The sequence below is a fragment of the Frigoribacterium sp. SL97 genome (assembly GCF_026625765.1).
Lineage (GTDB): Bacteria > Actinomycetota > Actinomycetes > Actinomycetales > Microbacteriaceae > Frigoribacterium.
Genome location: NZ_CP113062.1, coordinates 1,077,024 through 1,133,954 on the forward strand (window position 1 = coordinate 1,077,024; position 56,931 = coordinate 1,133,954).

The window sequence follows — 56,931 nt, forward strand, 5'->3', positions numbered from 1 at the left end:
CTCCGGCGAGGACGATGTGGTCGGTCATGGGCTCAAACTAGGGGACCGGACGGTCTCCGTCGGCGCGGTCCCTCGACGTCGAGAAGTCCTCACCTGTGGGACGCCGGTTAGCCTCGTCGGCATGAGCCATCCCCTCGTGACCGCCGCCGAGCTCGACGCCACCCTGACGGGCGGGGGAGTCGTGCGCCTGCTCGACGTCCGGTGGCGGCTCGACCGGCCGGACGGCCGCCCCGCCTTCCGCGAGGGGCACCTGCCCGGCGCCGTCTACGTCGACCTCGACTCCGAGCTCGCCCGTCACGGCGAACCCGTCGAGGGGCGTCATCCGCTGCCCGACCGGGCCGACCTGCAGGCCGCCGCCCGGCGGTGGGGACTCCGCGACGGGGACGCCGTCGTCGTGTACGACGACCTCGGCGGGCAGTCCGCGGCCCGCGCGTGGTGGCTGTTGCGGGCCTCGGGCGTCGCCGACGTGCGTCTGCTCGACGGCGGGCTCGCGGCCTGGACCGACGCGGGCCTGCCCCTCGAGCGGGGCGACGCCGACGTGGTGCCCGGCGACGTCACCCTCGGCGACGATCCGTGGCCCGTGATCGACGCCGACGAGGCGTCCGCGTGGCCCTCCACGGGCGTGCTGGTCTACAGCCGGGCCGCCGAGCGCTACCGCGGCGACGTCGAACCGGTCGACCCGCGGGCCGGTCACGTCCCGGGCGCCGTCAACCTGCCCACGGCGGGCAACCTCGACCCGTCGGGCCGCTTCGTCGACGCCGCCGCGCTGCGGACCCGGTTCGAGGAGGCGGGGGTCACTCCGGCGACGCCGGTGGCCGTCTACTGCGGGTCGGGCATCACGGCGGCCCACAACGCCCTGGCCGCGACGATCGCCGGGTTCGACCCCGTGCTCTTCGCCGGGTCGTGGAGCGCCTGGTCGAACGACCCGTCGCGACCCGTCGCCACCGGCGACCGCCCCGACTGAGTCGCGCCCGGGTCGCCGGGGCGCGGTCCGTCAGTCGGCGTGACCCGGTTCGGGCACGGTCGTCCGATCGTCGACCACCGCGTCGACGGCGGTTCGTCGCAGGTCGTCGATCGCGTTCATCGCCGCGCCCTTCTGGCGATGGCCCTCGGAGGAGGCGATGACCACGCCGTTGCCGGTGGTGAGGGCGAAGCGGTAATCGCCCGAGGCGTCCTGGGTGACGACGAAGGTGCCTGCCATGGGGTCCCCTTGCACGAAGTGGTGCACGCGCTCTGCGTGGCGACAGCATAGGGCCGCACCCCGGGCGGGAGGCCACGCGCGTCGCGGAGTCGGGTGGCGCCTCCCGCGGGTCGGCCACCGGCGACCACTTGACATGTGAAATTCCAACTGTCACACTGTGTGAGTCGGTGCGGCCGCCCGCGAGTCTCGTCCCCCCTCCGAGACCGGGCGGCCGCACCGGTCCGTCTCGGTCGCGCACCGAGCACACGAGAGCGCCCGACCCCGGATGGCAGTCGCGGGGTCGGGCGCTCTCGTCGTCCCGGGCGGTGGCCGCGGGTCTCGGGTGCCGGGTCAGTCGGCCAGCAGGACCGCCATGGCGCCCTTCAGGGCCTCGCGGTCGCGGCGCAGCTTGGCGACCTCCGCCTCGAGCTCGGCGACGCGTTCGGCCGTGGCAGCCGACCCCGAGCCCGGGGGGCGACCTCGGCGCGGGGCCGCGGTGGTCGACGGGGCGGGCTCGTCGTCGTCCGAGGTGACGTCGAGTTCCCTCTCGACCGCGTCGTCGGGTGCCGGCGTGGGGGCGGTCGCCCGCTCGTGGGCTCGGATCCAACCGCGCAGGGACTGCTCGCCGACCTCGAACTCGGACGCCGTCTCGCGGATGATCGACCGGTTGCCCGGCTCGGCCTCGCGACGCTCGAGCACCCGGGCGAGCGACTTCTCTCGCGTCTCGTCGCTGTACTTCTGTTCGAAAGGCATGTGCGCTCCTGGTGTCGAGACACGGTGTCGTGTCGGCTCATTGAATAGCCCCCGTGATGACCGTACTGTACGGTGACGTACGAGCGCACGGTTATGACGACAACTCACGTAACCGATCATGTCGCGCATGATGACGGATGGTGTAACACGACCGTCGATGGGCATCAGGTGTCGCCGATGCGTCCGCCGGCGCCGGGGTGGCGCCCCACGGCGACTCGCGGTGGAACCGCCCGTCCTCCGGGAGTTGTCGGGGCGGACCGCTTAAGGTGTCAGGGTGTGGCGAGCCGACAGACAGCATGACAACGACGACGACGAGAACGACTCCGTCGCCGTCCCGACCGGCGCGCCCACGGGCGTGATCACACCCCACGCCGTCAGCCTCGGGCACCCGGGGCAGTCCCTGGGCAACGTGGCCGAGCCCGTCTGGAACACCTGGCGCGAGTCCCTCCGCCGGGTGGGCGGCCCCTCCACGCTGCTGCACTTCGGCGACTCGCAGCGGTCCCGCATCGAGCTGAGCACGACCCACCCCGGTGGCCTCGCGCAGTTCATCACGGGCAAGACGACCCTGCTCTCCAGCCTGATCCGCGACGACCTCGCCCTGCGCACGGCCCGTGCCGCGGCCGGTGAGATCGCCGCCAAGGGGCTCGAGCTGAGCACGGTCCGCGGCATCGACGCCGTCCACCTGGCCATCGGCGTCGCCGCCTGGTCCTTCGCCGGAGAAGACTTCCGGGCGCCCGTGCTGCTGCGGCCGTTGGCGATCCGTCGCCACGGGCGTGACTTCGAGGTCAAGCTGCTCGGCGAGCCCTTCCTCAACCCGGCGTTGGTCGACGCGCTGCACGACCAGTTCGGCATCACGCTCGACGCCGAGTCCTTCGTCTCCCTCGCCAGCCGAGAGGGGTCGTTCACGCCCAACCCGGTCATCGACCGGCTCCGTGGGCTGACCGCCCACCTCGAGTGGTTCACGGTGCAGCCGCGCCTGGTCGTCTCGACCTTCACCGAGGTCTCGACCGAGATGGCCCTCGACGCCCGCGAGCTGGGGCACCCGGTGCTCGACGCGCTCGCCGGCAACCCGATGGCCATCCGTCAGGTCGAAGAGGCCTACCGCCCGACCACCGCCACGCCCCAGGACGAGCGCAGCCCCGAGACCGACACCCTGCTGCTCGACGCCGATCCCGAGCAAGAGAACGTCGTGGCCCAGATCGCCGCCGGCAACTCGGTCGTCGTCAAGACCCTGCCGGGCACCGGTGGCACGCAGACCATCGTCAACGCCGTCGGTCGTCTCGTGTCGCAGAACAAGCGCGTCCTCGTGGTCAGCGCCCGCCGGGCGACCCTGCGCGGCATCACCAGCCGTCTCGCCGAGGTCGGCCTGCCGGGCGTCGCCGTCAGCCCGACCACGCTGCGTCGTGACGTGATCCGGTCGATCTCCCGCAACGAGAAGGCCACCCACCCGCAGATGGGTGAGGTCGACGACGCCCTCGTGCGCCTCCGCAAGGTGCTCGTCGACTACCGCGGCGCCCTCAGCCGCCGGGACCCCGAACTCGGCGTCTCGGTGCTCGACTGCCTCACCGAGCTCTCGCGGCTGGCCCTGCTGCCCGCGGCCCCGGCGACCACCGCCCGCCTCAGCCGACGCAGCATCGCCGCCATGGTCGACGGTCGTGGCCGCGTCGCCGAGACGATGGTCGGTGCCGCCAACCTGGGCGAGTTCAAGTACGGCCCGGGCGACTCGCCCTGGTACGGCGCGCGCTTCACCGAGAGCGTCGGGGCCGGTGACGCGCACCAGCTCGCCAAGAACCTCCACCACCGCGACCTGCCGCGTCTGCTCGAGCGCGCCGAAGAGGTGATCGGCAGCACGCGCATGCGCCCGTTCGAGAGCGTCGCCGAGCTCGGCGTCTACCTGCGCCTGCTCACCGAGATCCGCGACACCCTCGACAAGTTCATGCCCGTCGTGTTCGACCGCTCGGTCGCCGAGCTCGTCGCCGCGACGGCGCCGAAGCGCGAGGCACCCGACATGTCGAGCGCCAACCGCCGTCGGCTCAAGAAGCTCGCCCGCGAGTACGTGCGACCCGGCGTCCACATCGCCGACCTGCACGGTGCGCTGCAGCGCATCCAGCAGCAACGCGTCGTCTGGCAGCGCTACGTGTCGGCGGGCACCCCGCCCGAGGTGCCGACGGGCATCGCCGACACGCACGTGCTGCACCAGCAGGTGTCGCAAGACCTCGAGCGCCTCGACGGCCCCCTCGGCCTGACGGGTGACGACGGGCTCACCGAGATCGGCATCGTCGAGTTGCAGCAACGACTCGAGGCCCTCGCCGCCGAGAGCGACGTCCTGCAGAACCTCCAAGAGCGCACCGAGCTCATGACGACCCTGCGCGACCTCGAACTGACCCCGCTCATCACCGACCTGGCCAACCGCCACGTGCCGGAGCACCAGGTCGCGGCCGAACTCGAGCTCGCCTGGTGGCGCTCGGCGCTGGAGTCGCTGCTCGAGGCCGACCGGGCCCTGCTCGGCGCCAACACCGCGATGCTCGACCGACTCGAGGCCGACTTCCGCCTCGTCGACGAGGCCCACGCCGCGGGCAGCGCCCAGTTGCTCGCGTGGCTCCTGGCCGAGAACTGGAAGATCGGGTTGGTGGACTGGCCCGACGAGGCGTCGGCGCTCAAGGGCCTGCTGCGTCAGGGCCACCTGACCGCTCGCCTGCTGCACGACGCGGCCCCGCACCTGTCGCGCGCCATCGCTCCCGTCTGGGTCGCGTCGCCGTACGAGGTCCACACCATCGCCGACACCGTGCCGTTCGACACGGTCGTGCTCGTCGACGCCGGGGCCACGACCCTGGCCGAGAACGTCGGGGCGATCCGTCGGGGCAAGCAGACGGTCGCGTTCGGCGACCCCGTGACCCAGACCCCGTCCGAGTTCGACATCGGCGTCGTGCCGGGCAAGCCGCCCGTCGACGCGGACGAAGAGGCCCTGGCCGCGTCGCACTCCGAGAGCGCCCTGGCGCGCCTCGCGACCCTGCTGCCCACGCTCTCCCTCACGCGCAGCTACCGTGCCGGCGGAGAAGACCTCGCCGAACTCGTCAACCGTCGTTTCTACGGCGGTCGCATCGAGTCCCTTCCCTGGGCGGGCAGCTTCCTCGGCCACGGCAGCATCGCGCTCGACTACGTCTCGGGCGGCACCGCCGTCCCCGATCCCGAGTCCGGCGCCGTCGAGAGCGTCGACGCCGAGGTCGACCGCGTCGTGTCCCTCGTCCTCGAACACGCCCGCACGCGCCCGAGCGAGTCGCTCATGGTGTTGACGGCGTCGGCCAAGCACGCCATCCGCGTCCAGCAGGCCGTGTTGACCGCCGTCTCGGGGCACAAGGACCTGACCGAGTTCGTCGTGGGCGACCGCAGCGAGCCGTTCATGATCGCCACCCTCGAGCAGAGCGTCGCGCAGAGCCGCGACCACGTCGTGTTCTCGATCGGCTACGGCCGCACCCCGCACGGCCGCGTGCTCAGCGACTTCGGGCCGCTCGGCCAGCCGGGTGGTGAGCGCCTGCTGGCCGTGGCCATGACGCGTGCGCGTCGTTCGATGGTCATCGTCACCTGCTTCCAGCCGGGTGACATCGACTCGAGTCGCATGGGCCACGGAACGGTCGCTCTCAGCGAGATCCTCACCGAGGTGCAGGCCAGGACGTCGGCCGAGCACGTCCCCGACGACAGCGAGCCCATGCTCGTCGACCTGGCCCGTCGGCTCGAGGTCAAGGGCATCCCCGTCGCGCTCGGGCACCGGGGCAAGCTCGGTCTCGTCGCCGCCCACGACGGCGTCTGCGTCACGATCGAGACCGACACGACGCTCTCGCGCACCAGCCTGCGCGAGTCGCTGCGCTCGCGTCCCGAGGTGCTGCGGCGGCTCGGCTGGCACTACATCCGCGTGCACGCGTTCCAGCTCTTCACCGATCCCGACGCCGTCGCCGAACGCGTCGCCGAGGTGCTCGGCATCGGTGACTCGCACACGCACGAGGTGCCGGCCCTGTCGGCCAGCCAGCACGTCAACCGTCGATGACCGCAGGAGGCGCGGCGTCCGAGGGCGACGCCCCTCACGCCCTCGAGGCGGCCGAGCCGAGCCCCCTGGTGGTGCGTCGGCGGTCCGGGCGTCGCGTGAGCACCGACCCGGTGCCGGGCAGCGACCCGACGCCCGCTCCCGAACCCGCTCGGCAGGGGTCCAGCGAGAACGACCAGCGACTGCGTGCCGACGTCCCGCCGCACTGGGGCTGAGTCGGCCCCGGGCGGCGACGCGCGCCCGACGTCGGCATGAACCACGAATGCGACGATGAACCCCGATTCCGGGGGGTTCATCGTCGCATTCGGGGTTCACGGGCTGTCGGAGCCCTTTGGAGCCGCCGGGGCGTCAGCGGCTGCCGAGCGGACCGTTCTCGCTGTGGGGGTCGCGCGACTCGAGCACGGGCGCGGCGTGGGAGCCGCCGCCGACGGCGGGTGCGGCCTGCGCACGCAGCAGGTCGCGGATCTCGCTGAGCAGTTCGACGTCGGTCGGCGGGACGTCGGCGGGGGTCTCCTCCGCCTTCTGCTTGGCGAAGGTGCGCTTGAGCAGGTTGTTGACCGGCAGCACGAGCACGAAGTAGACGACGGCCGCGATGATCAAGAACTGGATCGCGGACCCGATGACGGCGCCGAACTTCAGCTGGGCCTCGCCGCCGGCGAGCGTCGGGATCGTGACGATGAGCGCCTCGTCGAGCATGGTCGCGTTGAACGCGGCCCCGATCAGCGGGTTGAACACGTTGGTCACGAGCGACGTCACGATGGCGGTGAAGGCCGCACCGATGACGACCGCGACGGCGAGGTCGATGACGTTGCCGCGCAGGATGAACTCTTTGAAACCCTTCACGGGCGACTCCTTCTGATCGGACGAGATGAGATTCTCCACGTCAAGCAAACCACGGAGGCGCGCTCGGGTGGCCCCGCCGGTCGCCGCGGCCGGTCAGGACGAGCTGGACGAGCCGCCCGACGAGCTCGAACCGGACGAGCTCGAGCCCGACGAGCCGGAGCCGGACGAGCCGGAGCCCGACGAGCCGCTGCCGGACGAGGACGAACCCGACCCGCTGCCCGAGGCGCCCGACGAGGACGAGCCGCTCGCGCCTCCTGAGCTCTTGTCGGACGAGCCGGACGACGATCCCTTCTCGCCGGAGCCGCCCGACGAGCCCGAGCCCGACGTGCCCTTCGAACGCGAGTCGGTGCGGTAGAAGCCCGACCCGTTGAAGGTCACGCCGACGGGGCTGAACACCTTGCGGAGCTTGCCCTGGCAGACCGGGCAGACCGTCAGCGTGTCGTCGGTGAACGACTGGACGATGTCGAAGGCGTTGTCGCACTCGGTGCAGCGGTACGAGTAGGTGGGCACGGAGGCGCTCCTGAAGGAAGGCGAGTCTAGAACTCGTGGATGCCGGAGGGGGTGACGACGCCGTCGACGGGTTGGTCGTGCCGCTCTCGGGGCACCGACTCGACGTACTCGGGGTCGAACACCACAGCATAGACGGGCGGACGACGCTCCATCGAGCCGAGGGTCTTGTCGAAGTAGCCCCGGCCCCAGCCCATGCGCATGCCGCCGTGGTCGATGGACGCCGCGGGCACGACGATCAGGTCGACGTCGTTGACCGCCATCGGGCTGAGCACCTCGCCGACGGGCTCGGGCAGGTCGAAGAGGCCCCGGGTCTCGCTCTCGCCGTCACCCACCGCCCAGTCGAGCAGGCCGTCGGCCCGCGTGATCGGGAACAGCACGCGGACGTCGTTCGCGAAGGCCCAGTTCAGGAACGGACGCGTGTTCGGCTCGACGTCGGTCGACAGGTAGGCCGCGATCGAGCGCACCGACAGGCCCGTCGCGAGGTCGGTGAGGTGCCGCGTGATGCCCTCGGTGGCCTGGTCCCTCTCGTGCGCACCCAGGGTGCGACGCTTCTGGCGGATCTCGGCTCGCAGGGCGCGTTTGGCGTTGCCGACGTCGTCAGTCATGACGACGAGCTTAACCGTCCGACTATTAACCTCCGCGAAACGTCGGGGATGGATACGCTGACCCGCATGGGCTTCACGATTTCTAAAGCAGTCATTCCCGCCGCGGGCCTGGGGACACGATTCCTGCCCGCCACGAAAGCAATGCCGAAGGAGATGCTGCCGGTCGTCGACAAGCCGGCGATCCAGTACGTCGTCGAGGAGGCCGTCAACGCCGGCCTCACCGACGTGCTGATGATCACGGGACGCAACAAGAACGCGCTCGAGAACCACTTCGACCACGTCAGCGAGCTCGAGGAGACGCTGAAGAAGAAGGGTGACCACGACAAGCTCGCCAAGGTCAACCAGTCGACCGACCTCGCCGACATGCACTACGTGCGCCAGGGTGACCCGCTCGGCCTCGGCCACGCGGTGCTCCGCGCCAAGATGCACGTCGGTCGCGAGCCGTTCGCCGTGCTGCTCGGTGACGACATCATCGACGCACGCGACCCGCTGCTGACGCGCATGGTCGAGGTGCAGGGGCAGAAGAACGCCACCGTCATCGCCCTCCTCGAGGTCGACCCCTCGCAGACCCACCTCTACGGCATCGCCACGGTCGAGAAGACCGACGAGGACGACGTCGTCAAGGTCACCGGCCTTGTCGAGAAGCCGGCCCAGGGCGAGTCGCCCTCGAACCTGGCCATCATCGGCCGCTACGTCATCCGCCCCGAGGTCTTCGACGTCCTCGAGAAGCAGGAGCCGGGCAAGGGTGGCGAGATCCAGCTGACCGACGCCCTCATGAAGATGGCCGGTGCCGAGGAGTGGACCGGCGGCGTGTACGGCGTCGTCTTCCGTGGCCGTCGGTACGACACCGGCGACAAGCTCGACTACATCAAGGCCATCGTCCAGCTCGCGTCCGACCGCGAGGACATCGGTGGCGAGCTGCGCCCGTGGCTGCAAGAGTTCACCGCCGGGCTCGAGAAGTAAGCAGGCGACTCGTTCCGTGACGAACATCCCCACGCTGACGGAGGGGGCGGTGACCATCCGCCCCCTCCGTCTCCGTGACACCCGCGACCTCGACCAGGCCCTGATGGAGAACCGGTCGTGGCTGCGGCAGTGGGAGGCCACCAACCCGAACGGCTTCACCAGCCACGACGTGCGCGGCAGCATCCGCTCGTTGCAGACCAACGCCCGGGCGGGGCTCGGTCTGCCGTTCGCGATCGAGCTCGACGGCCGGTTCGTCGGCCAGCTGAACGTCTCGGGCATCGCCTACGGCTCGCTCGGCTCGGCCACCATCGGCTACTGGGTGACCCAGGCCGCGGCGGGCCACAACGCGACGCCGATCGCGGTGGCACTCGCGACCGACCACTGCTTCCGGGCACTGGGGCTCCACCGCATGGAGATCTGCATCCGGCCCGAGAACGCCCCCAGCCTGCGCGTCGTCGAGAAGCTGGGCTTCCGTTACGAGGGTCTGCGGCGGCGGTACATCCACATCAACGGTTCGTGGCGCGACCACTTCTGCTTCGCGCTGGTCGCCGAAGAGGTCCCCGAAGGCGTCCTGCGTCGCTGGACCACGGGCACCGTGCCGGTCGGGCAGGGCAGCGTGCCCGCCGACGCCCTCGCCGAGGCCGGGCGCGCGCTGCCGCTCTAGCGACTCCGCCCCCGGGGGCGCTCGTCGGGTCGCGAGGCACATCCGTGCCGCGACACGCGGACACACCTGTCGATCAGCGGCCTCCGGGGCCCGCCCGCTCATACCTTGGTCACCATGAACATCGAGTCGTGGGGTGGAGGCGTCGTCCTCGCTCTCGTCGCCGCGCTCTGGCTCGTCTACCTCGTGCCCACCTGGCAGCGCCGACGCGAGTACCTCGCGACCGAACGCAACGCCGTGCGGCTGCAGCAGACCCTGCGCATCCTCGCCCAGACGGCCGAGGTCCCCGACGAGGTGCGCATCGAGGCGAACGCCCGCTCGGTCGCCGACGCGCAGAAGATCCTGCGACACGAGGAGGCGCGGCGCGAGGCCCTGAGGCGTGCGCACGAGGCGGCGCGGCAGCGTGCCGTCACCCGTGAGCTCGCCGCGGCCGCCCCCGTGTTGCGTGCCGCCGACCGCGACCCGGCCCTCGCCGCCCGTCGGCTCCGGCGCTCACGCCTGGTCTCGACCGTGGTGCTCGCCGTCAGCGTCGTCGCCGTCGTCGGCGGCGTCGCCGCGGGCCTGACGTCGTCGTGGGTGCTCGTCGTCGCCGGCCTCGTCTTCGGTGCCGGCGCGGTCGCGATGCTGACCCAGCTCGCCGCCGTGTCGCGGGCGCGCGCCCGCCGGGCGGTCGTCGCCCCCGTCGCGCAGCCGCTCAAGGACTTCTCCGGCGTCATGGGGGACGGCGTCGTCATCCGCGACGAGCAGGCCTCGGCCGAGTCGCGCCTGTGGACCCCCGTGCCCGTCCCGAAGCCCCTCTACCTGCGGCGCGGCCGCCAGCGCCCCGTCCCCGACGCGTCGGTGGACGCCGCGGCGGCCGACGCCGCGGCGGCCGAGCTGCAGCGGGACTCCCGTCGCTCGGTCGAGTCCCTCCGGTCGGCCCAACACGACGCCCTGCGCGAGGCCGCGCGGGCCGAGGCCGCGCTGCAGTCGACGCGACGGGCGTCGGTGGCCCGCACCGCGCCTCCTGCACCCGTCGCGGCTCCCGCCGTCCCCGCCGAGGAGGCGCGGGTCGAGCCGGTGGCGCCCCCTCGCCCCCCGAGTCGCTTCGCCCGCATGGGCATCATCGACGACCTGCCGCAGTCGGACTTCTCGCTCGACGAGGCCCTGCAGCGTCGCCGCGCCGTCTGACCCGTGGAGCGTCCGGCCCGGGTTCATCCGGGTGTCGACGAGGTGCTATCGTGGCAGAGCAGTTTCTGGGGCTATGGCGCAGTTGGTAGCGCGTCTCGTTCGCAATGAGAAGGTCAGGGGTTCGAATCCCCTTAGCTCCACCACATCAGGCCCGGGTCGATCACGACCCGGGCCTTCCTCATGCCGGCGCCGCCGTCGTCGGCCCGAGCGACCTGATGGATCCGCTGTGAGCGGGTGCGGCGGGCCGAGGGCGGTCGTAGCATCCGGGCATGTCACTCGCAGTCAGCATCGTGCAGCACGACGAACACGACCACCCGGTCTGGTACCTGCAGTACTCGTACGCCCGCGCCCTGCCCGGCGCGCCGGCCCGGGGGCCGTACCACTCCCGATCCGAGGCCGAGGAGGCGCTGCGCCACCTGCGCGACGCCGCCCACATGTACGGCGAGTTCGAGATCTCGGTGCTGCCGGCCTGACCACCCCGATTCGGCGCATGACCGCCGAGAGGTTGCGGAGGGTGAATCAATTACGACAGATCGGTAACGAAAACCGGTCGCGCAGCCTGTTCGACCCTCGGGGACGTCGAGATCACGACATGCTTGCCTGATGAGCACTCCGCAGCCGCCCTAAGGCTCGTCCGACGAGCCCCGTGACCCTCGCGACGAGAACGGACGCGGCGACCAGACGCCTCCGCCGTCGGCACCCCGGCCCCCGCAGCCGGCCTACGGCACGACGCCCCCGCCGAGTGCTCCCCAGCCCGCCTACGGAGCCCCGCAGCAGCCCTACGGCGGGCAGCCGCAGGGCGACCGCTCGCAGCAGCCCTACGGCGGGCAGCCGCAGCAGCCCTACGGCGGCCAGCAGCAGCCCTACGCTGGCGCCCCGACCGGCGCTCCCGCCTACGGTCAGGCCCCGCAGTCGCCGCAGGGCGGCAACGGCCTGGGCATCGCCTCGATCGTCGTCGGCGGCGTCGGACTGCTGCTGTCGTTCGTCGGGTTCGGCGTGATCCCCGCGATCGTCGGCCTCGTGCTCGGCATCATCGCGCTCGTGAAGAAGAAGGGTGCGCGCATGCTCGCCCTGATCGGCACGATCGTGTCGGGGCTTGGCGTCCTGATCGGCATCGCCGTCGTGATCTTCGGTGTCATCGTCGGGCTCGCCTCCGTCCAGGCCATCAACGAGTCCCTGCCCACGAGCGGCTCGATCGACTCGGGTGACACCGGGACGGCCGACGGCGACGCCTCGGCCGAGAACAACGCCTTCGGCGACACCTTCACCTACGACGACGGCATCGCCCTGACCGTCTCGGCCCCTGAGGCGTACACGCCCGGCGAGTACTCGAGCGGCGCCGACCAGGCGGCTTCCGTGGTCTTCACCGTGACGATCGAGAACGGCACCGACGCCAACTTCGACCCGATGCCCTACGAGACGGCCACCTCGGGCGGCGTCGAGGCCAGCAAGGTCTACGACTCCGACATCGAGAGCTCGCCCACGACGGTCGTCCCGGCCGGCCAGTCCATCTCGTACCGCATCGTGTTCTCGGTGGCCGACGCCGACCAGATCGTCTTCCAGATGTCCCCGTCGTTCGACTACGACGACGTGGTGTTCACCAGCTGAGCCGTTCCGCGTCCACCGGCCCCGTGTCGGGCGGAGCCCCCGTCGTCCGCGACGGGGGCTCCGTGGCGTCCGGGGCGACCGGTGTCGCGCCTCCTGCACCATGATGGTCGGGTGCCTCCGACGACCCCGACCGATGCCCCGACGCCCCACCTCTCGACCGATCCCGAGCTGCTCGCGCGGCTGAGGGCCGACCTGGCGTCGTCCGGGTTCACGGTCGAGCGGCTGCAGGGTGCCGACGCGTGGGGCTCGCACGCCGGGGCCGCACTCTTCCGCGGCGAGCGGGTCGCGGCCCGTCGTGCCCTCGCCCGCAGCTCGGCTCGCGACGAGTCCGTGCGTCCGGCCGCCACCCTCGCGTCGCTCTTCGTGCTCGGCTACCCGCAGGCCGTCGAGGCGGTGGCCGGCGCCCTGCCGACCCTGGGCGCCGAGGGCGCGGTCGCCCTCGGGCTCGTGGCGAGGGAGGGCGACTCGGTCCGTGCGCTCGTCGACCTCCGTCCGTACGCCTTCGTCGACGCCTCGGGCGAGGCGAGCTGGTGGATCGCCTCCGACCTCGGCGAGCTCGTCGTCGAGGGGGCGCTGCGAGAGGACCACGTGCTCGGCGTCGGGGGAGCCTCGGCGACGCTCGCCGGCCTGATGATCTCGCGCCAGGTCGACCGGGCGCTCGACCTCGGCACCGGCTGTGGCATCCAGGCGCTGCACGCGGCCCGGCACGCGCGGCACGTCGTGGCCACCGACATCTCGCAGCGCGCCCTCGACTACGCCGCGTTCAACGCCGCGCTCAACCTGGTCGACGGCATCGAGCTGAGGCTGGGCAGCCTGTTCGAGCCCGTCGCCGGGGAGACCTTCGACCACATCGTGTCGAATCCGCCCTTCGTCATCACGCCGCGTGCCGAGGGCGTGCCCGAGTACGAGTACCGCGACGGCGGCATGGTCGGCGACGACCTCGTCGCCTCGGTCGTCGAGGGCCTCGGGCGCCACCTCGCGCCGGGCGGCATCGCGCAGCTGCTGGGCAACTGGGAGTCCGGAGGCGCGGGTGCGGTCGCCGGCAAGAAGGGCGCGTACTCGGTCGCCGACTGGGCGGCCCGGGGCGGCGTGGCCGTCGACGTCTGGGTCGTCGAGCGCGAGGTGCAGGACCCGACCGCGTACTCCGAGACCTGGATCCGCGACGGCGGCACCCGACCCGGTTCCGCCGACTTCGAGCGCCTGTACGAGGCGTGGCTCGGCGACTTCGAGGCCCGGGGGGTCGTCGAGGTCGGGTTCGGCTACCTGACGGTGCGTCGGCCCGCAGGCGACGCGAGCCTGCCCGTGGTGCGCACGGAGCGCCTCCTCGGCGGTCTCGGCCAGAACGACGTGGGACTCGGTGCCCACCTGCTCGGGACGCTCGACGCGGTCGACCTGCTGCGCGACCTCGACGACGAGCAGCTGGCCGCGCGTCGGCTGGTCGTCGCGGGCGACGTCACCGAGGAGCGCCACTACTGGCCGGGCAACGACGACCCCACGGTCATCTCGTTGCGGCAGGGCGGCGGCTTCGCCCGAACGGTCGACTCGGGCACGGCCCTGTCGGCCCTGGTCGGTGCCTGCGACGGCGAGCTCAGCGTCGGGGCGATCGTCGGTGCCCTGGCCCAGCTGCTCGGGGCCGACGAGGCCGCTCTGAGGGCGGAACTGCTGCCCCAGGTCCGCGAACTGGTGACGACGGGCATGCTGCGGGCCTGAGCCGGACGGGCGTGTCCCGTCCCGGGCTCGGAAGACGTGCCGGGCGCCGGCCGGACGGGGTCAGGCGGGGGTGCCCACCGTCGCCAGCGCGAGGCGCCAGACGAGCTCGACGTGCTCGGCCATGTCGGTGGCGGGGTCGAGCATCCACTGGATCTGCATGCCGTCGCTGACCGCGAGCAGGACGGTCGCGAGGCGGGTGGGGTCGACGCCCGCCGGCACCTCGCCCCGTCGCTGTCGGGCGGTGATCGCCTCGGCGACCTGGGCGCGGATCGACGCGTAGCGCTCGACGAAGTACGCGTGGGCGGCATGGCTCGGATCGCTCGTCGCAGCCGTCGACATGCTGGCGAACAGCTGGACCAGCCCGGGCACGTCGGCGTTGTGCCGGATGACGGTGATCAACTGCTCGACGATGTCCGCCTGCGGGTCGGCGAGCGCGAGGTCGACCTCGTCGCGTCGACGCAGGATGGCCGTGAAGAGTTCGTCCTTGCTGTCGAAGTAGTGCAGCAGCCCGGCCTGGCTGAGGCCGACCGAGTCGGCGAGCTCCCGGACCGACGTGCCGCGGAAGCCGTTGCGGGAGACCACCTCGAGCGCCGTGTCGAGGATCTCCGTGCGCTTGGCCACACCCTTCGCGTACGAACCCCGTTGTGCCATGCGGTCAGGCTAGCGCGACCGTCGGCGCTCGGGCCCGAAACCCACCGTCGCTCGGTTTTCGCTGGTAGCGTCACGTCATGACCCTCCACCACGACGGCGACGCGGCCGACGACCAGATCCGTGCCGACCAGGCCCGGGACGACCAGGCCCGACTGACAGAGTTGCTCGGGCGACTCACGCTCGACGAGAAGGTGCAGCTGCTCACCGGCCGCGACTTCTGGACGACCCACCCGAACGAGAAGATCGGCCTGCGGCGCATCCTGGTCAGCGACGGCCCCAGCGGGGTGCGCGGCGAGGTGTGGGACGAACGCTCGCCGTCCCTGAACCTGCCCAGCGCCTCCTCGTTGTCGTCGTCCTGGGACCCCGACCTGGCCCGTCGTTACGGTGCCGCGGCCGCCGTCGAGGCCCGCCGCAAGGGCGTCGACGTCGTGCTCGGCCCGACCATCAACCTGCACCGGTCACCCCTCGGCGGTCGGCACTTCGAGGCGTTCAGCGAGGACCCGGTGCTCACCGCCGAGCTCGCCGCCGCGTACGTCCACGGCGTGCAGGACAACGGCGTCGGCGCGACCCCCAAGCACTACGTCGCCAACGACTACGAGACGGACCGCTTCACCGCGAGCACCGTGGTGAGCGACCGGGCCCTGCGCGAGCTCTACCTGCTGGCGTTCGAGAAGGCCGTCACCGAGGCGCACGCCTGGCTGGTCATGTCGTCGTACAACTCGATCAACGGCGTGACCGCGACCGAGAACGAGCTGCTCGAGACGCCGCTGAACAGCGAGTGGGGCTTCGACGGCGTCGTGGTCAGCGACTGGACCGGCGTGCGGAGCGTCGAGAGCGCGAAGCACTCGCAAGACCTCGTGATGCCCGGCCCGGACGGCCCCTGGGGCGACGCCCTCGTCGCCGCCGTGCGGGCGGGAGAGGTGCCGGAGGCCTCGATCGACCGCAAGGTGCTGCGCCTGTTGCAGCTCGCCGCCCGCGTCGGAGCCCTCGACGGCTTCGAGCCGGTCGCCGCGACGCCGACCACGGTCGAGGACGGCATCGCCTTCGTCCGCGAGGCCGCGGCCGCCGGCACCGTCCTGGCCCACGACCGGGGAGGCGCGGTGCCGGTCGACCCCGCGACCGTCCGGTCCGTCGCCGTCGTCGGCCACAACGCGCGGTTCGCGCGGACCCAGGGCGGTGGCAGCGCCACCGTGCTGCCCGAGAAGGTCGTCACGCCCGTCGAGGGCATCGAGCAGGCCTTCCCGGGCGCCACCCTGACCTACTCGGTCGGCGCCGTCGTGCAAGAGGGCGTGGCCGAGCTGCCCCTCGACCGCATCACCAATCCCGAGACGGGCGAACCCGGCGTCCGTGTGTCGTTCCGCTCGGGCGACGACGAGCTGTTCTCGGAGGACCGTCGGGCCACCGCGCTCGTCTGGTTCGGTGGCGACGCCCCCATCGAGCGCAGCGACACGGTGCGATTCTCGACCCGCTACACGCCGGAGGTCACGGGCGAGATCCTGCTCGGCGTGGCCTCGGTCGGCCACTCGGTCATCCGCGTCGACGGCGAGGTCGTGCTCGACGGCACGAGCGAGGCCGTCGGCGACGACCTCGGCGCGGCGTTCCTCGCACCGCCGTCGCAGTCGGCGGCCGTGGCGGTCGTCGAGGGGCGACCGATCGACGTCGTCATCGACCACACCATCGGGGCGAGCGCACTCGGCGGAGCCCTGAGCTACACCTTCGGCATCGAGCCCGACGACGCCGACCCGTCCGGGCTGATCGACGAGGCCGTCGCGGCCGCGGCGGCCGCCGACCTGACGATCGTCGTGGTGGGCACGAACGGCAAGGTCGAGTCCGAGGGCTTCGACCGCACCTCGCTCGACCTGCCCGGCCGCCAGGACGAGCTCGTCTCGCGCGTGGCGGCGGCCGCCGCGACGACCGTCGTGGTCGTCAACGCGGGGTCGCCGGTCACGATGCCGTGGCGTGACGAGGTCGACGCCCTGTTCCTCACCTGGTTCGGTGGTCAGGAGTACGGCCACGCGCTCGGCGACGTCCTCACCGGTGCCGTCGAGCCCGGCGGCCGCCTGCCCACGACGTGGCCCGCCACGCAGGCGGACGTGCCCGTGATCGACGTCACCCCCGTCGACGGCGAGGTCGTCTACGACGAGGGCATCCACGTCGGCTACCGCGCCTGGCTGAAGGCCGGCACGACCCCGGCCTACCCGTTCGGGCACGGCCTCGGCTACACGACCTGGTCGCTCTCGGGCCTCGACGTGACCTCGACGGTGAGCGCAGGAGGCGCGGTGCAGGTGGCCGTCGACGTCACCAACACCGGCGCCCGCGAGGGCAAGCACGTGGTCCAGGTCTACGCCTCGCGCCCCGACTCCGTGGTCGACCGTCCGGTGCGGTGGCTCGTCGGGTTCGCGCCCGTCGTGGTGCCGGTCGGGGGGACGAGCCGTGTCGAGGTGACCGTCCCGGCCCGGGCGTTCGCCGACTGGCGCGACGGGTCCTGGGCCCACGAGCCGGGCGCCTTCACGGTGCACGTCGGGTCGTCCGTCGCCGAGCTGCCGCTCGAGGCGACGGTCGTGCTCGAGGGGTGAGGCGCGCCGCGTGACGCGACCCGCGCCTCCTGGTCCGTCGAATCAGGAGGCGCGGGTCGTAGGTGCGCGGAGCGGGCGTCAGCCGCGGTGGTTGCCCGTGCGCTCGCCCCACTCGCGCCACGAGTACTCGGGTACGAAGCCGAGCAGGTCGCGGGCCTTGTCGCTGCTGAGCAGCGGCTCGACGCCCTCGACCGCCCGGCGCTTCTCGACCTGCGGCCAGTACTGCTCGGCGAGCACGGCCGTCGGCGTGTTCATCACGGTGTCGGACGCCGCGATGATGAACGCCTCGAAGCCGACGAGGTCGCTCTCGAGCGCCTTGCGCACGGCCTGGGCGCCGTCGCGGGCGTCGATGTACGAGAACAGGTTGAAGGTGCGCTTCTCGGGGGTCTCGTCGAAGGGGTACTCCGAGTAGTCGCCGTCGTCCATCACGTTCGAGAAGCGCAGGCCGATCAGCTTGAGCTGACGGTCCCACCGCGTGAAGTGCCGCGCCATCTCCTCCTCGACGGCCTTGCCCAGCGAGTACGACGACTCGGGGCGCACGGCGTACTCCTCGTCGAGCGGCAGGTACGGCGGATCGATGTCGAACGGGATGCCGAGCAGGGTCTCGCTCGAGGCCCAGACGACGTTGCGGATCTTCGCGGCACGGGCGGCCGCGAACACGTTGTAGCTCGACGTCACGTTGTTCGTGAAGAGGGCGGCGTTCGGCACCAGGCCGGGGGCCGGGATGGCGCCGAGGTGCACGACGGCGTCGATGTGGTCGTACCGGTCGTCCACGCTCGTGAGCGCCTGGGCGACCTGGCCGTAGTCGGTCAGGTCGACCTTGACGAAGACGACGCCGTCGACGGGGTCGGGGCTGGGGACGCGGTCGAGCAGGACGACCTCGTAGCCGTGGTCGGCGAGGTCGCGGACGACGGCGCGGCCGAGCTTGCCGCTGCCGCCGGTGACGGCGACTCGGGTGGTGGGGGTGCGGGGAGACGACATCGTCGGCCCTTTCTGCCGGACGCCCGGCGGGTCTGGGGGTGCGCGGATCGGGCTCCGCGCCTCCGTCGTTTCTACTAGCCGGCGGGCCTCCGTGGTCGGACGCGGGTGGTCGGGCCGACTCCGTCCCGACGCCCGGGAGGCGCGGTGGGGGTCCGCATCCGCTGGGAGCCGTGTCGGACGTGCCGGGTAGCTTCGGCCTGACCGGGGTCGACCGTCGGCCCCCGAGAGAGGCCCTCATGAGCACGCCCACGAACCCCGCGAACCACGACGCCGACGAGCGCACCGACCCGGCGGCCGTGCACGGCGACAGCCCCGAGGAGGTCGAGCTGAACGGCGAGTCCCCGGCCGACGAGGCCGCCGTCGAAGGCGCCGTCGACCAGGTCGACGGGCTCCTCGGCGGCCCGGGACGCGTCGCCTGAGCCGTCGGGCCGGTCGACGCGTCAGCCGATCGGCTGCAGCGAGTGGAAGGCGGTGCCGTGGTAGACGAGCGGCGCCGCCGTGTCGTCGACCCGGGCGCCGAGCACCTGCAGGATGACCACGACGTGGTCGCCGGCGGGCACCTCGCGGTGCACCACGCACTCGAGCCGCAGCGGGGTGCCCGACACCAGGACGGCCCCGTCGTCGGTGACGACGTGGTCGACGCCGGCGAACCGGGCGGCCCGCGTGCGCGACGAGAGCTGACGGCAGAGCAGGCCCTGGTCGGCGGCGAGCACCGAGACGCCGAGGCGCGGCGCCGTGCGCAGGCGGGCCCAGGTCGCCGAGTCCTGACGCGCGGAGAACGTCACCATCGGCGGGTCGAACGAGGCCCCGACCGTGAAGCTCGAGACGACCATGCCGTCCGGGCCGTCGACCCCGGTGGCGGCGAGCGCGGCGACCCCGCTCGGGAAGGCGGCGAACGCCGAGCGTTCGACCGGGTCGAGCGACGTGGTGCGGGTCATCGGGGCTCCCGTCGAGAGATGTGAACCAGTTGGTTCATCGCGACGTTAGCCGTCCGGTGTTTCATCCGGATTACGAGGTGTTCCAATCACCTGGAAGTCACCCACCACCTCGGGCATCGTCCGAGGTACGGTGTAGTGCGCTCACCGGCTGGTTACCGGGGCGCCCGTTCCCGTCAAGCGGCCGACGAACGCAGCGTGGTCTCCTGATCCGACTTCGTGAGGTCCTCGGCCGTGGGTCCGGTGGGCACGCCCTGGTCCGAGCTCCGCTCGTCGACCGGAGCGTGCCCTCTTCTCGTCCCGGCGGTCGTCGCGGACCGGGCGTCCTCGGGGTCGCGAGTCGCGCCTCCTCGTGCTTTACTTGAGGCCCCCTCACCTCGCGGAGGTTCAGGGCACGAGGCGGGGGACCGGCCGCGGGAGCGTCGTCGCGCTCCCGCGGCCGGACGACCCGTCCGTGGTCGTCGCCGTCGGACCGGTGGATGGTGCAGGGTTGACTCATCATGTCGCCCGCTCCCGTCGCCCCCCTCGCCGCCCTGCTCCCCTCGACGCCGGGCGCCGACTCGTACGACGCCGACGCGGCGTACACGGCCTTCGCCGAGTGGGCCGAGTCGCGGGGGCTGCCCCTCTACCCGGCCCAGGACGAAGCGATGATGGAGCTCGTCGGAGGCGCGTCGGTGATCCTCAGCACGCCGACCGGCACGGGCAAGTCGCTCGTCGCGGCCGGCGCCCACTTCGTCGCCCTGAGCCAGGGCGGGCGGTCGTACTACACGGCCCCGATCAAGGCCCTGGTCAGCGAGAAGTTCTTCGCGTTGGTCGAGCTCTTCGGGCCCGAGAACGTCGGCATGGTGACCGGCGACTCGTCGGTGAACTCCGACGCGCCGATCATCTGCTGCACGGCCGAGATCCTCGCGAACCTGGCCCTGCGGCACGGGGCCGACGCCGCCGTCGACCAGGTCGTGATGGACGAGTTCCACTTCTACGGCGACCAGTCTCGCGGCTGGGCCTGGCAGGTGCCGCTGTTGCTGCTGCCGCGTGCGCAGTTCCTGCTGATGTCGGCGACGCTGGGTGACGTCACCCGCATCACCGACGACCTCGCACGGCGCACCGGTCGGCCCGTGGCTCGGGTCACGGGCGTCGAGCGTCCCGTGCCGCTGCACTACTTCTACGCGCAGACGCCCGTGCAGGAGACGGTCGAAGAACTGCTCTCGACCGGCGAGGCGCCCGTCTACGTCGTGCACTTCTCCCAGGCCGCGGCGCTCGAGCGGGCGCAGGCGCTGTCGAGCATCAAGGTCGCCAGCCGCGAGCAGCGCGACGAGATCGCCGAACTGATCGGCGGTTTCCGGTTCAGCACCGGGTTCGGCAAGACCCTCAACCGCCTGGTGCGCTCGGGCATCGGGGTGCACCACGCGGGCATGCTGCCCAAGTACCGTCGCCTCGTCGAGCAACTGGCGCAACGCGGCCTGCTGCGGGTCATCTGCGGCACGGACACGCTCGGCGTCGGCATCAACGTGCCGATCCGCACGGTGTTGCTGACGGCGCTGACCAAGTTCGACGGCACCCGCATGCGCCAGGTCAGCGCGCGAGAGTTCCACCAGATCGCCGGGCGGGCCGGTCGCGCGGGCTACGACACCTCGGGCACGGTCACGCTCCAGGCGCCCGAGCACGAGATCGACAACCTCAAGCAGATCGAGCGGGCGGGCGACGACCCGAAGAAGAAGCGCAAGATCGTCCGCAAGAAGGCGCCCGACGGCTTCGTGTCCTGGGGCGAACCCAGCTTCACCAAGCTCATCGCCGCCGAGCCGGAGGCCCTGACCTCGCACATGCAGGTCACCCACGCCATGCTGCTCAACGTCATCGGGCGCGGCGGCGACGTCTTCGCCAACGTGCGCTCGCTGGTCTTCGACAACCACGAGCCCCTCGCCAAGCAGTACGCCATGGCCCGGCAGGCCATCTCGATCTACCGCACGCTGCGCACCGCCGAGGTCGTCGTACAAGAGGCCTCGCCCGACGGAGGCGCTCCGACCATCCGCCTGACCGTCGACCTGCAGGCCAACTTCGCCCTCAACCAGCCATTGTCGCCCTTCGCCCTGGCGACCTTCGAGGTGCTCGACGTCGAGTCGCCCACCTACGCCCTCGACATGGTGTCCGTGGTCGAGGCGACCCTCGACGACCCCCGGCCGATCCTGTCGCAGCAGCAGTTCAAGGCCCGCGGCGAGGCCGTGGCCGCGATGAAGTCCGAGGGCATCGAGTACGACCAGCGCATGGAACTCCTCGAGGAGGTCACCTGGCCCAAGCCGCTCGACGAGTTGTTGACCGCCCTGTTCGAGACGTACGCGGCCTCGCAGCCCTGGATCGGCGACTTCGCGCTCAGCCCCAAGTCGGTCGTGCGCGACCTGTACGAGCGCGCCATGACGTTCGGCGACTTCGTGGCCTTCTACGGGTTGGCCCGCTCCGAGGGGCTCGTGCTGCGCTACCTGTCCGACGCCTTCCGCGCGTTGCGGCAGACGGTGCCGGACGAGGCGAAGACCGACGAGCTGGTCGACGTCATCGAGTGGCTCGGCGAACTCGTCCGGCAGGTCGACTCCAGCCTGCTCGACGAGTGGGAAGAGATGGTGAACCCGAGCGAGCTCGAGGCCCACGACGAGATCGTGCCCCCGACGCTCCGCAACCTCACCGCCAACGCCCGGGCCTTCCGGATCATGGTGCGCAACGAGCTGTTCCGTCGCGTCGAACTCGCCGCCCGCGACGACGCGGACGCCCTCGGGGCCCTCGACGCGGGCTCGGGCTGGGACGCCGACCGCTGGGGCGAGGCCCTCGACCGGTACTACGACGAGTACGACTCCATCGGCACGGACGCCGCGGCCCGGGGCCCACAGATGCTCCAGGTCGAGCAACTGCCCACGGTGTGGCGGGTGCGGCAGATCCTCGCCGACCCCGAGGGCGACCACGACTTCGGCATCTCGGCCGTGGTCGACCTCGCCTCGAGCGACGAGCGAGGCGAGGCCGTCGTGACCGTCACGGCCGTCGGGCCGGCCTCCGAGCGGAGCCGACCGTCACCCGTCGAGGGGTAATCTCGTAGGGTCGCGCCCCACCCCGGCAGCCGACCAGCTCCACCCGCGTTCCACCACGAAGAGGTCGCCATGTCTCGTCTGTCCGGCAAAGTCGCCATCGTCACCGGGGCAGCCTCGGGCATCGGCGAGGCGATCGTCCGCCGGTTCGCCGACGAGGGGGCCCGGGTCGTCGCGACCGACATCGTCGACGGGGCGGCCGTGGCCGCCGAGACGGGGGCCGAGTTCGTGCAGCACGACGTCGCCAACGGCGGCGACTGGAAGCGCGTCATGGACCGCATCGCCGAGCACTACGGCCGACTCGACGTGCTGGTCAACAACGCCGGCATCGTCTCGGGTCAGTCGATCGACGTCACCCAGCTCGAGAGCTGGAACCGCGTCTTCGCGGTCAACGTCACCGGCGTCATGCTCGGCACGCGCTTCGCCATCGAACAGATGCGCGCGAACCCCGACGGCGAGGGCGGGTCGATCATCAACCTGGCTCCGGCGACGTCCTTCCTCGGCTTCGGTGACGACGCGGCCTACACGGCGAGCAAGCACGCGCTGGTCGGGCTCACCCGGTCGAGTGCCGCACACGCCGCCCAGGAGGGCTGGAACATCCGCATCAACTCGCTCCACCCCGGCCCGACCGACACCGCCCTGTTCCGCCGTCAGGTCGAGGCCCAGCCGCAGGTGCTCGACGCGTTCCGCGCCATGAGCCCGCGGGGTCGACTCGCCAAGCCCGACGAGGTCGCCGGGCTCGCCCTGCACCTCGCGAGCGACGACTCGGCCTTCTCGACCGGCGCCCAGTTCGTCGTCGACGGCGGGCTGTCGAGCACGCACCCCTCGATGTAGCCGCGCGGCGCGGCGCTGCTTGCCTTGCGCGGTGCGGCACCGCGACTCGTGCACGGCACCGCGTCTAGATCAGGTGCGGTGCCCGATTCGCGGTGCGGTGCGGTGCGGTGCGGGTGGGGCGCGTCAGAAGAGCGTCGCCGGAGGCGCGGGCGGGGTCGCCGGCGCCGCGATCGGGTCGGTCGTGGCGACCGGTGCCCCCGGCCAGCCGGGCCCGGACGGCACGTCGGTGCGGTTCTGGAACGCCGTGGCCGCGCCCCGGGCCCGCACGTCGGCCGCCTCGTTCATCTCGTGGCCGACGTGGCCGCGGACCCACTCGAAGCGCACCTTCCGCCCGGCCAGGGCGGCATCGAGCTCCTTGAGGATCTCGACGTTGAGCACGGGCTTGCCGTCGGCCTTCCGCCAGCCCTTGCGCTTCCAGCCGGGCATCCACTCGGTGCAGGCCTTGATCGTGTACTGGCTGTCGCACAGGATGTGCAGGTCGTCGTCGGTTCCGGCCGTGGCGCGCAGCAGCTCGAGCACGGCGGTGAGCTCGCCCTGGTTGTTGGTGGCACGCGGCCAGCCGCCGGCCGCCCACCGCTCGTCGTCGACGTACCAGGCCCATCCGGCGGGACCGGGGTTGCCGAGGGCCGATCCGTCTGCTGCGGCGGTGATGGTCATGCGGGGTGCTCCTTGCGTCGACGGGTTGCCGGTCCACGGTAACGTGCCGGGCGCGACCGACCGGACCCGCGCCTCCTGCGGGGTGTCAGCGATCGCCCGGTGGGGTGGCGCCCGCCCGTGTCAGCCGTTGTGGTCGGGGTGCGACCCGGTGCGCTCGCCCGTCTCGATGCCCGCGACGGCGGCGAGGTCGCCGGCGTCGAGCTCGAAGCCGAAGACGTCGAGGTTGGCGCGGATGCGCGACGGAGTGACCGACTTCGGGATCACGACGAGGCCCTGCTGCAGGTGCCAGCGGATCGTCACCTGGGCCGGGGTGACCCCGTGCTTCGCACCGATGCGCACCAGGGCGGCGTTGTCCAGGATGCGCCCTCGCGCCAGCGGCGACCACGCCTCGGTGACGATGCCGTGGGTGGCGTCGAAGTCGCGCAGCTCGCGTTGCTGCAACCACGGGTGCGCCTCGACCTGGTTGATGGCCGGCACGACGTCGGTCTCGGCCATCAGGCGCTCGAGGTGCGCGATCTGGAAGTTGCTCACGCCGATCGAGAGCGCGCGGCCCTCGGCCCGGATCGTCTCGAGCGCGCGGTAGGTCTCGACGTACTTGTCCTGCCGCGGAGCCGGCCAGTGGATGAGGTAGAGGTCGACGTGGTCGGTGCCGAGCTTCGTCAGGCTCTCGTCGAACGAGCGGAGCGTCTCGTCGTAGCCGTGCGCGGTGTTCCAGACCTTGGTCGTGAGGAACACCTCGTCGCGCGGCACGCCCGAGGCCCGCAGGGCCCGGCCCACGCCCCGCTCGTTGGCGTAGAACTCGGCCGTGTCGAGGTGGCGGTACCCCTCGGCGAGGGCGGTCTCGACGACCCGCTCGGCCTCGTCGTCGGCGACCTTGTAGACGCCGAGGCCGAGCTGGGGGATCGTGCGGCCGTCGTTGAGGGTGATCTGGGGCACGTCGATGGAGGGCATGCCCCAACTCTGCCAGCGACCGACCGACGCGTGTCGCACGCACCGGGCGACCGTCCGGTGAACGGTGCGCGCCGGGCCCGTCGACCGATGGACGAGGAGGCGCGGGTCAGCTCGTCTGGACCGGCACCGGTTCGGTGTCGGGCAGGGGGCTGGCGTCACGGCCGCGGAGGTCGGGCAGCGCCTTGTGGAACGCGGCCCCGACGATCATGCCGACGAAGGCGAAGCAGGCGGCGACGATGAGCCCGCCCTGGCCGCCGACGTGGTCGATCGCGAAGCCGGCGATGGCCGAACCCAGGGCCGAGCCGATCAGCTGGCCGGTGCCGGCCCAGCCGTAGGCCTCGGCCGTGTCGCTGAACTTCACGCTCGACGAGACGATCGCGAACATCACGGCCAGGGCGGGTGCGATGCCGACGCCCGCGATCAGCAGCGTGATGCTGATCGGCCAGAGGCCCGTCGCGAAGATCGCGAGGGTCATGCCCACGAACACGATGGCGATGCGGCGGGCGAGCGCCCACGGGCCGACCGGGACGTGCCCGAGGGCGAGACCGCCGACCAGCGACCCCGCGGCGAAGATCGCCAGGGCGATGCCCGAGTCGGCGCTCCCCTCGCCGAAGAGCGCGACGACGCCGGCCTCGACCGCGGCGCAGGCGCCGATGAGCAGGAACCCGGCGACGGTCGCGAGCAGCACGGTCGGCCGGGCCAGCACCTTGCCGAAGGCCCGCTTGCTGCGGGGGATGCGGACGCGTCCGACCTCGGGCGAGGCGATGAACCAGATGCCGCCGCCGACCAGGAACGCGGCCGCGAGCCAGATCGCCTCTCGCGTGCCGACCTGCGTGCCGACGAAGGTCGTGATGACCGGACCGGCGACCCAGATGATCTCTTGCGCGGACGCGTCGAGGGAGAAGAGGGGGGTGAGCTGGTTCGAGGTGACCATCTTCGGGTAGATGGTGCGGACGGCCGGCTGGACGGGAGGCACGCTGAGGCCCGTCACGAAGCCGAGCGCCATGAACACCGGCACCGAGAAGTCGTACAGGGTGAAGGTGACCATCGTGATGAGGCAGACCACCAGGGTCAGGGTGAGCACGGGGCGCATCGCCCAGCGGCCCATCCACCGGCTGGTGAGCGGCCCCGAGATCGCCTGACCGATGCTCGTCGCCGCGAGGACGAGACCGGCCGCGGCGTACGAGTGGTGGACGTGCTCGACGTGCAGCAGGAACGCGAGCGACAGCATGCCGAACGGGAAGCGCGCGGTCAGCTGGGCCGCGATGATGCGCGAGACGCCGGGCGTCTTCAGCAGGGTCGAATAGGTGCTCACGAGGGGACAAGTCTACGAGTGGGTCCGCGGTCCGCGACACGCCGTGGTCCCGAACTGGGGACATCCGTCGACGAGTGTCGGTGGTGGGGACGAACATGTGGAGAACGGCGCAGAACCGGGGAGAACCGCCCTCGTTCTGTGCAAAACGTGTGCGGTTCCCTGTGGACAACTCTGCGAGACGAACTACAGGCGTGTAACACCGCATCTAGTTGTGGGGGCAACCCCGGGCCACTAGATGTAGTATCGAGGAGTCGCCACGGGCACCACGACCCGCAGGCTCACGAACCACCGATCCGGCCTCAGGGGCCGGCCAGAACACAGGGGATCCCATGGCCATCACCGTCTACACCAAGCCGTCCTGCGTCCAGTGCACGGCCACCTACCGAGCCCTCGACAACAAGGGCATCGAGTACGACGTGCTCGACGTCACGGCCGACGACGCCGCCCTCGAGAAGGTCCGCGCCCTCGGCTACATGCAGGCCCCCGTGGTCATCGCCGACGACGACCACTGGAGCGGTTTCCGCCCCGACAAGATCGCCGCGCTGGCCGCCAAGGTCGACTAGTCGACCCGGCGCACAGCGCCCCACCAGTCGGATGACCCGGGGCTCGGGCCCACACCACGTCGGAGGCGAGGACTCGTCATGACGAACGAACTCGTCTACTTCTCGAGCGTCTCGGGCAACACCGACCGCTTCGTCAAGAAGCTCGGTCTCCCGGCCCGGCGCATCCCGCTGTTCCCGTCCGAGCCGCCGCTCCACGTCCGTGACCCCTACGTCCTCGTCCTGCCGACCTACGGTGGCGGCGAAGGACGAGGCGCCGTCCCGAAGCAGGTCATCCGGTTCCTCAACGACGAGGGCAACCGGCGCCTCATCCGAGGCGTGATCGCGGCGGGCAACACCAACTTCGGAGAGGGCTACTGCCTGGCCGGTGACATCGTCGCCGCCAAGTGCGACGTTCCCCTTCTCTACCGTTTCGAAGTCTTCGGAACACCAGACGACGTACAAGCCGTACACACAGGATTGGAAGAATTTTGGACGCAGCAGTCGATGACCTCGAAGTGATCGCCGCCCCGGGGCAGGGTCTCAGCTCGGGGATGGACTACCACTCCCTGAACGCGATGCTGAACCTCTACGGTCCGTCCGGCGAGATCCAGTTCGAGAAGGACCGCGAGGCGGCGAAGCAGTACTTCCTGCAGCACGTCAACCAGAACACGGTCTTCTTCCACAACCTGCGTGAGCGTCTCGACTACCTTGTCGAGAACGAGTACTACGAGCTCGCCACCATCGAGCAGTACGACTTCGCCTTCATCGAGAAGCTGAACGACCTCGCGTACTCGAAGAAGTTCCGCTTCCAGACCTTCCTCGGCGCGTTCAAGTACTACACCTCGTACACGCTCAAGACGTTCGACGGCAAGCGCTACCTCGAGCGCTTCGAGGACCGCGTCGTCATGACCGCCCTCGGCCTGGCCCAGGGCGACGAGAAGCTCGCCGTCGACCTCGTCGAAGAGATCATCGCGGGCCGGTTCCAGCCGGCCACGCCGACCTTCCTCAACACGGCGAAGGCCCAGCGCGGCGAGCTCGTCAGCTGCTTCCTGCTGCGCATCGAAGACAACATGGAGTCCATCTCGCGCGGCATCAACTCGTCGCTGCAGCTGTCGAAGCGCGGTGGCGGAGTCGCCCTGTCGCTCTCGAACATCCGCGAGGCCGGCGCCCCGATCAAGCAGATCGAGAACCAGTCGTCGGGCATCATCCCCGTCATGAAGCTGCTCGAAGACAGCTTCAGCTACGCGAACCAGCTCGGTGCCCGCCAGGGTGCCGGTGCGGTGTACCTCAGCGCACACCACCCCGACATCATGCGCTTCCTCGACACCAAGCGTGAGAACGCCGACGAGAAGATCCGCATCAAGACGCTGTCCCTCGGCGTCGTCGTGCCCGACATCACGTTCGAGCTCGCCAAGAACAACGAAGACATGTACCTCTTCTCGCCGTACGACGTCGAGAAGGTCTACGGTGTCCCCTTCGGCGACGTCGCGATCAGCGAGAAGTACCGCGAGATGGTCGCCGACTCGCGCATCAAGAAGACCAAGATCAAGGCGCGCGACTTCTTCCAGACGATCGCCGAGATCCAGTTCGAGTCGGGCTACCCCTACATCGTGTTCGAGGACACGGTCAACAAGGCGAACCCGATCAAGGGTCGCATCAACATGTCGAACCTGTGCTCCGAGATCCTGCAGGTCAACACGCCGACGACCTTCAACGAAGACCTCTCGTACAACGAGATCGGCAAGGACATCAGCTGCAACCTCGGCTCGATGAACATCGCCCTGTCGATGGACGCCCCCGACCTCGGCAAGACCGTCGAGACCGCGATCCGTGGCCTCAGCGCCGTCAGCGACATGAGCCACATCACGTCGGTCCGCTCGATCGAGGTCGGCAACGACCAGTCGCACGCCATCGGCCTCGGCCAGATGAACCTGCACGGCTACCTCGCCCGCGAGCGGGTGCACTACGGCACGCCCGAGGCGATCGACTTCACGAACATCTACTTCTACACGGTGCTGTTCCACGCCCTGCGCGCCTCGAACACCATCGCGATCGAGCGTGGCGTCACCTTCGGCGGCTTCGAGGACTCGACCTACGCGTCGGGCACCTTCTTCGACAAGTACACCGAGACCGAGTGGAAGCCCGAGACCGAGCGGGCGGCGGCACTGTTCGCCGACGCCGGCGTCGCGATCCCCACGCAGGACGACTGGCTCGCGCTCAAGGCCAGCATCATGCAGCACGGCATCTACAACCAGAACCTCCAGGCCGTACCGCCGACCGGGTCGATCTCGTACATCAACCACTCGACGTCGTCGATCCACCCGATCGCGTCGAAGATCGAGATCCGCAAAGAGGGCAAGCTCGGTCGCGTGTACTACCCGGCGCCGTTCATGACGAACGACAACCTCGAGTACTACACCGACGCCTACGAGATCGGGCCCGAGAAGATCATCGACACCTACGCCGCGGCGACGCAGCACGTCGACCAGGGCCTGTCGCTCACGCTGTTCTTCAAAGACACGGCGAGCACGCGCGACATCAACAAGGCGCAGATCTACGCATGGCGCAAGGGCATCAAGACGATCTACTACATCCGTCTCCGCCAGCTCGCGCTCGAGGGCACCGAGGTCGATGGCTGCGTCAGCTGCATGCTCTAGGCCCTCGCGCCTCGAGTCCTTGCGCCACCCGGCGCGGGCCGGTCTCGACGACCGGCCCGCGCCTCCTGAACTCACATTCCTGCTCCTGAAAGGCACGTCATGACCCTCACCGATCCGGTCCACGCCACCGGCAAGTCGGTCCCGCTGATCTCGTCGGTCAGTGCGATCAACTGGAACCGCATCCACGACGACAAGGACGTCGAGGTCTGGAACCGGCTGGTCAACAACTTCTGGCTGCCCGAGAAGATCCCGCTGTCGAACGACGTCCAGTCGTGGAACACCCTCACGCCCGAAGAGCAGCAGATGACGATGCGGGTCTTCACCGGCCTGACGCTGCTCGACACCATCCAGGGCACCGTCGGCGCGATCAGCCTGATCCCCGACGCGATCACCCCGCACGAAGAAGCCGTCTACACGAACATCGCGTTCATGGAGTCGGTGCACGCCAAGAGCTACTCGTCGATCTTCTCGACCCTCGCGTCGACCCCCGAGATCGACGACGCCTTCCGCTGGTCGACCGAGAACGTCAACCTGCAGAAGAAGGCCCAGATCGTCCTCGACTACTACACGGGCGACGACCCGCTGAAGCGCAAGGTCGCCTCGACGCTGCTCGAGTCGTTCCTGTTCTACAGCGGCTTCTACCTGCCGATGTACTGGTCGTCGCGCGCCAAGCTGACCAACACGGCCGACCTCATCCGCCTCATCATCCGCGACGAGGCCGTGCACGGGTACTACATCGGCTACAAGTTCCAGAAGGGTCTCGAAGGCGCCTCGGACGAGCGCAAGCAAGAGATCAAGGACTACACGTTCAACCTGCTCTTCGAGCTCTACGAGAACGAGATCCAGTACACGCAAGACCTCTACGACGGCGTCGGCCTCAGCGAAGACGTCAAGAAGTTCCTGCACTACAACGCCAACAAGGCGCTGATGAACCTCGGCTACGAGCCGATGTTCCCCAAAGAGACGACCGACGTGAACCCGGCGATCCTGTCCGCGCTCTCGCCGAACGCCGACGAGAACCACGACTTCTTCTCGGGGTCGGGTTCGTCGTACGTCATCGGCAAGGCCGTCAACACCGAAGACGAGGACTGGGACTTCTAACCCACCCCCGCACCACGCAACAGGCGTCGCCCATCCCGGGCGGCGCCTGTTCTGCGTCCGGTCCGACCTCGCTCGGCCTCAGTCGGCGAGCAGCGCCGCACGAATCGCGGCGATGCCGATCCGCACCTCGGCGAACGAGGTGCTGAGCGGCGACAGTCCGATGCGCAGCGCGTCGGGGTTGCGGAAGTCAGGGACGACACCGGCCTCCCAGAGCCGCGCCACGATCGACCGGAACGAGTCGTGCGTGATCGTGACGTGGCTGCCGCGGCGGTCCGGTTCGCGAGGCGTCGCGACGGTCACCCCGAGCGGCACGAGCCAGGCGTCGACGAGGTCGAAGGCGTAGTCGGTCAGGGCGAGCGACTTCGACCGGATGGCATCGATGCCGGCCTCGTCGATCAGGTCGAGCATGTCGTGCATCGCGAGCATGCCCATCACCGGGGGAGTGCCGCTGATGAACCGCCGGATGCCGGTCGCCGGCTGGTACCCGTCGGCCATGGCGAACACGTCGGCGGCGCCCATCCACCCCTGGATCGGCTGGTCGAGCTCGGGCAGCAGCGAGGCGCGGGCGTAGACGAACGCGGGGGCTCCCGGCCCACCGTTCAGGTACTTGTAGGTGCAGCCGACGGCGAGGTCGACGCCCCACTCGTCGAGCTGCATCGGCACGACGCCGACGCTGTGGCAGAGGTCGGCCAGCACGAGACCGCCCGCCTCGTGCACGAGCGTCGTGATCGCGGGCAGGTCGACCAGCCAGCCCGATCGATACGACACGTGGTTCACCAGCAGCAGTGCGGTGTCGGGCCCGACGACGTCGCGCACCTGCGACACGGTCACGCCGGTCGCCTTGTCGACGGCGATCCAGCGGATCGTGGCCCCGTGCTCGCGGGCGATGCCCTCGACGACGAAGCGGTCGGTCGGGAACTGGTCGTCGTCGATGACGATCTCGTGGCGGTCGGGCCGGGCCCGCAGGCCCGCGCGGATCGCCTTGTAGAGCAGCACGGTCGTCGAGTCGGCCACGACCGTCTGGCCCGGGGCGGCACCGAGGCAGGCCGCCGCGATGCGGTCGCCGAGCTCGGTCGGCAGGGCCATCCAGCGTTCGTCCCACGAGCGGATCAACCGCGTGCCCCAGGCGCCCTCGACGAATTCGGACAGCCGCGACAGCGTGGCGGTCACGGGCCGCCCGAGCGAGTTGCCGTCGAGGTACGACACCACGTCGACGGCCGGTACGAACCGGTCGACGTACGACGCCAGCGGGTCGGTGGCGTCGAGCGGGCCGGCGGGATGCGCCGAGGCCTGCTCGTCGGGGTCGGTGGCGTCGACGGGGTAGGCGAGCGGATCGGTCATCGGGTCTTCTCCTCGAGGGCGACGGCGAGCAGCTCGTCGGCGGTCAGTGCGGTCGCGCGGGCGAGCCAGGCGGCCCGTTCGTCGGAGGCCGCGGAGGCGCGGGGCGCGTCGGCGATCCAGGTCACGCGGGTGAACGGCAGGCGCGCACCGCCGGTGGGCCCGGCGACGTCGGGGGCGAGGGCGTCGAGCAGGCCGGCGAGCCCGAAGCCGGCCCGACCCATCGCGCGCAGCTCGCGTTCGTTCACCCCGAGCGGAAGGTCGCCGTTGCCGAGGTCGGTGCCGTAGAGCACCCGGCCCCCGGCGGCACGGAACCGCGACAGGTTGTCGACGGCTGTCTCGTGCGCGACCCCACCGAGACCGTAGCCATGGATGTCGAGCGTGCTCACCCACGTCGTGGACGCGGCCAGCCGGGCGATGAGGTCGTCGTCGAGCCGTTCGCTGAAGGGCGTGTGGGCGAGCCGGTCGACCCCGGCGTCGGCCGCGCGTGCCGCCTGGCCGACGCCCTGGACGTGGGCGACCACGGGCAGGTCGAGCCCGTGTGCGGCGTCGACGACGGCGGCCAGCATCGCGTCGTCGAGGACGGGGCCGACGTCGGAGTTCAGGGCGACCTTGACGATCGAGGCGCCGAGGGCGTGCTGCTGCTCGACGAGCCGGGCCGCGCGGCGCAGCCGGGTCGAGGCGCGGAGGCCGCCGACCGGGAGGGAGGCGCGGGGCGGCGCCCAGCCCGCCCGGCTCGGGTACCCGCCCGGCGCCGTGATCAACCCGCCGGCGATCGCCACCTCGGGCCAGCCGTCGCGACCCGACCGGCCGAGCCAGCCGGAGGCGACCGTCGGGTCCCACCCGAGGTCGACGACCCGCGAGATGCCGCCGACGGGCAGCTGCGTGGCGTCGATCAGGCCGAGGTGGACGTGCGAGTCGGTGAAGGGGGCGAGCACGGTGCCCGGCACGTGGGGCAGCTCGGCGCCGGCCAGGGTGTCGGCGTCGTGCGCGTCGGCCGATCCGGCGAAGACCACGCCGTGGGCGTCGAGGCGCAACAGGCTGCGACCGGACCACCGGCCCGACCAGGCGTGGTCGACCGTGACGAGCCGCGCCTCCTGGTCCATGACCCGACCCTATTCGTGCGTGCTGCCCGTGCCCTGCAGGCCCGCCCGCGTCCGGGGACGACGAGGCGGGCTCGCAGGGTGGGTGCCGACGAGGCGGGCTCGCAGGGTGGGTGCCGAGGAGGCGCGACTCAGCCGGGCAGGACGGCCCGCGAGCACCGCGCCACGTAGGGCAGGCGGATCAGGTCGGCGCCGCGGGTGTCCGGGTGCGTGTCGAGCAGCCGCTCGACGTCGCGCAGCAGGGCCGCGCGGTCGTCGGGCGAGAGCGTGATGACGTAGCTGCGCGACGCGATCATGGCGAGGAACTCGTCGCGACCCAGCTCGTGCACCCAGGGGACGTCGTACCGCTCGACGCTGCCGAACGGCGCACCAACGACCGGTGCGTCCGACCCCATGTCGCGCTCGCGGGGTTGGCGCATCACCCGGCTGAGCTCCGCCAGCCACGGCACGGACTCGTCGCGGATGTTCCAGACGAGGCCGAGGGTGCCGCCGGGACGCAGGACGCGGGCGATCTCGGGCACGGCGCGGGCGGGGTCGACCCAGTGCCAGGCCTGCGCGACGAGGACGGCGTCCACCGAGTCGTCGCCGAGGGGGATGTCCTCGGCCGACCCGGCGACCGACGTCGCCCCGGGGACGACCTGCTCGAGGGTCGCGCGCATGCCCGGCGACGGCTCGACGGCCGTGACCGACGGGGCACGGTCGAGCAGCAGACGGGTGAGCTTGCCCGTGCCCGCCCCCAGGTCGACCACGTGACAGGCGCCCTCGGGCAGCAGCCAGTCGACGGCGTCGAGGGGGTACGACGGGCGACCCCTCTCGTAGACGTCGGCGGCCAGCCCGAACGAGGCGGCGAGGTCGGAATCGGGTCGTGCGGGGTCGAAGCCGTGGGCGGCCGGATCGAACCCCTCCTGGAGTGGTTGATGTGTCACCGGAACACTGTCGCACGTCACGATCCGTCACACACCCTCTGTTACGTCGGCCTCGGGCGCAGCATGGAGGGGATGACTTCCTCGCTGCCTCCGACCCCCTCGTCCCCGCGTCCGACCCGTCCCCTGCGGGTCGTCGCGGTGTCCGGCACCCTCAGCACGCCGTCGAAGACCGACGCCCTCGTGCACGAGATCGTGACGGCGCTGGGTGACGTCCTGCCGATCGAGGCGCACGTGATCCGGGTCAGCGAACTCGGCCCCCTGTTCGCCGGCGCGCTCACCCGGGACCAGCTCGACGAGCGGGTCGAGCGCGAGCTGGTCGCCATCGAGACCGCCGACCTGCTGATCGTCGCCTCGCCCGTCTACCGCGCCTCCTTCACCGGGCTGTTCAAGCACCTGTTCGACTTCGTCGAGCAGTACGCGCTCGTGGACGTGCCCGTGCTGCTCGCCGCGACGGGGGGCAGCGAGCGCCACGCGCTGATCATCGAGCACGCGTTGCGACCACTGTTCGGGTTCTTCCAGGCCCTCACCCTGCCGCTGGGCGTCTACGCGCACACGACCGACTTCACGGCGACCGGAGGCGCGGAGAAGTACGCGGTCACGGCCCCTCTGCTGCAGGAGCGCATCCGCCACGCGATCCAGCGCGGCCTGCCGCTGATCCGCTCGAGCATCGCCGAGAAGGGGCGCATCAAGCAGACCCTCGACGACGGCGACGCGCGCGTCGACCTGGCGGTGGGCGACCTGCGCGCCGACGAGCTCGACGTCACGACCCCGACGCGCCTGTTCAGCTGAGCGCGACCCGAAGGCGGGGCAGCCGCTCCGGGATGCCCACCGGTATCGTGATCGTCGTGAACCCCGACCCGACTCCCCGTGGCCCGTCCGTCGCCCGCGCCGAGATCCGCGACAGCGAGGCACAGCGCCGTCTCGGCCTGTTGCCCTCCGGCGTGCTGCCGGGGCGTGCGGCCCGATGGGTGGACGACGGCGTGGACGACCTGTCCGTGCTCGCGCTCGCCGAGGCACAGACCAGCACCGACGACGCCCGTGAGGCGCTCCTCGCCCAGGCGGCCGTCGACCTCGGCCTCGGCTTCGGCTCGGTGCGCGAGGCGCGTGCCCATCACGGTCAGCGCGTCGTCGAGTCGATGACGGCCGCGTCGGCCCCTGCCGACGCCCTGGGCTTCTCGAACGGCTTCACCGACACCATCGAGGAGTCGGTGCGCGACAGCATCGCCCGCCTCTTCAAGCCCCGCGGCTGATCCGGGGCGTCGACGCGACCGGACGCAGGAGGCGCGGTGCCGGTCGTGACCGGCACCGCGCCTCCTGCGGTCGTGCCGTGGGTCAGGCCTTGCCGACCTCGAGCTCGACGACCGCCCACGAGAGGGCGGGCAGGCGGAGGCGCGCGGTGCCGCCGTCGACCGTGACGCCGGTCAGCGGCACGAGGCCCACGGTGTCCTGCGCGTTCTCGGTGTTGGACGAGAAGCGGTCGCCGCCCTCGGGGACGGCCAGGACCTCGGCGCGGGTGACGCGCCCGCCGCTGAAGCCGCGCAGGGCGACCTCGACGTCGGCCGCCTCGTCGAGCCCGCGGTTGGCGAGGAAGAACGCGACCGTGCCGGCCTCCTCGTCGTAGGTGGCGCTGACGTCGACCAGGTCGGCGTCGCCGTACTTCTCGGTGTCGACCTTGTCGCTCGTGACGAGGGTGCGCAGGATCTGCCCGGTGGCGAGCGCGGCCATGCGGGCGAACGGCCAGAAGATCGACTGACGCCACGCGGGCCCGCCGGCCTCGCTGCGGATCGGCGCGATGACGTTGACGAGCTGCGCCTGGTTGGCGATCTTGACCCGGTCGCCGTGACGCAGCAGCGAGTTGAGGAAGGTGCCGACCACGACCGCGTCGGTGACGTTGTACTGGTCCTCGATCAGCCGGGGGTGCTCGCGCCAGCCCTTCGACACGTTGTGCGGCTGGTCGTCCGAGTCGAGGCCCGTCTGGTACCAGACGTTCCACTCGTCGAACGAGATGTCGACCTGCTTCGTGTGCTTGCCGGCGGCCTTGACGCCGTCGATCGTCGACACGACCTCCTCGATGAACGCGTCCATGTCGACGGCCGTCGCGAGGAAGCTCTTCGCGTCGCCGTCGTGCTCCTGGTAGTAGGCGTGCATCGACACGTAGTCGACCTCGTCGTAGGCGTGCGTCAGGACCTCGTGCTCCCAGGTGCCGAAGGTGGGCATGCCGCGGCCCGAGCTGCCGACGGCGACCAGCTCGATCGAGTCGTCGACGAACTTCATGGCCTTGGCGGCCTCCTGGGCGAGGCGGCCGTACTCGGTGGCCGTCTTGTGGCCGATCTGCCACGGGCCGTCGAGCTCGTTGCCGAGGCACCAGAGCTTGATGTCGAAGGGGTCCTTGGCGCCGTTGGCGATGCGGCGGTCGCTCAGCGCGGTGCCGCCGGGGTGGTTGGCGTACTCGACGAGCTCCCGGGCGGCGTCGACGCCCCGGGTGCCGAGGTTGACGGCCTCCATCACCTCGGTGCCGGCCAGCTTCGACCACGCGACGAACTCGTGCAGGCCGAAGGCGTTGGTCTCGACGGTGTGCCAGGCGCCGTCGAGGCGACGGGGGCGCTGGTCGACCGGGCCGACGCCGTCCTCCCAGTTGTACCCCGAGACGAAGTTGCCGCCGGGGTAGCGGATGACGGTGGCGCCGAGCTCCTTGGTGAGGTCGAGGACGTCCTGGCGGAAGCCGTTCTCGTCGGCGGTGGGGTGACCGGGTTCGTAGATGCCGGTGTAGACGCAGCGGCCCATGTGCTCGACGAACGAGCCGAACAGGCGGCGGGGGACCGGGCCGATGGTGAACTCGCGGTCGACGGTGATGCGGGCGGTGGACATGGGTCTCCTAGGTGAGGGGATCGGCGTGCGTGTGGTGGGGACGAGGAGGCGCGGTGCGGCAGGGCGGTCGCGTCCGGGGCGGTCGGATCACTGACCTCCGAACCCGGTGGTCGAGATGCCCTTGATGATCTGCCGCTGGAAGAACAGGAACACGAGGATGAGCGGCAGGGCCGCGAGGACCGCGGCGGCCATGTTCTGCGCGTACTGGATGCCGTAGGCGCTCTCGATGGTCTGCAGGCCGACCGGCAGGGTGAGCAGCGACGCGTCGTTCGTGACGATGAACGGCCACAGGAAGTTGTTCCAGGCGCCGATGAACACGAAGATCGACACCGCGCCGAGGATGGGGCGCGACAGCGGTAGCAGGATCGTGAAGAAGACCCGGATGCGTCCCGCGCCGTCGACGCGGGCGGCGTCCTCGAGCTCGATCGGCACCTGGTCGAAGAACTTCTTCAGCACGAACACCATCGCCGGGGCGATCGCCTGCGGCAGGATGATGCCCCAGTACGTGTCGACCATGTCGAAGGCGAGCATCTGGTAGAACAGCGGCACGATCAGCACCTGCGGCGGGATGATGATCGACGCGATCGTCGCGACGTACAGCCACTTCTTGCCGCGGAAGTCGAGGCGCGAGAAGGCGTAGGCGACGAGGGCCGAGGTGGCCACGACGATCAGCGTGATGACGATCGAGGTGAACAGGCTGTTGAACAGCCACACCGGGATGTTGCCCTGTTCGAGCACCCCGCGGTAGGCGTCCAGCGTGAAGCCGCCGGCCGGGATCCAGGTCTGCGGCGTCGCCGCGGCGTCGGTCTCGCTCTTGAACGAGGTGGCGAGCGACCACAGGAACGGCAGCAGCCAGAGGACGGCGAGCACGACCAGGATGGCCACGCTGATCACGGCCATGGGGCCGAACGGCTTCTGGCCGGGTTTGTGGCCCTTCCGGCCCCGGCCGGCGGTGGGGGCCCGCAGGTCGGACGTGGGGGCGAGGGCGGGGGCGGTCATTTCTGGGCTCCCTTGCGGTTGCGGGCCGTGATGCTGAACTGCGCGATCGAGATGACGACGATGACCGCAAAGAAGATGTACGAGATCGCCGACGAGTAGCCGAAGCGGTAGCCGGTGAAGCCGGTGTCGAAGATGTACTGCACGGCCGAGCGGGTGCTTCCCGCCGGTCCGCCGGTGGTCATCTGGTAGATCTGGTCGAAGACCTTCAGCGAGGCGAGCACCTGGAGGATGACGATCAGGCCGGTGGTCGGGCCGAGCTGCGGGATGGTGATCGACAGCAGCGACCGCCAGCGTCCGGCGCCGTCGAGCGACGCGGCCTCGTACTGCTGGTCGGGGATGTTCTGCAGGGCGGCGAGGTACAGCAGGAAGTTGAAGCCGACCGTCCACCAGACGGTGGTCGCGACCACGGCGATCATGGCGGTGTCGGGGTCCTGCAGCCAGGCGGGTTGCGGCAGCCCCAGTGTGCCGAGCACGTTGTTGATCGGGCCGAGGGTGGGGCTGTAGAGCTGGATCCAGAACAGCGAGACGACCGTCGAGGCGAGCAGGTACGGCAGGAAGAAGCTCAGCCGCCAGAGCCACTGACCCGGCAGCCCGGTGTTGACGAGGATGGCGAGCACCAGCGCGACGACGACGAGCGGGATCGTGCTGAGCACCGTGAACCACAGCGTGTTGAGCATCGAACGCCACATGTCGCCGTCGGCGAAGGCCTCGGCGTAGTTGGCGACGCCGATCAGCTCGCCGCCCTGGCCGGTCAGGCTCTGGCCGGTGAAGCTCAGGTAGAAGCCGTGGAGCAGCGGCCAGACCAGGAACACCGCGAAGAGCACGGTGAACGGAGCGGCGAAGCCCCAGCCGATGCGGTTGTCGGAGGGGCCGGTCCGCTTGCGGGAGGCGCGGCTGCGGTCGGTCGCGCGGGCGTCGGACCGCGCGCGCTCGGCGGTGGCCCGGGGGGCCTTGACCGTGGTGGAGGTCACAGATCGACTCCTTCGTCGTCGTGATGGTCGGGTCGTGCGGAGGGGGAGGAGGGCGGTGTCGGGCGGACGGGGCGGCGGTGCCGTGTCGGCGTGGGGGAGGGCGGTGTCGGGCGGACGGGGCGGCGGTGCCGTGTCGGCGTGGGGGAGGGCACGACGGTCACACCGGAGCCGGCCGCGACAGCTGTGTGTTGACTCGCGCGACGAACCGGCGCATGCCGTCGGCCGCGTCGTCCTTGGCGAGGATCACGGACTGGATCGAGTCGAGGAAGTACGTCTGGAAGTCCGAGCCCGAGCCGGTGAACCAGGCGGGCGGGTCGTAGTTCAGGTAGTCCGCCGCCTCGGCGTAGTTCGCCTGCGGTCGCAGCTCGGCGTACTCGGGGCTCTCGACGATCGGCAGGTAGGCCGGGATGTGCCCGGCCGCGGCCCACGAGATGGAGTCCTTCAGGATGGTCGAGACCATCTTGTAGACGTCCTCCCGCTTGACGTCGTCGACCTCGCTCTGCCTCGGCAGCACGAACGCGTGCGAGTCGGCGTAGACGGCCGGCGTGCCGAAGAGCGTCGGGATGATGCTGCCGTCGAACGGGATGCCCGCGTTCTCGGCGCTCGGGACCTCCCACACGCCGGTGAAGAGCATGCCGCTCTCGCCGCTGACGAACTCGGCGATGCCCGACTGGATGTCGCTGGCCGTGGCCATCGCCGTGCCGTCGGTGAGCTGCTGCATGAACTGGAGCGCGGTGACGGCGGCCTGCTCGTCGTACTCGACCGTGCCGCCCTCCTTCAGCACCATGTCGGCGCCCTGCTGCTTGTAGAACGTGTAGAACATGCGCCACAGCTGGGCGCCGTCGTTGAGGTAGCCCCACGAGGCGCCGTGCTTGCCGGTCACCTGCTGCATGGCGTTCGCGACCTCGAGGAACTGCTCGGGGCTGGTGATCTCGACGAGCTTGCCGTCGGGGCCGAGGGCACCCGCCTGGGCGGCGATGTCGGTGTTGTACAGCAGGATGAACGGGTGCGAGTCGAGCGCGACCGAGTAGAGGTCGCCGCCGTTGAAGCCCTTCTTCCACACGGCCTCGGCGAAGTCCTGTTCGCGGACGCCGTACGACGCGAGCTTCTCGACGTCCCACGGGTCGAGCAGGCCGCCGGGGGCGTAGCCGGGCACGCGCGAGGCGTGCATGATCGCGACGTCCGGCGCGCGACCGCCGGCCGAGGCCATGGCGAGCTTCGTGTAGTACGGCGTGCCCCAGGCGAGCACGGTCTGCGTCGCGTGGAACCCCGGGTTCTGCTCGTTGGCCTGGTCGATCAGCGCCGACATCTTGATGCCGTCACCGCCGCTGAGCAGGTGCCAGAACTTCAGCTGCGCGACGTCCGTGCCCGAGCCGGTGACCGCCCCGGGCGCACAGCCCGAGAGGCCCGTGGCGACGAACGCCCCGCCGACGAGGGCGGCGGAGCCGAGCAACATGCTGCGGCGGCTGAGGCCGCGGGGGGTGGCGGTGCCGGAGGTGGTGCCCGGTCGCGGTGCCGGGGTCGTCCGATGGTTCTCGGTCATCTTCACTCCTTCGTGATGCGTGACGAGAGCGACTATTCCATCGTTGTAACGGATGCGCAAGAGGTTTCCGGCACACCGCCAGCACAGGGCCACAGCGCCAGGCTTTCTTCCGGCGTCGTGCCCCTCTCGTGGTGTCAGGCGCGGCCGCGGGTGCTGGCGCGCACGACGATCTCGTGGGGGACGATCACGAGTTCGGCCGCGCCCTGCCGGTCGGCGATGCGGGCCGCGAGCAGTTCGAGGGTGCGGTCGACGAAGAGGCGCTTGTCGAAGGTGACGGTCGTCAGCGGCGGCACGGAGAACCTCCCGTCGACGATGTCGTCGAAACCGGCGACCGCGACGTCGTCGGGCACCCGCAGGCCCGCCGACGTCAGCGCGCTGACGGCGCCGATGGCGAGCGAGTCGGTGAAGCAGAAGATCGCGTCGGGCCGGTCGCCGCGCTCGACGGCCGCCCGGACGACCGAGAAGGCGTCGGCCGAGGTCCACTCCGGGCACGAGTACTGCAGCGCGTGGTCGAGGGGCAGGCCGGCCTCGGCCATGGCCTGCTCGAAGCCGCGGGTGCGGGCGCGGGCCGTGGCCGTGTCGAACTCGCCGGCCGAGTCGCCGAGGGTCGCGATGCGGCGGTGTCCGGCGGCGATCAGGTGGGCCGTCATGTCGCGGGCCGCGGCGACGCTGTCGACCCGCACCTGGTCGACGAGGGTCTGCTCGACCTCGCCGATGACGACGACGGGCGGCAGCGAGTCGGTGGCCCCGGTGCCGGTGCCGGAGCCGCTGCCGGCGGACGACAGGGCGCTGGCGTCGAGCGTGATCGGGTTGAGGACGAGGCCGTCGACGAGGTGTTCCTTGCCGCGCGAGAGCAGCTCGCCCTCGCGTTCGGGCCGAGAGCCGGTCTGCTCGAGCTGGATCGACCAGCCGCGCTCGTGCGCCTGCTCGACGAACCAGTGCGTCATCTCGGCGCTGTACGGGGTGCTCAGGTCGGGGAACGCCAGCGCGATCGACCCGGTGCGCCCGGTGCGCAGGCCACGCGCGCTGAGGTTCGGCACGTAGTCGAGTTCGGCCAGCGCGCTCTCGACGCGGGTGCGGGTGTCGGGCCGGACGAAGACGACGCCGTTGATCACGTTGGAGACGGTCTTCGGCGACACCCCGGCGAGTGCCGCCACGTCCTTCACCGTCGCGCGCATGCGTTCAGGCTAGTGGCGGCAGGCGCTCAGGCGGAGGCGAGCACCTTGACGATGCGCTGCAGCGAGACGCTCTCGCTCGGCCGCAGGTCTTGTGCGAACAGGCTGAGGCGGAACTCCTCGATCATCCACCGGGCGCGGACGAGTGCAGGAGGCGCGGTGTCGGCGGGCGGGAACGTCCCGCCCGCGGCCTCGTACCGCTCGGTCGCCTGCTGCACCTCGCTGAGCCAGACGCGGTCCCGCCCGGGGTTCTCGAGCAGTTTCGCCGTGCGCTTCGTGATGCCCACGAGGTACACCGGCACGCGCTGGAGCTGCTGGAGCCCGGTCTGCGACACGAAGCCCGGACGGATCAGGCGATCCCGCTGCTGCCGCATGTCGGTCAGCGCCGCGAGCAGGGTCATCGAGGTCGCACCCTTCAGGGCCTTGTCGGCGTCGCGGGCGGCGGTCAGCGTGCGGGCGACGAGCGAGACGGTCTGGAACATCTGGTCCATCACGGCCCCCGAGACCCGGTCGCGGGTCGAGAGGAACTCCTTCTTCGTCATCACCATGCCGTCGGGCTTCACGCGGAACAGCACGTCGTCGACGACGGCCACGAGGCAGTCCGCGAAGAGCGCCGACGTGTTCTGGTACGGGCTCGTCGCGAGGATGAGCTTCTCGGCGCTCGTCAGGTGCTGCTGCACGTAGGCCACGGGCGACGGGGTCGCCAGCATCAGCAGGCGCCGCACGCCCTTCGGCGTCGCGAGGGCCTGGTCGGCGGGCGTCGCCATCAACGTGATCGAGACCGAGTCGCCGTGGTCGACCAACGCCGGGTAGGCCCGGATCACGGTGTCGCCGTGGCGGGTGTCGACGACCGCGGGGAGCTCGTCGAAGTCCCACGACGTCAGGCCCTCGCGCTCGATCGAGCTCGTGGGGCGAGGCGTGACGGGCGTGGCGTCGCCCCCCGCGCCTCCTCGTCCGCGACCCCGGCCCCGGCCTCGCTCGTCGCGCCCGCCGCCCTGCGTGACGCGCGCGACGCTGTCGCGCGTGGCGTCGCGCAGCCGGTGCTGCAGCGCGTCGAGGTCCTTGTCGGCCCCGACCGTGCGGCCCCGCTCGTCGACCACGGCGTACGTGACCCGCAGGTGCGCGGGCACGCGGTGCAGGTCGAAGTCGTCGGTCGAGACGGGCGTGTAGGTGAGCTTCTTGATCGCCGCGGCCACGGTCGCCGTGAACGGCTCGTCGACGTCGGCCGGTGGTGCGTCGGGCAGCTCGTCCGTGATCTTCGACGCCCAGTCGGCGGCGGGCACCACGTTCTTGCGGATCTGCTTCGGCAGCGACTTGATGAGCGACGTGACGAGCTCGTCGCGCAACCCCGGCACCTGCCAGTCGAAGCCGACCGGACGGAGGCGCGGCAGCAGCGGCAGCGGAACGATCACGGTCACGCCGTCGTCGTCGGCCCCCGGCTCGAACTTGTAGCGCAGGGTCAACGTCTGGTCGCCCTGCTGCCACGTGCTCGGGAAGCCCTGTTCGTCGACGTCGGGTTCGTCGTCCCCGAGCAGGTCGGCGGCGGTCATGGTGAGCAGGTCGGGCGTGTCGACCTTGGCCTTGCGCCACCAGCCCTCGAAGTCGCGCATGCTCGCGACGTCGGCCGGGATGCGCCGCTGGAAGAACTCGAACGCGGCGTCGCCGTCGACCAGGATGTCGCGGCGACGCGTCCTCTCTTCGACCTCGGTCAGCTCGCGGATGAGCTGCCGGTTCTTCTGCTCGAACGCCTGGTGCCCCTCCCAGTCGCCCTCGACCAGCGCGTGCCGGATGAACAGCTCGCGGGCGTACGCCGGGTCGATGCGCGAGAACTGGATGCGTCGTCGCTCGACGATCGGCACCCCGTAGAGCGTGACGCGCTCGTAGGCGACGACGGCGCCCTGCTTCTTCTCCCAGTGGGGTTCGCCGTAGCTGCGCTTGACCAGGTCGGGCGCCAGCGGTTCGGCCCACGCCGGGTCGATCGAGCCGGCGACGCGGGCGAACAGGCGACTGGTCTCCACCAGTTCGGCCGTCATCACGGCCGCCGGCGGCTTCTTCGCGAGGCTGCTGCCCGGGAAGATCAGGAACCTCGTCTGGCGGGCGCCGACGAAGTCCTTCTTCTGCGGGTCGAACAGCCCGATCTGGCTGAGCAGGCCGGCCAGCAGGCTGCGGTGGACGCCGTCGGGGTTCGCGCTGCGCTCGCCGATGTGCAGCCCGAGGGGCCTGGCCGCGCGGCTGAGCTGGCGGTAGACGTCCTGCCACTCGCGGATGCGCAGGTAGTTGAGGAACTCGTCGCGGCACAGACGCTTGAAGGCGTTGCCGCTGAGCTCCTTCTGCTTGTCCTCGAGGTACTCGAACAGGTTGAGCAGCGTGAGGAAGTCGCCCTTGGGGTCGCGGAAGCGCGAGTGCTTCTCGTCGGCCTGGGCACGCCGCTCGAGGGGCCGCTCGCGCGGGTCCTGGATGCTCAGGGCCGAGACGATGGCGAGCACCTCGCGCGTCGTGCCCTGCGTCTTGGACTCGACGACCATGCGGGCGAGGCGCGGATCGATCGGCAGTCGCGTGAGCTGCTTGCCGACCCGGGTGATCTGGCCGCCCTGGGTGACGGCGCCGAGCTCGCGCAGCAAGTCGAGTCCGTCCTTGATGCCGCGCGAGTCGGGCGGCTGGAGGAAGGGGAAGGCGGCGATGTCGCCGAGGTTCAGGGAGATCATCTGCAGGATGACCGCGGCGAGGTTGGTCCGCAGGATCTCGGGCTCGGTGAACTCGGGGCGCTTCTCGAAGTCGGTCTCGCTGTAGAGGCGGATCGCGATGCCGCTGCTCGTGCGACCGGAGCGGCCCGACCGCTGGTTGGCGCTCGCCTGCGAGATGGCCTCGATCGGCAGGCGCTGCACCTTGGCGCGGGTCGAGTAGCGGCTGATGCGGGCCGTGCCGGCGTCGATCACGTACTTGATGCCGGGCACGGTGAGGCTGGTCTCGGCGACGTTGGTCGCGAGGACGATGCGGCGCCTGGTGCCCGCGGTCGTGCTGGGCTGGAAGACCCGGTGCTGGTCGGCGGCGCTCAACCGGCCGTACAGCGGCAGCACCTCGGTGAACGGCAGGTTGCGGCCGCGGATGCTCTCCTCGGCGTCACGGATCTCGTTCTCTCCGCTGAGGAAGACGAGGACGTCGCCGCTCGACTCGCGGGCGAGTTCGTCGAGGGCCTCGTTGATGCCCTGCAGGTAGTCCTTGTCGTCGGCGCGCTGCCTGCGGTCGCCGGCCCGCGCCTCCTGACGGTCGCCCTGGCGACCCGCGGGGCGGTCGTCGTCGTCGAGGTCGCCGTCGTCGTCGCTCGTGGTGTCGTCCACGAGCGGTCGGTAGCGGACCTCGACCGGGTAGGTGCGACCCGAGACCTCGACGATGGGCGCGTCGCCGAAGTGCTTCGAGAACGACTCGGGATCGATCGTGGCGCTCGTGATGATGAGCTTGAGGTCGGGGCGGCGGGGCAACAGCTGCTTGAGGTACCCGAGCAGGAAGTCGATGGTCAGGCTGCGCTCGTGGGCCTCGTCGATGATGATCGTGTCGTAGCGCTCGAGCTCGCGGTCGAAGTGGATCTCGTTCAGCAGGATGCCGTCGGTCATCAGCTTGATCTGCGTGTCGGCACCGACCTTGTCGGTGAACCGCACCTGGTAGCCGACCACGCCGCCGACCTCGTCGCCGAGTTCTTCGGCGATGCGCTCGCTGATGGTGCGGGCCGCGATGCGGCGCGGCTGGGTGTGGCCGATCTTGGTCCGGCCGAGCTCGAGGCAGATCTTGGGCAGCTGGGTCGTCTTGCCCGAACCGGTGGCGCCCGCGACGATGACGACCTGGTTGTCACGGATCGCCGCGGCGATGTCGTCGCGCCTCTGGCTGACCGGCAGCTCGGCGGGATACGTGATGGTGGGGATCATGAGCCCTCCATCGTAAGCCGCCCGGGGCCGGACCGGGCAACGGGTGGCGCGTCGTAGGATCGCGGCAGACCGCACGTCAACGGAGACGGAGAGACACCATGTCATCAGCACCCAGCCCCCGAGGCCACGCCACCGCGTCGGTCGCGGCCATCCTCGCCGAGTCGGCCGGCCGGTTCCCCGACGACGTCGCCGTCATCGTCGGGCCCACCTCGACCACCTACGCCGAGCTCTGGCAGCAGACCCTGGCCTACGCCGGGGCCCTCCGCGCCCGGGGCGTCGGCCCCGGGGACCGGGTCGCCATGCTCGTCCCGAACGTCGCGGACTTCCCCCGCGTCTACTACGCGACGCTCGCGCTCGGCGCGGTGGCCGTGCCCGTCCACGCCCTCCTCAAGCGACACGAGATCGAGTACGTGCTGCGCGACAGCGGCTCCCGCCTGCTCGTCTGCGCCGCACCGCTGCTCGGTGAAGGAGGCGCGGGAGCGCAGCTCGCGGGGGTCGACGTCCTGACCGTGCTCGCGCCTCCTGCCGGCCAGGAGGACGACGGGCCCGACCGCCTCGAGGACCTCGCCGCGGCCGCCGCACCCCTCGACACCTACGTGCCCCGCGACCCGTTCGACACCGCCACGATCCTCTACACGAGCGGCACCACGGGCCAGCCCAAGGGGGCCGAAGGGTCTCACCTCGCCCTGATCGAGCAGGTCAACACCAACCTGATGACGACGTTCGACATGCATCGCGGCGACGTGCTGCTCGGGGCCCTGCCGCTGTTCCACACCTTCGGACAGACCTGCACGATGAACACCGGGTTCCGGGTCGGCGCGACGATCGTCATGCTGCCGAAGTTCGACGGCGACGCCGCGCTCGCCGCGATGGTCGAGCACGGCTGCGAGGTGTTCATGGGCGTGCCCACGATGTACATGGCCCTGATCGCCGCGGCCACCCGCAGCGAGGCGCGCCCACCGCTGCGCTACGCCGTCTCGGGCGGGGCGTCGCTGCCGCTCGCGGTGCTCAAGAAGTTCCAGCAGGTGTACGACGCCCCGATCCACGAGGGCTACGGGCTGACCGAGACCTCGCCCGTCGCCACCTTCAACCACGTCGGGGTGCCACCGCGGCCCGGCACCATCGGCACGCCGATCTGGGGCGTCGACGTCGAGATCGCCGACCAGCACGTCGAGGACTCGATCGTGTTGCTGCCGCACGGCGAGATCGGCGAACTCGTCATCCGTGGGCACAACCTCATGAACGGCTACCTCGACCGGCCCGAGGACACCGCGAAGGCGATCGTCGACGGCTGGTTCCGCACGGGCGACCTCGGCACGAAGGACGACGACGGCTACCTGACGATCGTCGACCGCACGAAGGACATGATCATCCGCAACGGCTACAACGTGTACCCGCGGCAGGTCGAGGAGGTCCTCGCGCAGCACCCCGACGTCACGATGGCGGCCGTCTTCGGCGTGGCGCACGAACTCCACGGGCAGGAGATCGAGGCGGCCGTCGTCCTCCGTGACGGGGCCACGGCCACCCCCGACGAGTTGGTCGCCTTCGTCGCCGACGAGATCGCGGCCTACAAGTACCCCCGCGTGGTCCACGTCCTCGACGCCTTGCCGCTCGGCCCCAGCGGCAAGGTCCTCAAGCGCGAACTCGTGGACCGGTTCTCGGCCGCCGTCACCGGGGTCGGCGAGGGAGCCGCGGCGCCCCGCTGACCGGGTCGCGAGGGCACCCCCCGGACGGGGATCACCAGGACGGGGGCTGCCCGGACGGGGGCTGCCGGGCGGACGATCGGGCTTCTAGCCTCACAGCAGAACCTCAGCCCGATCTGACAGGACCCCCGTGAACCCTTCCATGTCCCGAGTCCTCGGCGTCACCGCCGCCGTGGGCGGCCTCGTCGCCCTGAGCCTGGCAGGCGTCACCGCGGCGACCGCCGAACCCGCCACCGGTTCCTTCACCGGGTCCGACGCCTCCGCGGCAGCGGCCCCCGCCCTCGACCGCTACCAGGGCGCCGACCGTTTCGCGACGGCCGCCGACATCGCCGGCCGGGCCTACCCGGACGGTGCCGGCACGGTCATCATCGCGAACGGCGTGCAGTTCCCCGACGCGCTGAGCGCCGCTCCGGCCGCCGCGCTGATCGAGGCGCCGCTCCTGCTGACGGCTCCGAACGCCCTCCCGTCGTCGGTGGCCGACCGCCTCGTCGCCCTCAAGCCGCGGAACGTGGTCGTCATCGGTGGCGTCAACGCCGTGTCGCCCGCCGTCGCCACCCAGATCGGCAAGATCACCGGGGCGACGGTCGATCGCGTCCAGGGCGCCGACCGTTACGCGACCTCGCGGGCCGTCGTCGACGCGTTCTTCGCCGAGACCGGCGTCTACCGCGCCTTCGTCACCTCGGGCCTGAACTTCCCCGACGCCGTCAGCGCCAGTGCCGCCGCCGGTGCCGGCAGCACCGACTCGACCGGTGCGCCGGACGCGGTCGTGCTCGTCCCCGGGACCGCCGACGGGGTCGACCAGCCCACGTCGGACCTGTTCGAATCGCTCGGCGTCGAGTCCGTCGCCGTCGTGGGTGGCCCCGCGGTCATCTCGGACGGCATCGTCTCCGATCTCGACGCGCAGTTCCCGGGCGAGGTCGCCCTGCTTGCCGGCCAGGACCGCTACGAGACCTCGGCCTTCGTGTCGTTCTTCGCCTTCAGCGACGCGACGGGCGACGTCCCCCGTACCGACGACTCGGGCACCGTGTACCTCGCCTCCGGGCAGAACTTCCCGGACGCCCTCGCGATCGCCGCGGTCGCCGGTGCCGAGAAGTCGCCCGTGCTCCTCACCGCGCCCGGCTGCACGAACTACTACGCCGAGGACCTCATCGCGGGCCTCGCGTCCGAGAAGGTCGTCACGATCGGTGGCACGGCCGCCGTCTCCGAGAACGCGGCCGCGTTGAACTACTGCCCGGGCCCGCCGCGCACCTGACCCGCGCCGTCGGTACCCTCGCACGATGATCGCCATCGTGCTCGCCGCGCTCCTCTGGGGCACGACGGGCACGGTGGCGTCTTCTCTTCCCGGCGACGTCGGCCCGCTCGCCACGGGCGCCGCGACGATGTGCGTCGGCGGCCTGCTGCTGGCGCTCACGGCCCCCCGCGCCACGCGCGCCGCCCTGCGAGGTGGCCCGGCGGCGTGGCGCTGGCTCGTGCCGGGGGCACTGGGCGTCGTGGTCTACCCGCTGGCGTTCTACTCGTCCATGTCGCTCGCCGGCGTCGCCGTGGGCAACGTGGTCTCGCTCGGGACGGCGCCCGTCTTCGCGGCGCTGCTCGAACGCCTGCTCGACCCGCCCGGCCGGCGGCGTCCCCTCGAGCCCCGCTGGGTGGCGAGTGCGGCACTGGCCGTCGTGGGCGTCGGAGTGCTCGCGGCGACCGGGCAGCACGGTCAGGCGGGCACGGCGGCGTCCCCCGGGTCCGCCCCGCTCGGCATCGCACTGGGCGTCCTCGCGGGTCTCGCCTACGCGACGTACACCTACACCGCGGCTCGGCTCATGGCCGAGGGTCACCCGTCGCGCGGGGCCGTGTCGGCCCAGTTCGGCCTCGGTGCGGTGCTCCTGCTGCCGGTGTTGCTGGCGACCGGGGGTCCGATGCTGCAGTCGGGCGCCTCCGTGGGGGCGACGGCCTACCTCGCGATCGGGCCGATGTTCGTCGCCTACCTCCTCTTCGGCCACGGCCTGCGCACGGTGTCGAGTTCTCGGGCGACGACCGTGACGTTGCTCGAACCGTTCGTCGCGACCCTGCTGGCGGTGCTCGTGGTGGGCGAGCGGCTCGAGCCGCCGGGCTGGATCGGCCTCGCCCTCGTGCTGGCGGGTGTCGTCTCGATCGTGCTGACGAGACCTGTCCGCCCCTCCCGTCCCGAGGCGGTCGCCACCTAGAGTGGAGCCTCGACGATCGTGTCGCGGCCCCGTCCCGGCACGACCGGCCCGCTCCGGCGGGCCCGCCTCATCACGAAGGAGTGACATGAGCGACACCATCACCGCACCCGCCCCGGCCGCCTCCGACGGTCCCGAGATCCACAAGGGCCTGGCCGGCGTCACGGTCGACCGGACGGCGGTCTCGAAGGTCGACGCGGCCAGCAACTCGCTGCTCTACCGCGGCTACCCGGTGCAGCAGCTCGCCGCCGAGCGGGACGTCGAGGACGTCGCCTGGCTGCTGCTGCACGGCGACCTGCCGACCGTCGACGAGCGACGCGACTTCGACGCCGAGCTGCGCTCGCACCGCACGCTGGCCCCCGGGCTGCAGCACCTCATCGACCTGATCCCCACCTCGGCGCACCCCATGGACGTCGTCCGCACCGCGGTGAGCGCCATCGGCGCCGCCCGGCCCGAACCCACGACGGGTGCGGGCGCCTACGACGTCGCCGATACGCGTCGACTCGCCACGCACCTCTTCGCCGTGCTGCCCGCCGTGATCGCCTACGACCAGCGGCGCCGCCACGACCTGCCGCCGGTTCCGCCGCGGGACGACCTCGGCTACAGCGCCGACTTCCTGCACCAGGTGTTCGACCGCGAGCCCGACCCGCTCGACGTGGACGCGTTCGACACCTCGATGACGCTCTACGCCGAGCACTCGTTCAACGCCTCCACCTTCACGGCCCGGGTCGTCGCCTCGACGCTGTCCGACCTGCACTCCTCGATCGTCGGCGCGATCGGGGCGCTCAAGGGCCCGCTGCACGGCGGCGCCAACGAGGCCGCGCTCGAGCTGCTCGACCGGGTCGGCCCCGCCGACGGGGCCGTGGCCTGGCTCGACGAGGCGTTCGCGCGCAAGGAGAAGATCATGGGATTCGGGCACCGGGTCTACAAGAACGGCGACAGCCGGGTTCCCACGATGGAGGACGCCCTCGGCCGTCTGGTCGACCGGGCCCGCGAGCGGGGCGACGACCGGGTCGACGGGCTCAAGGAGACCTACGACGTCGTCGCCGCGACGGTGTTCGAGCGCAAGGGCCTGAAGCCCAACGTCGACTACCCGTCCGGGCTGGCGTACCACCTGATGGGGTTCGAGACGCCGGTCTTCACGCCGCTGTTCGTCGCGTCGCGGGTCCTCGGCTGGAGCGCCCACGTCATCGAGCAGCGCGAGGCCAACTCGCTCATCCGCCCCTTGAGCGAGTACGACGGCGCACCCCTGAGGGACGTCCCCGCGCGCTGACGCCTACCGTGGCCCGCATGCCGAACCAGCTGCGAGACGCCGTCAGCCCCTACCTCAGGTCGCACGCCGACAACCCCGTCGAGTGGCGTGCCTGGGGGACGGGGCCGTTCGCCGAGGCCGTCGAGCGGGACGTGCCCGTGATGGTGTCGATCGGCTACTCGACCTGCCACTGGTGCCACGTGATGGCGCGCGAGAGCTTCTCCGACCCCGAGGTCGCTGCCCAGCTCTCGGCGGGCTTCGTCTCGGTCAAGGTCGACCGCGAGGAGCACCCCGACGTCGACTCCAGCTACCTGGCCGCCGCCTCGGCCTTCACCGAGGGGCTCGGCTGGCCGCTGACCGTCTTCGTCACGCCCGAGGGTCGGCCGTTCTACGCCGGCACGTACTTCCCGCCGGTGCCCGTGCAGGGTCGGCCGTCGTTCCGACAGGTGCTCGACGCCGTCACCGACGCCTGGACCACCAGGCGGTCCGAGGTCGACGCGACCGCGTCGGCGGTGCAGGAGGCGCTGGCTGCGGGGCCCGCGTCGGTCACCGGCACCGCGCCTCCTGGTCCCGGTGCCGGGGTCGCCCTGCCGGGACGGCCCGAGCTCGCCCACGCCGTCGCCCGGCTCGTCGCCCACGAGGACCGCGAGCACGGCGGCTTCGGCGGGGCCCCGAAGTTCCCGACGGCGCCGGCCCAGCTGGCGCTGCTCGCCCTCGGCGCGGGAGGGGACGACGGCGCGCTCGAACTCGTGTCGCGGACGCTCGCCCGCATGGCCGCGTCGCCGCTGCGCGACCCGGTCGAGGGCGGGTTCTTCCGGTACGCGGTCCGACGCGACTGGTCAGAACCCCACTACGAGCGCATGCTATACGACAACGCCCAGCTGCTGCTGGCCTACTCGCGGCTCTCGGTGCTCGACCCGGCCCCGGCCCCGGGCCCCGCGCCGACGTCGGCAACTCAGGAGATCGGCTCGGATCCGGCCCGGGTCGCCGCCGGGGTCGCCGATTTCCTGAGTTCCCGACTGCGCACGGCCGACGGGGCCTTCGGCTCGGCGCAGGACAGCGAGAGCACGATCGACGGCGTCCGTGACGAGGGCGGCTACTACCGGAGGGACGCCGCGGGCCGCGCGGCCCTCGACCCGCCGCCCGTCGACGACAAGGTGCTCACCGGCTGGAACGGCCTCGCGATCGCGGCGCTCGCCGAGGCGGGGTCACGGCACGGCCGCCCCGACTGGGTGCGCACCGCCCGCGGCGCGGCCGACCTGCTGCTCTCGCGTCAGGTGACCGACGATGGTCGTCTGCTGCGCGCCTCCGTCGGGTCGACCGTGTCGGACGCCGTGGCGACCCTCGAGGACCACGGCCTGTTCGCGTCCGGCCTGCTGGCCCTCTCGCTCGCGACGGGCGAGGCCCGGTACGCCGTCGCCGCGCGGTCGTTCGTCGACGCCTGCCTGCTCGACGACGCCGACCCGCGGGTCGTCGCGGCCCCGTCGGGTGGCGACCCCGTGCTGGTCTCGCAGGGCGTTGCCCTGTCGAGCGACCCGAGCGAGGGTGCCTACCCGTCGGGACGCAGTGCGGTCGCGGCGGCCGCGCTCACCCTCCACCAGCTCACCGGGGAGGCGCGCTACCGGTCGGTGGCCGGACGGCTCGTCGCCGAGGTGGCCGGTTCGGCCCTCGACAACCCGCTCGCGTACGGTGCCGCCTTCGGGCTGCTCGTCGAGCTCGAGGCCCCGCTGACGCAGCTGGTCGTGGTCGAGCCGTCCCCGACGGACCGCGCCGACGACGGCCTCGCCCGGCGGGCACGGAGCGTCGTCCGCCCGGGCAGCGTCGTCGCCGTGCTGGACGAGGAGGCGCTGGTCGCCTTCGAGCAGGCGGGCTTCGAGTTGTTCGCGGGTCGCTCGGCCCCCGGGCGCGTCCCCACCGCGTACCTCTGCCGCGACTTCGTCTGCCGACTGCCGGTCACGACCGTGGGCGACCTCGACGGACTGCTGCTCGAGGGGTGACGACACGACCGCGTCGATCTCCCAGGCACCGGCGACGCACCGGGTAGGGGCGCCAGGCGGGGGCGCCCGGCGGGTGAACCGTGCGGGGCGCCGGGCGGGGGCGTCAGGCGGCGGCGGGCACGAGCGGTGCGGCCGGGTCGGCGACCCACTCGGCGAGCGAACCGTCGTACACCGCGACGTCCGAGCGGCCGAGGACGGCGAAGGCGAGGGCGTCGACGCTGGCCGACACACCCGAGGCGCAGTAGACGACCGTGCGCGGTTCGTCGGGCACGACGGCGAGGCGGTCGCGGAGGACCGGGTCGCGGGCGAGCGTGCCGTCGTCGGCGAGGAGCGTCTCGGCCGGTACGTTGACGCTGCCGGGGATGTGCCCGGCGCGGGTGAACGGGCTCGACGTGCCGTCGAACTCGTCGCGGGGCGAACCGGAGACGAGCGCCGCTCTCTCGTCGCCCGCCACCACGGACTCGACGAAGGCCTTGTCGACCCAGTGGTCGGGACGTTCGGTCGCGACGAACGGGGCGGGCGTCGGCAGGACGTCGCCGAGGTCGTACGGCTTGCCCTGCGCGAGCCACTGCGACCACCCGCCGTCGAGCACCGCCACGGCGTCGTGCCCGTAGGCGCGGAACAGCCACCACAGGCGGGACGCCCAGCGGCCGTCGACCGTGTCGTACACGACGACCGTGCTGTCGTTCGAGACGCCCAGCGCGGCCGCCGCGGCCTGGAAACGGTCGACCCCGGGCCGGGTGAAGGGCAGGTCGGAGCCGGGGTCGCTGAAGTCGACGAGCAGGTCGGCGAGGACCGCCCCGGGGACGTGACCGTCTCGCTCGAACCCGTCGCGGCCCGTGGTGAGGGCCGCCGGGCCGTCGCCACGACCCGGGCCGACGCCGCGACCCGGATCGACGTCGAGGTCGACGTCGAGATCGAGGTCGACGAGCACCGTCGCGTCGACGATCGTCAGGTCGTCGGCGCCGAGGTGGTCGGCCAACCACTGTGTCGAGACGACGGGTGAGGTGAGGACGGGTGCCATGCGGGCCACGGTAACGCCGACCGGTGACATCGGACCCTGAGTCCGCAATGAAGCGTCACAACGTGTGCGCCTCGACGAACGGGGAAACCGCGACCCGCCCCGACGGTCGTGTCAGCGACCGGCCTTCTTCGCGGTGATGACGCCGGTGTCGAAGCCCATCAGGTTGAGCCCGCCGTTGAACCGGGCGTGCTCGACCTTCATGCAGCGGTCCATGACGACGGTGAGCCCCTGTTCTTCGCCGTACCGGGCGGCCTCCTCGTCGTAGATGCCGAGCTGGACCCAGATCGTCTTCGCGCCGATCGCGAGCACGTCGTCGACGACCGATCGGATGTCGGAGGCCTTGCGGAACACGTCGACGACGTCGGGCACCTCGGGCAGCGAGGCCAGGTCGGGGTAGGCCTTCTGGCCGAGGATGGTGTCGGCTCGGGGGTTGACGAAGTAGACGCGGAGGTCGGTCGACTGCTGCAGGTAGGTGCCCACGAACGAGCTCGACCGGCTCGGGTTGGGCGAGGCACCGACGACGGCGACGCTCTTCGCCGAGCGCAGGATGGCCTGGCGCTCGCGGGCCGTGGGGCCGACCCACGTCCGCTGCGACTTGAGCAGCTTGGCCAGGGGAGACGACGCGGGCAGCTCGCAGGTCAGCCCGTTGGTCAGCTGCGTGGTGACGGTGTCGGTCACGTCGGGTCACTCGCCTTTCGTCGCCGCGGCCAGCGCCTGGTCGAGGTCGTGGATGATGTCGTCGGGGTCTTCGATGCCGACGCTGATGCGCACCGAGCCAGGCAGCACCCCCGCGTCGACGAGCTGCTGCTCGCTGAGCTGGGCGTGGGTGGTCGAGCCCGGGTGGATGACGAGCGTCTTCGCGTCGCCGATGTTGGCGAGGTGGCTGGCGAGCTCGACCGACTCGATGAAGGTCTTGCCGGCCGGACGACCGCCCTTCAGCTCGAACGTGAAGACCGAGCCGGGGCCCTTCGGCAGGTACTTCGCCGCGCGCTCGTGGTGCGGGTGCCCGGGCAGGCCGGCCCAGCGAACGCGCTCGATGCGCGGGTCGGCGTCGAGCCACTCGGCGACCTGGCGGGCGTTGTCGACGTGGGCCTGCATGCGGAACGGCAGGGTCTCGACCCCCTGGGCGAGCAGGAAAGCCGAGTGGGGAGCGAGGGCCGGGCCGATGTCGCGCAGCTGCTCGGCGCGCAACCGGGTGAGGAAGGCGTACTCGCCGAAGTTGCCGGACCAGTTGAGCCCGCCGTAGCTCGGCACGGGCTGGTCGAAGAGCGGGAACCGCTCGCTGTCCCAGTCGAAGCGGCCGGACTCGACGACGACGCCGCCGAGCGTGGTGCCGTGACCGCCGAGGAACTTCGTGGCCGAGTGCACGACGACGTCGGCACCCCACTCGATCGGACGGTTGAGGTAGGGCGTGGCGATGGTCGAGTCGACGATCAGGGGCAGGCCGTGCGAGTGGGCCACGTCGGCCAGGCCCTCGAGGTCGGCGACCTCGCCGGACGGGTTCGCGACCGTCTCGACGAAGACCAGCTTCGTCTCGGGACGGATGGCGGCGGCGTAGTCCGCCGGGTCGGAGGACTGCACGAAGGTCGTCTCGACGCCGAAGCGACGCAGGGTGACGTCGAGCTGCGTGATCGACCCGCCGTAGAGGTTCGCGCTCGCGACGATGTGGTCGCCCGCGCCGGCCAGCGAGGCGAACGTGACGAACTGGGCGCTGAGGCCGCTCGCCGTCGCGACGGCGCCGAGCCCGCCCTCGAGGCTGGCGACGCGCTCCTCGAAGGAGGCGGTGGTCGGGTTGGCGAGGCGGCTGTAGATGTTGCCGTACTTCTGCAGGGCGAACCGCGCCGCGGCGTCGTCGGTGTCGTCGAACACGAAGGCGCTGGTCTGGTAGATGGGCAGCGCCCGTGCCCCCGTCGCCGCGTCCGGGATGTTGCCCGCGTGGATCGCCCGCGTGCGGAAGCCGTACTCACGATCTGCCATGCCCCCACGCTAGCCGCTGGTCGTCACGCGGGGACCCGGGACGTCACACGGCGGAACACGGCCGACCCGCGCCTCCTGCGGGGGAGGAGCCGTCGGTCGGCGGACGGCGGCTCCGACGCCTACTTCCAGCTGGGGATCCAGTAGTGCAGCCGGATGAACTCCCAGTCCTCCAGCTGCGCCGTCCACAGGGGGTAGAAGAAGACGGACACGGCGACGGCGACCACGACGACGATCGCCGTGACGCCGATGCCGCTCAGCCGCCGGGACCGGTCGTCGGTGCGTCGGCCGAGGACGATGCCGAGCACCGCGGCCAGGCCGAGCACGAGGTAGGGCTCGAAGGCGATCGTGTAGAACTGGAACACAGTCCGGTCGGTGAACGCCAGCCACGGCAGGTAGGCCGCCGCGACGCCGACGAGGATCGCCCCGTACCGCCACTCGCGGTACCGCGCGACGCGGTAGACGAGGTAGAGGCAGGCCGCGACCGCCGCGTACCAGATCAACGGGTTCGCGACCGAGGTGATCGCCTCGCCGCACCGGGCCACGTCGCAGCCGCCCTGGCCCTCGTCGAACCCCTGGTAGTACATGCTCGTCGGTCGCAGCATCAGCAGCCAGGTGAGCGGGTTCGCCTGGTAGGCGTGCGGGGTGTGCAGGCCGACGTTGAACCCGTAGACGCCCGCCTGGTAGTGCCAGAAGTTCTGCACCACGTCGGGCACCCACGCCAGGGCTCCCGTCCACCGCGTGCCGCCGTCCTCGACCCAGCTGCGGTAGTAGCCGCCCGACGTCGCGAACCAGCCGGTCCAGCTCGCCAGGTAGGCCACCACGGCGACGGGCACGGTCAGCACGAAGCTCACCGGTGCCTGCCTGAACAGGGTGCCCGACAGCCAGAACTCCACGCCGGCCCGGCGGCGCGCCACCATGTCGACGACCACCGTGTAGACCGCGAAGAACGCCAGGAAGTACAGGCCGTTCCACTTCACGGCCGTCGCCAGCCCGCACAGCAGGCCGGCCGTCACCAGCCAGGGACGCGCCCACAGGGCGGGGCCCCAGGCGATGTCGCGACCGGCACCGCGCCTCCTCGCCCGCCAGGCCTCGAGCCGGCGGGCGCTCTGCCGGCGGTCGAGCAGCACCGCCCCGAAGGCCAGCAGGCCGAAGAACATGACGAAGTTGTCGAGCAGGGCCACCCGGGACATGACGATCGCGTGCCCGTCGATCGCCAGGAAGAACCCCGCCAGCGTGCCGAGCAGCGTCGATCGCAGCAGCAACGACCCGATGACGGCGACCAGGGCGACCGCGAGGATGCCCACGACGGCCGTGCTGATGCGCCAACTCGCCGGGTTCTCGGGACCGACCGCCGCCATGCCGAGGCCGATAAGCCACTTGCCGAGGGGCGGGTGCGCCACGAACGACGGTGCCGCGAGGAACCCGCCGACCCCGCCCGCGGCGAAGGTCGGGTCGTAGTCGGCCGGCCACGACCCCTCGTAGCTGAGGTTGAACAACGACCAGGCGTCCTTGACGTAGTACGTCTCGTCGAACACGAGGGTCGCGGGGGAGTTCAGGTGCCACAGGCGCAGCACCGCGGCCAGCAGCGTGACCGCGAGCGGGCCCGCCCAGGCCCAGACACGCCTCCTGACCG

49 protein-coding genes and 1 tRNA gene (2 of these 50 running past the window's edge) are annotated in these 56,931 nt (G+C 71.3%); 25 read left to right on the top strand and 25 right to left on the bottom strand.

Going from position 1 to position 56,931, the window contains the following annotated elements; all coding sequences use genetic code 11:
- Window positions 1–28, bottom strand: the 5' end (the start) of a protein-coding gene (locus OVA02_RS05225) for an epimerase (RefSeq protein WP_267659379.1). The gene continues 941 nt to the left of window position 1, outside the view; only the first 28 of its 969 coding nucleotides appear in the window; the start codon lies at window positions 26–28; its stop codon lies off the left edge, out of view.
- A gap of 93 nt (window positions 29–121) precedes the next feature.
- Here OVA02_RS05225 and OVA02_RS05230 point away from each other — a divergent pair, with 93 nt between their 5' ends.
- Complete coding sequence (locus OVA02_RS05230) at window positions 122–964, top strand: sulfurtransferase (protein ID WP_267659380.1); 843 nt, start codon at window positions 122–124, stop codon at window positions 962–964.
- A gap of 30 nt (window positions 965–994) precedes the next feature.
- Here the strand turns inward: OVA02_RS05230 and OVA02_RS05235 are convergent, their stop codons facing one another.
- Both OVA02_RS05235 and OVA02_RS05240 read right to left on the bottom strand, forming a co-directional pair.
- Window positions 995–1,201 (bottom strand): YegP family protein, encoded by a 207-nt coding sequence (locus OVA02_RS05235; protein WP_267659381.1) that lies wholly within the window; start codon window positions 1,199–1,201, stop codon window positions 995–997.
- A gap of 330 nt (window positions 1,202–1,531) precedes the next feature.
- Window positions 1,532–1,933: a hypothetical protein gene (locus OVA02_RS05240; protein WP_056049005.1), complete on the bottom strand. Its 402-nt coding sequence runs from the start codon at window positions 1,931–1,933 to the stop codon at window positions 1,532–1,534.
- Between the two features lie 274 nt (window positions 1,934–2,207).
- Here OVA02_RS05240 and OVA02_RS05245 point away from each other — a divergent pair, with 274 nt between their 5' ends.
- Both OVA02_RS05245 and OVA02_RS05250 read left to right on the top strand, forming a co-directional pair.
- Complete coding sequence (locus OVA02_RS05245) at window positions 2,208–5,975, top strand: AAA family ATPase (RefSeq protein WP_159827284.1); 3,768 nt, start codon at window positions 2,208–2,210, stop codon at window positions 5,973–5,975.
- On the top strand, window positions 5,972–6,187 hold the full coding sequence (locus OVA02_RS05250) for a hypothetical protein (protein WP_056048999.1): 216 nt from the start codon (window positions 5,972–5,974) through the stop codon (window positions 6,185–6,187). Before OVA02_RS05245 ends, OVA02_RS05250 begins: the two co-directional genes overlap by 4 nt.
- Before the next feature lie 133 nt (window positions 6,188–6,320).
- Here OVA02_RS05250 and mscL read toward each other — a convergent pair whose 3' ends face one another.
- The 3 genes from mscL to OVA02_RS05265 all read right to left on the bottom strand — a co-directional run bounded on the left by mscL (window position 6,321) and on the right by OVA02_RS05265 (window position 7,930).
- Window positions 6,321–6,815, bottom strand: coding sequence for a large conductance mechanosensitive channel protein MscL (mscL, locus tag OVA02_RS05255; RefSeq protein ID WP_056049319.1), 495 nt, complete (start codon window positions 6,813–6,815; stop codon window positions 6,321–6,323).
- Window positions 6,816–6,908: 93 nt separating this feature from the next.
- On the bottom strand, window positions 6,909–7,325 hold the full coding sequence (locus OVA02_RS05260; protein ID WP_082460604.1) for an FmdB family zinc ribbon protein: 417 nt from the start codon (window positions 7,323–7,325) through the stop codon (window positions 6,909–6,911).
- 26 nt (window positions 7,326–7,351) lie between these two features.
- A complete protein-coding gene (locus OVA02_RS05265; protein WP_056048994.1) occupies window positions 7,352–7,930 on the bottom strand; it encodes a 5-formyltetrahydrofolate cyclo-ligase in 579 nt (192 codons plus the stop codon).
- A gap of 48 nt (window positions 7,931–7,978) precedes the next feature.
- On the opposite strand from OVA02_RS05265, the gene galU reads away from it, so the two are divergent.
- The 7 genes from galU to OVA02_RS05300 all read left to right on the top strand — a co-directional run bounded on the left by galU (window position 7,979) and on the right by OVA02_RS05300 (window position 14,042).
- Entirely contained in the window at window positions 7,979–8,893 is a 915-nt protein-coding gene (galU, locus tag OVA02_RS05270; protein ID WP_369794403.1) for a UTP--glucose-1-phosphate uridylyltransferase GalU, read from the top strand.
- A gap of 16 nt (window positions 8,894–8,909) precedes the next feature.
- Complete coding sequence (locus OVA02_RS05275) at window positions 8,910–9,557, top strand: GNAT family N-acetyltransferase (protein WP_056048986.1); 648 nt, start codon at window positions 8,910–8,912, stop codon at window positions 9,555–9,557.
- Window positions 9,558–9,671: 114 nt separating this feature from the next.
- On the top strand, window positions 9,672–10,724 hold the full coding sequence (locus tag OVA02_RS05280; protein WP_056048984.1) for a hypothetical protein: 1,053 nt from the start codon (window positions 9,672–9,674) through the stop codon (window positions 10,722–10,724).
- 67 nt (window positions 10,725–10,791) lie between these two features.
- A tRNA-Ala gene (locus OVA02_RS05285) sits at window positions 10,792–10,867 on the top strand.
- Between the two features lie 126 nt (window positions 10,868–10,993).
- Window positions 10,994–11,197: a hypothetical protein gene (locus OVA02_RS05290; protein WP_056048981.1), complete on the top strand. Its 204-nt coding sequence runs from the start codon at window positions 10,994–10,996 to the stop codon at window positions 11,195–11,197.
- Window positions 11,198–11,720: 523 nt separating this feature from the next.
- On the top strand, window positions 11,721–12,332 hold the full coding sequence (locus tag OVA02_RS05295) for a DUF4190 domain-containing protein (RefSeq protein ID WP_056048978.1): 612 nt from the start codon (window positions 11,721–11,723) through the stop codon (window positions 12,330–12,332).
- 111 nt (window positions 12,333–12,443) lie between these two features.
- A complete protein-coding gene (locus tag OVA02_RS05300; protein WP_056048976.1) occupies window positions 12,444–14,042 on the top strand; it encodes a DUF7059 domain-containing protein in 1,599 nt (532 codons plus the stop codon).
- A 60-nt stretch (window positions 14,043–14,102) separates the two neighbouring features.
- On the opposite strand, the gene OVA02_RS05305 is transcribed toward OVA02_RS05300, so the two are convergent.
- Complete coding sequence (locus OVA02_RS05305) at window positions 14,103–14,693, bottom strand: TetR/AcrR family transcriptional regulator (protein WP_200922612.1); 591 nt, start codon at window positions 14,691–14,693, stop codon at window positions 14,103–14,105.
- A 77-nt stretch (window positions 14,694–14,770) separates the two neighbouring features.
- Between OVA02_RS05305 and OVA02_RS05310 the strand changes: the two genes are divergently transcribed.
- Window positions 14,771–17,269 carry a beta-glucosidase family protein gene (locus OVA02_RS05310; protein WP_082460603.1) on the top strand — a complete coding sequence of 833 codons (2,499 nt, stop codon included), beginning with the start codon at window positions 14,771–14,773 and terminating at the stop codon, window positions 17,267–17,269.
- A gap of 78 nt (window positions 17,270–17,347) precedes the next feature.
- Here the strand turns inward: OVA02_RS05310 and OVA02_RS05315 are convergent, their stop codons facing one another.
- Window positions 17,348–18,250: an NAD-dependent epimerase/dehydratase family protein gene (locus tag OVA02_RS05315; RefSeq protein WP_056048973.1), complete on the bottom strand. Its 903-nt coding sequence runs from the start codon at window positions 18,248–18,250 to the stop codon at window positions 17,348–17,350.
- A 236-nt stretch (window positions 18,251–18,486) separates the two neighbouring features.
- On the opposite strand from OVA02_RS05315, the gene OVA02_RS05320 reads away from it, so the two are divergent.
- Window positions 18,487–18,669, top strand: a complete 183-nt coding sequence (locus OVA02_RS05320) for a hypothetical protein (RefSeq protein WP_056048970.1) — start codon at window positions 18,487–18,489, stop codon at window positions 18,667–18,669.
- 21 nt (window positions 18,670–18,690) lie between these two features.
- Here OVA02_RS05320 and OVA02_RS05325 read toward each other — a convergent pair whose 3' ends face one another.
- Window positions 18,691–19,188, bottom strand: coding sequence for a flavin reductase family protein (locus OVA02_RS05325; RefSeq protein ID WP_056048968.1), 498 nt, complete (start codon window positions 19,186–19,188; stop codon window positions 18,691–18,693).
- Window positions 19,189–19,685: 497 nt separating this feature from the next.
- Between OVA02_RS05325 and OVA02_RS05330 the strand changes: the two genes are divergently transcribed.
- Entirely contained in the window at window positions 19,686–22,256 is a 2,571-nt protein-coding gene (locus OVA02_RS05330) for a DEAD/DEAH box helicase (protein WP_082460602.1), read from the top strand.
- 69 nt (window positions 22,257–22,325) lie between these two features.
- Entirely contained in the window at window positions 22,326–23,087 is a 762-nt protein-coding gene (locus tag OVA02_RS05335; protein ID WP_043596555.1) for an SDR family NAD(P)-dependent oxidoreductase, read from the top strand.
- A gap of 123 nt (window positions 23,088–23,210) precedes the next feature.
- Here OVA02_RS05335 and OVA02_RS05340 read toward each other — a convergent pair whose 3' ends face one another.
- From OVA02_RS05340 to OVA02_RS05350, 3 genes are all read right to left on the bottom strand, one after another.
- The gene (locus tag OVA02_RS05340; RefSeq protein WP_056048966.1) at window positions 23,211–23,744 is read right to left on the bottom strand and encodes a ribonuclease H family protein; all 534 of its coding nucleotides are present in this window, start codon (window positions 23,742–23,744) and stop codon (window positions 23,211–23,213) included.
- Between the two features lie 120 nt (window positions 23,745–23,864).
- Window positions 23,865–24,695 carry an aldo/keto reductase gene (locus tag OVA02_RS05345; RefSeq protein ID WP_056048963.1) on the bottom strand — a complete coding sequence of 277 codons (831 nt, stop codon included), beginning with the start codon at window positions 24,693–24,695 and terminating at the stop codon, window positions 23,865–23,867.
- A gap of 106 nt (window positions 24,696–24,801) precedes the next feature.
- Complete coding sequence (locus OVA02_RS05350) at window positions 24,802–26,010, bottom strand: MFS transporter (protein WP_056048960.1); 1,209 nt, start codon at window positions 26,008–26,010, stop codon at window positions 24,802–24,804.
- A 329-nt stretch (window positions 26,011–26,339) separates the two neighbouring features.
- Between OVA02_RS05350 and nrdH the strand changes: the two genes are divergently transcribed.
- From nrdH to nrdF, 4 genes are all read left to right on the top strand, one after another.
- On the top strand, window positions 26,340–26,573 hold the full coding sequence (nrdH, locus tag OVA02_RS05355) for a glutaredoxin-like protein NrdH (protein ID WP_043596549.1): 234 nt from the start codon (window positions 26,340–26,342) through the stop codon (window positions 26,571–26,573).
- 78 nt (window positions 26,574–26,651) lie between these two features.
- Window positions 26,652–27,071, top strand: coding sequence for a class Ib ribonucleoside-diphosphate reductase assembly flavoprotein NrdI (gene nrdI, locus OVA02_RS05360; RefSeq protein ID WP_056048957.1), 420 nt, complete (start codon window positions 26,652–26,654; stop codon window positions 27,069–27,071).
- Between the two features lie 32 nt (window positions 27,072–27,103).
- A complete protein-coding gene (nrdE, locus tag OVA02_RS05365; protein WP_123571747.1) occupies window positions 27,104–29,209 on the top strand; it encodes a class 1b ribonucleoside-diphosphate reductase subunit alpha in 2,106 nt (701 codons plus the stop codon).
- A gap of 99 nt (window positions 29,210–29,308) precedes the next feature.
- Window positions 29,309–30,310: a class 1b ribonucleoside-diphosphate reductase subunit beta gene (gene nrdF / locus OVA02_RS05370; RefSeq protein ID WP_056048952.1), complete on the top strand. Its 1,002-nt coding sequence runs from the start codon at window positions 29,309–29,311 to the stop codon at window positions 30,308–30,310.
- Between the two features lie 78 nt (window positions 30,311–30,388).
- Here nrdF and OVA02_RS05375 read toward each other — a convergent pair whose 3' ends face one another.
- The 3 genes from OVA02_RS05375 to OVA02_RS05385 all read right to left on the bottom strand — a co-directional run bounded on the left by OVA02_RS05375 (window position 30,389) and on the right by OVA02_RS05385 (window position 33,677).
- Window positions 30,389–31,651: a kynureninase gene (locus OVA02_RS05375; RefSeq protein ID WP_056048949.1), complete on the bottom strand. Its 1,263-nt coding sequence runs from the start codon at window positions 31,649–31,651 to the stop codon at window positions 30,389–30,391.
- A complete protein-coding gene (locus OVA02_RS05380) occupies window positions 31,648–32,754 on the bottom strand; it encodes an amidohydrolase family protein (protein ID WP_056048945.1) in 1,107 nt (368 codons plus the stop codon). Before OVA02_RS05380 ends, OVA02_RS05375 begins: the two co-directional genes overlap by 4 nt.
- A 128-nt stretch (window positions 32,755–32,882) precedes the next feature.
- Complete coding sequence (locus tag OVA02_RS05385) at window positions 32,883–33,677, bottom strand: class I SAM-dependent methyltransferase (RefSeq protein ID WP_056048942.1); 795 nt, start codon at window positions 33,675–33,677, stop codon at window positions 32,883–32,885.
- Between the two features lie 72 nt (window positions 33,678–33,749).
- Here OVA02_RS05385 and msuE point away from each other — a divergent pair, with 72 nt between their 5' ends.
- The gene (gene msuE / locus OVA02_RS05390) at window positions 33,750–34,466 is read left to right on the top strand and encodes an FMN reductase (protein WP_082460620.1); all 717 of its coding nucleotides are present in this window, start codon (window positions 33,750–33,752) and stop codon (window positions 34,464–34,466) included.
- A gap of 32 nt (window positions 34,467–34,498) precedes the next feature.
- Entirely contained in the window at window positions 34,499–34,927 is a 429-nt protein-coding gene (locus tag OVA02_RS05395) for a hypothetical protein (protein ID WP_056048939.1), read from the top strand.
- Between the two features lie 82 nt (window positions 34,928–35,009).
- Here the strand turns inward: OVA02_RS05395 and OVA02_RS05400 are convergent, their stop codons facing one another.
- From OVA02_RS05400 to hrpA, 6 genes are all read right to left on the bottom strand, one after another.
- Window positions 35,010–36,545: an alpha-N-arabinofuranosidase gene (locus OVA02_RS05400; RefSeq protein WP_056048936.1), complete on the bottom strand. Its 1,536-nt coding sequence runs from the start codon at window positions 36,543–36,545 to the stop codon at window positions 35,010–35,012.
- Between the two features lie 87 nt (window positions 36,546–36,632).
- Window positions 36,633–37,544 carry a carbohydrate ABC transporter permease gene (locus OVA02_RS05405; RefSeq protein ID WP_056048933.1) on the bottom strand — a complete coding sequence of 304 codons (912 nt, stop codon included), beginning with the start codon at window positions 37,542–37,544 and terminating at the stop codon, window positions 36,633–36,635.
- The gene (locus OVA02_RS05410; protein WP_043593482.1) at window positions 37,541–38,398 is read right to left on the bottom strand and encodes a carbohydrate ABC transporter permease; all 858 of its coding nucleotides are present in this window, start codon (window positions 38,396–38,398) and stop codon (window positions 37,541–37,543) included. The genes OVA02_RS05405 and OVA02_RS05410 overlap by 4 nt, the downstream gene beginning before the upstream one ends.
- A gap of 274 nt (window positions 38,399–38,672) precedes the next feature.
- A complete protein-coding gene (locus tag OVA02_RS05415; RefSeq protein WP_200412890.1) occupies window positions 38,673–40,058 on the bottom strand; it encodes an extracellular solute-binding protein in 1,386 nt (461 codons plus the stop codon).
- Between the two features lie 134 nt (window positions 40,059–40,192).
- A complete protein-coding gene (locus OVA02_RS05420) occupies window positions 40,193–41,236 on the bottom strand; it encodes a LacI family DNA-binding transcriptional regulator (RefSeq protein WP_200412889.1) in 1,044 nt (347 codons plus the stop codon).
- Window positions 41,237–41,262: 26 nt separating this feature from the next.
- Window positions 41,263–45,153 (bottom strand): ATP-dependent RNA helicase HrpA, encoded by a 3,891-nt coding sequence (gene hrpA, locus OVA02_RS05425; protein WP_056048927.1) that lies wholly within the window; start codon window positions 45,151–45,153, stop codon window positions 41,263–41,265.
- A gap of 98 nt (window positions 45,154–45,251) precedes the next feature.
- Here hrpA and OVA02_RS05430 point away from each other — a divergent pair, with 98 nt between their 5' ends.
- From OVA02_RS05430 to OVA02_RS05450, 5 genes are all read left to right on the top strand, one after another.
- On the top strand, window positions 45,252–46,859 hold the full coding sequence (locus OVA02_RS05430) for a long-chain-fatty-acid--CoA ligase (RefSeq protein WP_056048924.1): 1,608 nt from the start codon (window positions 45,252–45,254) through the stop codon (window positions 46,857–46,859).
- A gap of 139 nt (window positions 46,860–46,998) precedes the next feature.
- Window positions 46,999–48,108 (top strand): cell wall-binding repeat-containing protein, encoded by a 1,110-nt coding sequence (locus tag OVA02_RS05435; protein WP_056048923.1) that lies wholly within the window; start codon window positions 46,999–47,001, stop codon window positions 48,106–48,108.
- A 25-nt stretch (window positions 48,109–48,133) separates the two neighbouring features.
- On the top strand, window positions 48,134–49,051 hold the full coding sequence (locus OVA02_RS05440) for a DMT family transporter (RefSeq protein ID WP_267659382.1): 918 nt from the start codon (window positions 48,134–48,136) through the stop codon (window positions 49,049–49,051).
- Between the two features lie 85 nt (window positions 49,052–49,136).
- Window positions 49,137–50,321 (top strand): bifunctional 2-methylcitrate synthase/citrate synthase, encoded by a 1,185-nt coding sequence (locus OVA02_RS05445; RefSeq protein ID WP_056048917.1) that lies wholly within the window; start codon window positions 49,137–49,139, stop codon window positions 50,319–50,321.
- Between the two features lie 17 nt (window positions 50,322–50,338).
- Window positions 50,339–52,297, top strand: coding sequence for a thioredoxin domain-containing protein (locus OVA02_RS05450; protein ID WP_267659383.1), 1,959 nt, complete (start codon window positions 50,339–50,341; stop codon window positions 52,295–52,297).
- Between the two features lie 103 nt (window positions 52,298–52,400).
- Here OVA02_RS05450 and OVA02_RS05455 read toward each other — a convergent pair whose 3' ends face one another.
- The 4 genes from OVA02_RS05455 to OVA02_RS05470 form a co-directional block, all read right to left on the bottom strand.
- Entirely contained in the window at window positions 52,401–53,321 is a 921-nt protein-coding gene (locus OVA02_RS05455) for a sulfurtransferase (protein WP_056048914.1), read from the bottom strand.
- Between the two features lie 111 nt (window positions 53,322–53,432).
- The gene (locus tag OVA02_RS05460) at window positions 53,433–53,999 is read right to left on the bottom strand and encodes a CoA-binding protein (protein ID WP_056048910.1); all 567 of its coding nucleotides are present in this window, start codon (window positions 53,997–53,999) and stop codon (window positions 53,433–53,435) included.
- A 6-nt stretch (window positions 54,000–54,005) separates the two neighbouring features.
- Complete coding sequence (locus OVA02_RS05465) at window positions 54,006–55,298, bottom strand: O-acetylhomoserine aminocarboxypropyltransferase/cysteine synthase family protein (protein WP_056048907.1); 1,293 nt, start codon at window positions 55,296–55,298, stop codon at window positions 54,006–54,008.
- A 119-nt stretch (window positions 55,299–55,417) separates the two neighbouring features.
- Window positions 55,418–56,931, bottom strand: partial view of a dolichyl-phosphate-mannose--protein mannosyltransferase gene (locus tag OVA02_RS05470; protein WP_082460598.1) — the 3' portion only. 226 nt of this gene lie beyond the right edge of the window; the window shows 1,514 of its 1,740 coding nt (coding positions 227–1,740); the start codon falls outside the window, past its right edge — the gene reads right to left on this strand; the stop codon is at window positions 55,418–55,420.

Excerpts from the sequence above, each read along its gene's own strand:
- OVA02_RS05375 (WP_056048949.1), bottom strand. The coding sequence starts at position 31,651 with ATGACCGATCCGCTCGCCTACCCCGTCGACGCCACCGACCCCGACGAG.
- OVA02_RS05230 (WP_267659380.1), top strand. The coding sequence starts at position 122 with ATGAGCCATCCCCTCGTGACCGCCGCCGAGCTCGACGCCACCCTGACG.
- msuE (WP_082460620.1), top strand. The coding sequence starts at position 33,750 with ATGACTTCCTCGCTGCCTCCGACCCCCTCGTCCCCGCGTCCGACCCGT.
- OVA02_RS05320 (WP_056048970.1), top strand. The coding sequence starts at position 18,487 with ATGAGCACGCCCACGAACCCCGCGAACCACGACGCCGACGAGCGCACC.
- OVA02_RS05450 (WP_267659383.1), top strand. The coding sequence starts at position 50,339 with ATGCCGAACCAGCTGCGAGACGCCGTCAGCCCCTACCTCAGGTCGCAC.
- OVA02_RS05265 (WP_056048994.1), bottom strand. The coding sequence starts at position 7,930 with ATGACTGACGACGTCGGCAACGCCAAACGCGCCCTGCGAGCCGAGATC.
- OVA02_RS05315 (WP_056048973.1), bottom strand. The coding sequence starts at position 18,250 with ATGTCGTCTCCCCGCACCCCCACCACCCGAGTCGCCGTCACCGGCGGC.
- OVA02_RS05235 (WP_267659381.1), bottom strand. The coding sequence starts at position 1,201 with ATGGCAGGCACCTTCGTCGTCACCCAGGACGCCTCGGGCGATTACCGC.
- OVA02_RS05415 (WP_200412890.1), bottom strand. The coding sequence starts at position 40,058 with ATGACCGAGAACCATCGGACGACCCCGGCACCGCGACCGGGCACCACC.
- OVA02_RS05380 (WP_056048945.1), bottom strand. The coding sequence starts at position 32,754 with ATGGACCAGGAGGCGCGGCTCGTCACGGTCGACCACGCCTGGTCGGGC.
- OVA02_RS05435 (WP_056048923.1), top strand. The coding sequence starts at position 46,999 with ATGTCCCGAGTCCTCGGCGTCACCGCCGCCGTGGGCGGCCTCGTCGCC.
- galU (WP_369794403.1), top strand. The coding sequence starts at position 7,979 with ATGGATACGCTGACCCGCATGGGCTTCACGATTTCTAAAGCAGTCATT.
- OVA02_RS05440 (WP_267659382.1), top strand. The coding sequence starts at position 48,134 with ATGATCGCCATCGTGCTCGCCGCGCTCCTCTGGGGCACGACGGGCACG.
- OVA02_RS05395 (WP_056048939.1), top strand. The coding sequence starts at position 34,499 with ATGCCCACCGGTATCGTGATCGTCGTGAACCCCGACCCGACTCCCCGT.
- OVA02_RS05405 (WP_056048933.1), bottom strand. The coding sequence starts at position 37,544 with ATGACCGCCCCCGCCCTCGCCCCCACGTCCGACCTGCGGGCCCCCACC.
- OVA02_RS05465 (WP_056048907.1), bottom strand. The coding sequence starts at position 55,298 with ATGGCAGATCGTGAGTACGGCTTCCGCACGCGGGCGATCCACGCGGGC.
- OVA02_RS05430 (WP_056048924.1), top strand. The coding sequence starts at position 45,252 with ATGTCATCAGCACCCAGCCCCCGAGGCCACGCCACCGCGTCGGTCGCG.
- OVA02_RS05340 (WP_056048966.1), bottom strand. The coding sequence starts at position 23,744 with ATGACCATCACCGCCGCAGCAGACGGATCGGCCCTCGGCAACCCCGGT.
- nrdH (WP_043596549.1), top strand. The coding sequence starts at position 26,340 with ATGGCCATCACCGTCTACACCAAGCCGTCCTGCGTCCAGTGCACGGCC.
- OVA02_RS05250 (WP_056048999.1), top strand. The coding sequence starts at position 5,972 with ATGACCGCAGGAGGCGCGGCGTCCGAGGGCGACGCCCCTCACGCCCTC.
- nrdE (WP_123571747.1), top strand. The coding sequence starts at position 27,104 with ATGGACTACCACTCCCTGAACGCGATGCTGAACCTCTACGGTCCGTCC.
- OVA02_RS05310 (WP_082460603.1), top strand. The coding sequence starts at position 14,771 with ATGACCCTCCACCACGACGGCGACGCGGCCGACGACCAGATCCGTGCC.
- OVA02_RS05325 (WP_056048968.1), bottom strand. The coding sequence starts at position 19,188 with ATGACCCGCACCACGTCGCTCGACCCGGTCGAACGCTCGGCGTTCGCC.
- OVA02_RS05290 (WP_056048981.1), top strand. The coding sequence starts at position 10,994 with ATGTCACTCGCAGTCAGCATCGTGCAGCACGACGAACACGACCACCCG.
- OVA02_RS05280 (WP_056048984.1), top strand. The coding sequence starts at position 9,672 with ATGAACATCGAGTCGTGGGGTGGAGGCGTCGTCCTCGCTCTCGTCGCC.
- OVA02_RS05400 (WP_056048936.1), bottom strand. The coding sequence starts at position 36,545 with ATGTCCACCGCCCGCATCACCGTCGACCGCGAGTTCACCATCGGCCCG.
- OVA02_RS05330 (WP_082460602.1), top strand. The coding sequence starts at position 19,686 with ATGTCGCCCGCTCCCGTCGCCCCCCTCGCCGCCCTGCTCCCCTCGACG.
- nrdI (WP_056048957.1), top strand. The coding sequence starts at position 26,652 with ATGACGAACGAACTCGTCTACTTCTCGAGCGTCTCGGGCAACACCGAC.
- OVA02_RS05455 (WP_056048914.1), bottom strand. The coding sequence starts at position 53,321 with ATGGCACCCGTCCTCACCTCACCCGTCGTCTCGACACAGTGGTTGGCC.
- OVA02_RS05420 (WP_200412889.1), bottom strand. The coding sequence starts at position 41,236 with ATGCGCGCGACGGTGAAGGACGTGGCGGCACTCGCCGGGGTGTCGCCG.
- OVA02_RS05335 (WP_043596555.1), top strand. The coding sequence starts at position 22,326 with ATGTCTCGTCTGTCCGGCAAAGTCGCCATCGTCACCGGGGCAGCCTCG.
- nrdF (WP_056048952.1), top strand. The coding sequence starts at position 29,309 with ATGACCCTCACCGATCCGGTCCACGCCACCGGCAAGTCGGTCCCGCTG.
- OVA02_RS05345 (WP_056048963.1), bottom strand. The coding sequence starts at position 24,695 with ATGCCCTCCATCGACGTGCCCCAGATCACCCTCAACGACGGCCGCACG.
- hrpA (WP_056048927.1), bottom strand. The coding sequence starts at position 45,153 with ATGATCCCCACCATCACGTATCCCGCCGAGCTGCCGGTCAGCCAGAGG.
- OVA02_RS05305 (WP_200922612.1), bottom strand. The coding sequence starts at position 14,693 with ATGGCACAACGGGGTTCGTACGCGAAGGGTGTGGCCAAGCGCACGGAG.
- OVA02_RS05445 (WP_056048917.1), top strand. The coding sequence starts at position 49,137 with ATGAGCGACACCATCACCGCACCCGCCCCGGCCGCCTCCGACGGTCCC.
- OVA02_RS05240 (WP_056049005.1), bottom strand. The coding sequence starts at position 1,933 with ATGCCTTTCGAACAGAAGTACAGCGACGAGACGCGAGAGAAGTCGCTC.